Here is a 57,671-nt window from a genome sequence, read left to right as displayed (position 1 = left end):
CCTTTTAAGATATGATCATATAAATGTGTTTTCAGCTCAATGAGCCCAGATAATAATCGCTCACATCTTCGTGTCACTTGCCTATCAGTATCTCGATAGAGAATATAATCAGCAATTAAGTGTTTTACGCTTTCTAATGACATTAGCATTGAGGCATTAGCACTGTAATGGGATAATAATTGCCAAAAATGGTGGTTATTAACGATGGGAGGATAGCAAGGTGACAATAATGTGATATTTCCTGTTTTAATTCCGTCAGGCATTTTTTCACTGTGTTGGTTTAATAAGCCAATTTCGTTTTTTTGGTTACGTTCAAAGCCTATATAAACACATGAAAAATGTAAGCTGGGCGGTGTTACCATAGGGGCGCCTTTATTATCAAAAAAGTTTAAATAATAAAGAGTATGCCCCGTAATATTTTTCTCCATCGTTAAGGAGTAAAAAAGGGTTTTATGGTATTGAGGCATAAGGCGTGAAGATGCCGTTAATTCTGTCGTAGGATAAAAATGACAATATATGCCTCTCTCTTGTTCATGTGGCTCAAGTGAAAGTTGAATTTCAAAGAGGTCAGCCAAGTAGTGATGGCTAGGGATAGGAAGCAAATAACTTGATTTATTTTCTTTAAAATCAATTAGCAAGGTGTGTTGTGCTTCGGTATCCATTGCCGGAGCACAGTTTAAATAAAAGCTATTTTCACATTCCTCTTGTGTCAAAGGAAGCTGTTGATTGAAATAGATGTTAACTGTAAAACGCCTTTCTTGCTCCCAATCTAACTCAGTGACAACTTGGGGAATATTGAGCTCAACAAAATGATGAACATGAGGTAAATAAAGGCCTTCCAATAATTGCTGTGGAGCACTGAGTGATGCATTTTCTTGTGGGAAAATTTTATAGGGTTTTCCGATTTTGGGCTCGAAAGCGTAGTTAAGGGGATCTCCCTCATAGCGAATATGATTATGGATGACTTCAATTTTTTCAAAATACTGGCTAAATGCGAGTAGTAAGGTTTCTGATATTTTTTTATTGGCTCCTAAAAAAACATCAAGTGAACTTGTTGAATGAAATTTAGTTTCACCTCGATACTGTAATTCAAGTGAAATACAAGAACGATTTGGGTGCTGAATCACTTTTCTAGCGAGAAGGCTATAGGGTGCTACGACGAATTCATGACAAAAACTAAAGCGAGCCCCATTATTACCTAAGACAAGATGGTCTTTATTTATCTCTACTGGAAAAGAAAGCAATTCACTTTGGTCAATTTGTACAATAGTCGTTGCTGGAAGCCCTTTTATAGCTTGGGAGTCTAGTCGTTGCAGTAGGGGCAATGTAATTTCAGGAAATGCATCGTCAATTTTATCCTGTAAACGCGCAGATAAAAAAGCAAACCCTTCTAATAGGTAGCTTGTCTGCGGATCTTGAGGATCTAATACATCAGCTAAATGTGGCTTTTTATCTGCATATTCACTATATAGCTTTTGTAAGTATTGCTTTTCTTTAATATATTTTATTTCACTCATGACTTAATCCAAAAGATGAATATGAGCTGGGTTTTAAACCTTTTTGCTCTGCTTGTTTTTGTAATTCATAGTAACGAGCTAATAATCCATTAATTTTATTATCAATATTGATGAGTGTGGCAGGGGGAACCGGTTGCCCATTTTTAATTTGTAGCGATAATTGACGGAGCTTTTCTTCAATAGGCTCCACTTTATTGTGCTGCTTTTGAATGTCATAGATGGCAGTTTTTAAATAGGATAATGTAAAACTACCTCGGTTTTTTTCTTGTTGAATAATTTTATTTGAAAGTTGCTGCAACAACATTGCTGTTTCAGACCAACTATCATTAATAGGCATATTTTCTAAACGCGCCTCATATTGGTTTTGCCAATTTCGGCTGAAGTAAGCCTGATCAGCATCCGCAGGCCAATAAGATTTTGCTTTTTCTTGCATGTTCTCGATCAGTTTCAAGTTAGCGAGAGGGGAACGCTTTTCGAGCAAAGCTAAATGATATTCATAGGTATTTATTTCGGGTTTAAATAACCATTTGGCAACAGCACCTTCAGGAATGGACGTTATAGCCTCCATCTCATGTTTAAAATAAACATAAGCGCTAAATCCACTGACTAAAAAGAGTGCACTACTAAGCACACAACCCCATATAAAACCACGGGTAGCGCTCATTTTTTTAGTTGTTACTGTTAATGTTGATGCGGGCTCTGGGGGTTCAAAAATAAATGTTGGTGATGGTTGTTCTACCTGTTTAGCAGGTTGTTGGATATACACTAAAGGCGGGAGCGTGACAGATTCGGATGTATTCTGTTTTGCATATTCTTCCTGTTTTTCAAGTTGTTTGGCTAAATTTTGAAAGAACCATAACAAGTTTTCAATTTTAGGCAGTTTTTCCCACGTTGTTTTAGCCAGTTTATCAATGATTAATTGTAGCGCGCGTTCTGAGCGGTAAACCAAACGGAGGTCTTTTGTTTCATAGGTTTGCTGGCGTAGCAGGGCGCTAGCCTTTGTATTAAACCAGTTGAGTGCTTCTGTTCGTTGATTCGGTTTTTCAGGCCATAACGCATCCCAATGAGTAACAATAACACTCGCTAATAATTCGCAGCCTTCAGTAAAGCCACTGAGTCCATGGCGTTGTAGTCGTGCAATTGTGTAATAAGCACCGCTTTGTAGGTCAATACCATGATTTTTAAAAAGAGACAAACAAAGTGATTCAATAAGCGTCCAACTGACCTCCGGACGTGCAGGATGACTTAACTTGTTAAATTCTGTTTTAAGAGCAATAAATTCAGGAGTATCTAAAGGGGAGCTCCCGATTTTAATGACTAAATGTTCTGATTTCATCTCGTTGAATATCCTATGCCCCCACATAAAGTGGAGGCAATCACATTAGTAAAGGGTTTCAGGTAAACGGAACTTTGTGAATAATCCTCCAAAGAAAGGATTATTAGACTCATCAACGAGTACTCGATAAGTCATATCTCCGCTATCAATCGTGAAACGAATATCGAATGAATTGGATTTGATATTCATTAACTTCGCACTGTCGACTAAGCGCATTTGTGCCCACGGTCCTGAGAAACTAATTGAACGAGGCGATTTATCGCCGGAAAGCGGAACTAGAGTCAGTTTACTTTCAATATTTGAACGCATCGAGTTTGGCCAAACGAGATGCGTGACATGGCTGCGGCTATGGGCATAATCAATAAGCTGACCGTCAAGATTTAAGATACTACGGCGTTTATTGCCACTTAATGAAAGGGGTTCAACTGCAAATTGTGCTTCTAAATTACCTTGTGCATTAAAGAAGGTTTCTCTTATGCGATTTGCAGTTTCAATTTGCGCTAAAACATCAGAGCGGATCAGTGATTGACTATCCCTATTATCGACTAAGTTATTTTCAACAAACAAACGTAAGTTCTGTTGATAGAAGCTATCGAGTGTGCCATTAGGTTTAAAGAAGCGTTCGAACTCACTTAATGGAACATCTTGTTTTGAGTTTGGATTAAACGGATAGCGACCAGCAATATAGGTATTATATTGTTTTACAACATTTTCATTCCATTCAACTTCCATATGTCGAATAGCTTCTTTCTGGACAACATTCCAGGCTTGTTCAGCGAGTTCATCTACCCAACGATTGAGCGGTTCAGGCAATGTTTTAGCCATTTGTGATAGTTCAAATATGGCATCTTTATTATTATCATTGAGTCGCATGGAAACTGCTTTAAGTGCCGCTTTGCCCGGTACTGGAGAGTTTTGTATTCCCAACAAATATCGATGCAAATCATTCAATTTTTGATTGAGATTCTGTAAGTTTTCTCCTTGATTACTGACCAGTATTTCTGTTTGGGGTGTGAATTCTCTATCTAAACGTGTTAATAAACGGTAAGAAGGTTCTGCCATCAAGGCTTTTTGTTTCTCAATAGGTAAATTTTCATCAATGGATGGAATAACCGTATTATCACGCAAAACTTGTAAGGCACGACGTAAAGGCTGTTCTCCGCTGATGATTTGTTCAAGAGCGATGATTTCATCTTGGATTGAGTCAAATTCACGAATTTCTAAATTACTCATTCCGTTACGCCATTGAGCGATATAATCACTGATATATTGCTCACTGATTTGACGTTGAATTTCTTTACGGTCATTCTCACTATATTGGGTATTTGATGTGAGATTGAGCACCCAAGCATCAAGCAACGTGAGTTCAACTAATTTGTCATTTTGGCGAATAAAATAGTTTAATAATCCTGAACGTGTTAAAAACTGTGGGATTTCTAATTTATCCTCATCAATAGCGGTAAAAACAGTATTAAAACTTGGGCCTATCTGATATTGCAAATTTAAAGGCGCTGAAAGTTCTTGGTTGGCTTTTAGCCGTAATGCCTGGTACACACGTTGATAAAGCGATAACACACTGAGTTCTTTCTGGGCATTTTTAATGGGGGTCGCAAAAGGCGTGAAGGCCTTAATCGCAGTCATCAGACCGTTGTCTCGTTCCGCTTTCCAATCCGTGTGTTCAAGCGCATAACGTAAGTGTGCTTTTAATAGCATTTGTTTTTCACGTTGCCCAGTGAAGAGATGGCTCCAATAATTCGCCATAAAGTCTTCAACCATGCCATTATTGCGCCCTGTTTTATCTTCTAACATGCGCATAATGCGTAAAATTTCGAGTTTATCTTCACTGCCCTTATCTGCATTATTAAGTTCAATTAAAAGCCCTGACATAATTGCGGGTAAGAAACGTTCGGTCAGTAATTGCAGATAAACTTGCTCAACTTGTGGGCCGACTTTTTGGCCTTGATACAGCCCCATATCAGAAAACAGCGCATTTTTATCGCGGTGGTTCCCATAGGCAAGTGTCGCTTCACGCAATGGGTTGAGGACGGGAAGTTGTAAGCTACCATCAGTATCTTTTTGGACGTTATTATCTATCGTTCTAAAGGCTTTAACCTCATTAAGCACACTCTCACCGGCGCGGTAGTTTTTATCATAATAGTGATTCCAACCACTCCAAAGCGCAATTAAACCGGCAAAACTGGCCAGTGTTGTGACTAAGAGACGAGAACGGTGTTTTTTGACCCAATATTGATTTTCAGCTGCTAAATTGGGCTCACTGAAAAGGACTTGGTCAAATAAATTATGTGTAAAGTAAGGGTGGCTATCATTGATTGGCCAAGTTGTTAGTGGGGCTGTCGGTAAATGGTATTGCACGGATGCCGTTTGGCTAAAGACATCGTCTATTTGGCCAATCTGTAATGCAGAGGTGAGATAAACACCCCTTAAACAAATGTTATGTTGTTCGTTATTAATCAACAGTGCATTAATTAATGTTATAACGTGGCTCTGTAACCCTTCTATTTGACGTACAAAGCTGAATAAATCACTACGTTGATTACCTTCTGCTCGTTGTAGCATCATTTCAGGTAGTGCGCTATTCATTTGGTTAACCCACTGTAACCAGAAGTGCGTTAAACCCGTCTTCCAATCTTTTTGAGATTTAAGGTCGAAAGAAACACCCAGTACTTGGTTACGTTGTTGCGCATCCAATGACTGGTACATTGAATCGAAACCACGTAGTAAATCGAGCTTCGTTAATACGATATATAATGGTAGTTGACTATTAAAAGTCATTCTAATTTCTTCAATACGCATTTGCAGGTCAGCAATCAATTGGCTGTTTTGCTCTTTCGTATTGGTGAGTAGGGATAAGGTATCTACCGTTAAAATAATCCCGTTCATGGGTTGTCTTGAGCGATTAGTCTTTATCCAATTAAGTAACTCTTCCCACAACCGATGATAGAGTTGAGGTTTCTCATTATGTTCATTTGGTTGAGTCAATAGCTTGCCGTTAGGAACAAAAAGAACGGCACTATCCGTCAACAAGCACTCAATATTTAAAGGCAGCTTTTGTTCATTAACGATATTGTCACTTGGCGCGATATCCAATGGATTCAGCGTATTTTTCAATAAGCTATGTTTTCCGCTTTGGTTTGCACCTAAAACAAAATACCAAGGGCGCAAATAAACAGCCTTAGAATGGCCATTTAAGTGACGAGTAAATTGAGATTTCCAATAGTCTAAATAACGATTTTGGAAGTCAATATCCTGCCTAACGGGGTCAACAACGGTTAACTCAACATCGAGTTTTAACGCTTCAAGTTTTTTTACTCGACGCCATGTAACTAAACCTATCCAACTGACGACAAGCAAAATAATAATTAGCGTAGCAAGCCAGCGTGAGGTGAGTGTACTAAATGGCATTGAGTCTTGATAAGTGAATGTTGGCCCCCACCACCAAATCCACACAATGACGAGCGCAGGGAGTAACGCTAATAAAAATAGGAAAAAGGAGGCAATTTTTGGCCTATCAGCAAAAAACAGTTTTTTTACCGAATTGGTTATGTTTGAAATGGAGAAAAACGGTAATTTCATTATTGTAGATCCCTATCCATAGTCATTGTTGTTTCTGGTATTTTGTCTGTTTTTTGAACGAGTTGTCTTACGAGGCTGGGTTCCCAATCCTCGAGTGAAAAGTGTAAAGTAGCGGTATAAAGTTGCTGATATAAGTGGGCCGCCATATAGCCCATTCCTGAGAGCTCGAATAGTTGCGCTGACAATAATTGCCCATAAAATTTATCTCTAGGCTCTATTGCAGTTACAAGGTTTGATTCAATGAGCTTCAATGCGGCTTCAAGCCCTTGTTGTTCATAGCACAGTAAAACGTCTTGCTGTAATAATGTGGTATTTGAATGAGATAATTGGCCACTCTCTGTTTGGCGACAATCTTCTAACCATTCTTTCACGCTGTCGGGGACGAAAGGGCTCATATCAGAAAAATGCAAATTGACGAGGTTTGGAAGGCGAGCTAAAAAAAGACGTAACTCTTCTGCGATACCATTCGCGACTTCTGAATAACCCAGTTTAGCTGCTGCTTGTGCTGCGAGCATGTGGCCTTCTAGCCAATAAGGCGATAGTGATAAGCTTTGCTCTACATTATTTAATAGGGAGTTTGATGGTTGAGAAAGTTGGGCTTTGTAATCCATTATGCGATCCATCGAAACCGGCGCTAAGGGGGTTTTACCTTGACGATCGGCTTGGGGCAACATTGTAATGGAATGCCAGATAGCATAACGTCGTAAGCGATAACCAACTGAACTTTCAGGCATTTGTAAACAAATAACTTCTGAAACTTGGAGTAGCGTTTGCTTCCATTGTCTTTCGTCATGCTGATTTATATTGATTGCTGGCATGACAAAGCTATTTGCTGGTGGTTGTACAGTTTCAGTAATAGGCATTGCGGCTTCTTTTGGCGCTGAAGCTAACACTATGGGCTGTTCGCTTTCTTCAATTCGCTGATAACCTCGACTCAATGCATCAATTTGTTCAGAAAGTTCAGGGCTCTGTTCATGCCAAAATTGAGCTAAATAGGCAAAAGATCCCAGGATATCATCACGCATTTTGCTATTAGCAGAACGGCAAAAAATATCGTTTACTGACTCGAAGCGTTTTATAATTTGGTTCGCTAAGCGTAACTTGAGCTTAATATTCGTTGGATAGCAGACATGCCAATACTGGCGCGTAAAATCAGAAAGGATCTGCACTGCTAAAACTAATTCTTTAGGTTCACCTGCATGCTGTAAGGTACGTAATAAGTGAACGATTAAGCGGAAATCCTTTGTCTGTGTTTCAAGCAACCGCAAACACCGACGTTGAATTTCTTTAACATCTAATTGGCTGTGACTGAGAGAGCCGAATTTTATCATTTCACTATCGATATACTCCCAGTCGGGGTCACTATCGTTCACAGCACTACACACCAGCTGTTCATCAAGATGGGCAAGTAACTGTTCTTTCCAAGAATAAGGGGTATTGTTTGTCATTATTTTTACCAGTGGCAAGCGGCTCTTAATGGTTTAATTTCTTGGGACATCCCTGAAATATTGAACGTTAGTTTTTCGTTATTCGTTAATTTTAAAGTCAATTTTTCGCCATTTAATAAACGCTTGATTTCATCTATGCCAGGTAAACCACGGCTTGATTCCAATACATAGCCATTTTCGCGTAAAAACCATTCTGCAGTGAATTGCGTTCTATCAGTCGAGACCATGACACTGCCTGCATCTTGTTTATTGGGTAAAATAATTTGCATACGGGTAATGTTGTCGATGCAGCTCAACATGAGAACAGGGCGCGGAGGTTGAAAACCAATGGCAGGGATAGTCATAATGACGGGGTAATCACCATTTTCAGGTACTGAGACTAAGAAACCCGCACTATTTTCGACACGTTTCATTTCGTGTTCATAAGCTTGGCGCCAAGTTTTCCCCATTTGAGCAATATTAGGTGAAGTATTTGCTGCAGGCGTCGAGGACAGCGCTATTTTGTCATAGCAATCTAAGCGAATAAGCTGAGAAGATTCTAGACGACACTGGGTGAGTTCTTCAGCGATCTTCTGGCTAATATTGCTTTCAGCTTTTCCAGACAAAGCGAAGAAAACTAGCATCAAAGAGCAAAAAAAGAGTTTCAGTATTTTCATTTTATACTCCGTACTTCTTCAATTTATATATCAGCGCACGCTTAGATATGTTGAGGTGTTCTGCCATTGCGTTGATATCTCCCTTTAGCTCTCGCCGCTTGTTTAATAAAATTTCTTTTTCATAGCTCTCTACAGCAGCCTCTAAATCATTAATATCTTTTGGGTTATTTGTTATTGGTTCCATACTTGTGATTGATGCCGTTAATATGTTTAAGGCCTCATTGAGGCTTACTTCCTTTTCTTTCTGCAACTGATTGAGATATTGCAAGTGCGAAATTTTTTGTTGCGTATTTGCCAATTCAAGAATGCGTTTTAATTGCTGATGAAAGAGCTCGCAATAAATAGGGAAAATGCCTTGTTCGAAATTTTCTAACTCTTTGGCCTGCCCTAAAAGAATAATGGCACCGCATGGTTTATGGTTCAGATCATGCAGTGGTAAGCTATACAGCCCAGTATTAACAGGAAGCTGCGAAATAAAATCACGTAATGACGCGTTATTAATGTAGCTACCTTGCTGTAAATTCTTCCAAAATGTGGGTTCACCCTTTAATACAAGTTGAATTAAAGGGTGATCGGCATCAGTAATATCAGTGTCTAAAAAATGGCTTTGAACTTGGAGTGAGTGGTCAATGTTCCAGCTTTCTAATCTATTTTCGGTTTTATTGACCAATGAAATAATTAGCCCGCTGAATACGCTACGCGAAAAACTATATGTCAAAAATTGAACGGCTAGCGCTTCTACGTCATGGCACTCAAGAAGAGCAAGTGCATTTTTTAGTCTTGCTTTCATTTTTCTTTGTTAACCTCCGCAATAAATTCATCATTTTCCGTTGTTAAACGAATATGGGAGATGGTTTCATTACGGGCACTGAATTGAAGGAGCAACAAAGAAAGAGGCGGTAATAAGGCACCGTCAATAATTGATTCTAAGATACGAGCACCATTTTCAGCGCGAGAAGCTCGACGTAAAATTTCATTAGGGACGCTTTCTTCTAACTGGATTTTTGCATTAAAACGTTGTTTCAATAAGATCATAAGACGCGTCAGCTTACTATCAACAATTTGCCGTAAAATATCAGCCGAAAGAGGTAAATAAGGGACAATTTCCATGCGGGCCAGTAGGGCGGGTTTAAAAAATGTGGTGAGCTCAGGATAAAGTGCATCTTGCAGCTCATCAGGTTTGTCCGCATACGCGGTAATCACATGGTCACCTAAATTAGACGTTAGGAAGAATGCGATATTTTTACAGTCAATGACTCGTCCTTCACCATCGGCTATCTCGCCTTTATCAAATGCTTGATAGAACAAATTTAGAACGTCTGGATGGGCTTTTTCGACTTCATCAAGTAGTACAACAGAATAAGGCTTCTGACGAATAGCTTCTGTTAATATCCCCCCCTCACCATAGCCGACATAACCTGGTGGCGAACCGATGAGACGAGATACCGTATGCTTTTCTTGAAACTCAGACATATTAATAGTCGTTAGGTATTGAGTTCCACCAAACATTAATTGTGCAATTTGGATCACGGTTTCTGTTTTACCGACACCACTTGGCCCTGCCAATAAAAATGCACCAAGAGGGCGACCTGGGCGGCGTAAATCAGCGCGTGCCGTTAACAAATGTTTATGTAAGCACTGTATTGCTAATGATTGCCCTTTAATGCTTTCTTCTAAATAGCTGGGAAGGTCTGTAACAATAGATAAAGCATCTTGCGATAATCGGTTTAATGGTACGCCTGTCCATTCTGCGATAACGGCTGCAATTTGTTTTTTATCGACGTGTGGCAAAACAAGCAAATGTGTTTCATGTAGTTGAGCGAGTTGCTGGTCTAATGTTTGCAATTCCTGTTTCAGCTCATCAAATTGGCAAGTTTCTTCAGATTGGGGCTCAGTATTCTCATCGTCTAATAACGTTGAGCGCAAAGTAATAATTTGCGAAACAAGCGCTTGTTGTTGTTCCCATGCTTGTTGTATATCGGAAGCTTTTTGCTCAATCTCATTTGCTTTTGATGCTAATTCCTCAAGGCGTTCTGAGTGATTATCCAAGCCAAGATGATGTTCTCTTTTTAATATCGCTGTCTCCATCTCTATTTGCTGGAGATCTGTTTTTAATGAAGAGAGCATTTTTGGCGGCGAAGATAAATTGATCGCTGCCCTTGCACATGCGGTGTCTAATACGTCAATGGCTTTATCAGGTAATTGACGTCCTGAAATATAACGTTCACTGAGTTCAGCACTGGCTCGAAGTGCTTCATCATCGATAAAAACATTATGTGCTTTTTCATAAATACCGCGTAAACCACGCATAATGATAATTGCGTCCGCAGATGTGGGTTCTTTAACTTGAACTAATTGAAAACGGCGGGCTAGTGCAGCATCTTTTTCGAAGTATTTTTTATACTCACTCCAGGTGGTTGCGGCGATTGTTCTCAATTCACCGCGCGCTAATGCAGGTTTCAATAAATTGGAAACATCTAGGCCACCCTGTTGATTACCTGCACCAATCAATGTGTGCGCTTCATCAATGAATAGAATTATGGGGTGAGGAGATTGAGAAACTTCTTGCATGATGCCTTTAAAGCGTTTCTCAAATTCACCTTTAACCGCTGCACCAGCTTGCAATGCACCTAAATCTAAGGTTAGAAGTTCACATCCTCTTAATTTTTCAGGGATTTCACCGGCGATAATACGCAATGCGAGGCCTTCAATAAGCGCGCTTTTCCCAACGCCTGGTTCCCCAACGACGACAGGGTTATTTTTCCGACGGCGGCAAAGGATATCAATCATAAGGTCGATTTCATGATCGCGACATAAAACAGGGTCGAGCTCATTATTTCGAGCTTGTTCGGTCATGTTTTGCGTAAATTTTGCTAACAATGAGTCCGACGCGATTTTGCCGTTATTTTGAGGTGCTTGTTCGTCAAAAGGCGATTCAGCAGACCCTTCTGTCCACTTATCAAAACTGAGTTTTAATTGCTCTCGATTAACTTGTGAAAGCATGTCTGCAACCGGTTTTGGGAGGTAACGCAACGGCATTTGTAATAATGTGAGAAAGAGAACACCTGAGCGAAGTTCACTGTGGTTGAATTCTGTCGATGCAAGTAACCAGCTGTCTTTCATCCACTCTACCAATAAAGGAGAGAAGCTCGGATAGCTCTGTGTAATGGCTTGATGAGGTGGAATTTGAATATCTAATAATTCTGACAGCTTATTAATATCCAAAGTGCTCTTCTGGCTGATTAGGCGAATGTCAGTTAATGGCGTTTCAATGAGTTTCTGAAGAAACTGAGCAATCGTAATTTCAGGTTGTTGATGGCTTACACAGTAGGCTGCTGCGCTTTCTAACGCATGCTTAGCAATCGGGTGTAATCGGTTAACAAGTGTTGAGAGATCAATTTGGATCATAATGCGTCCTAGCCGAGTAAAGTATTAAGTTGTTCCACAATTCTGAGTGTTTGGTAATTCAGTTGGGATGAGTAAATCTGATAAATAATAAATGCTAATATTGCCGCACCAATGATGATGTAACGTACGCCTAACCGCTTACCTAAACGGTAGCGGCTCTGCTTGTTATCCCCTTTTTCAAACAGGATAATCGGTTTTGCATCGCCTTTAAGTTGTTGTATTTGTTTTTGTAAGCGTCTAAGCAAATGGTTAAATTCATCATTTTGCCCCGCAGATACTTTGTAACGACCTCGGTATCCAAGACAGAGACAAAGGTAGATAAACTCAATGAGGTCGAGGTAACGTTTGGGCTCACCTAATAATCTTTCAATTAAGATAAAGACCTTTTCGCCACCCCATGACTCATTATGAAAGTGGACAAGTAATGACTGTTTTACCCAGCCATTTTCTTGATCCCAGCCCAATCCAAGAGCTGTTTCATCAATAAAAGTGCACAAGACATAACGAAACGAAACAATGGCCCCAGGCTCGTAACCTTGTATTTGCAGTTGCTGTTCAATAGACGTGATGTCCATGACCACTTGCTGGTAAAGTTTCTCTGAAAGTGGCGTTTCAGACATCGCTTTCATTCGTAAAACCATACCTAAAAGTGGCGTTGCAGCATCGATCATTGGGTTAATGTTGTTACCCCTAAGTGGGATTTGGTAATTCTTCTGTGAAATACCGCTATCAACATCGTGATTAAGCAAAATATTATCAGTCATAGAGTGCTCCATCTCTTATTGCCCATAACTGAATATCTAAATCAGGGAAATTGCCAGAAACGTGGAAGGCGATATTGCCATCCTGCTGGATCCCCTTCCATTCATTACCTTGTTGATCAAAATGGAAGTAGTTATACCCAGAATGATAAGGTAATTGCCGTGGAGCAGTTGAAAGAGGGGATAAAGGGACTCCCGGTATTTGAACACTGACCAAGCTACGAATATTATTTACCGTGGTCACTTTAGTTTGCTGTGGGAACTGCCGGCGTAGTTGTTCCTGTGGCATCTGTGACTTAACTGCAATAATAAATTCCGCTTTTTGGAGTAGTTGTTTGTCATGAATAGTCGCCACTCGAATACCGTGTTCTTGGATTTGTAACGGAATAGGAATTGCACGCGGCGTCAAGACAACACTTAATGCTTCACGGATACTTTTTATTAATGGGAGAAAACTATCTGTTAAATCAAAGTGCTTATATTTTGCAATGGTATCGGGTAAGCGAGACGAATTCGTGAATGTTTGTAGCTCGCCACAAAGTTCCAATAAATCGCGAAAAAGCTTTTCAGGGTGAATGACTGGCTCTTGCGCATAATGTGAATAAAGTGGATAGGTGCGGTTGAGTACTTGTAGCATCATAAATTCAGCGACATCCGCAACACCTTGCTGGCCAGGGGCACCAATGCGGGAGGCTATTTGTTTACCTCGTTCATACAAAGTGCCTTCAATCTCAGTAAGAAATTCATTGAGTAATAGCGATGCCCGAATATTCAGGAGGCTTGGAATATAATCGTTATCAAGCGTTAAGCTTCCGTTGGCATTACGTTCTCTAATACGGCATATGGGCAATGCCACGTAAGCGTCTAAGCCACTTTTACCTTGCTTGAGGATAGGGTTTAATCGTGCAACGTGGATAGTACTTAAATCACCATTTTCAGTATGTAAATCACGAACATTTTCTGTACTTTCACTATAACGTGAAAGTAAACGGCTCCCATTATGCTCATTTGAGATTTCACCAACATTCCCATTAGCTAAAGGAAAGGCAAGGTAGATGACATTACTATCACTATCAGTAATGTTTTTTATATCAATTGGTTGTGGTGATAAATCTTGGTTTGGAATAGAGAAAATTGTGCCGTCTGGCATAACGCCAGAAGCTTCTTGAATACCAATACGACCTAACGAATATAAATCGTTACTTAACGATAACGTACTGAATCCCCAAAAATGAGAGATAAAGCTCTTTAAAATACTTTCAGTAACGTAATCTTGATGACGTTGCTGTTGCTGAAAATGTTGAGGTTTGATAAATAGCCCTTCACGCCAAATTACTCTATTTTTAGTCGACATATTAATCATCCTCTTCTTGTCTAAATTCGATTTCGTTTTCTCTAATGTGAGCTAAAATAAAGTAGTGTCGTCCTTTTCCTCGGGCTTTAACTATTTTTTTCCATTCCGCATTATCAGGGTCTGAATAATAGGCAATAATGCCGATATAACGATTAGATGCCTGTAGTGTCATCGTCGGGAAGGGCTTATATTGGCCCGGCAAGATAGTGTAATCTTGGTGGTCTATATAATTTTTCTTCAGAACTTTCTCTAAGTCCCCATCTTTAGCTTCTATCTGGTCATGATCTAAAGAGCCAAATAAAGAATCTTCATTAAGATAAACAATTTGGATATTTATCGGTGCAGCTTCATCTTCCTGATTAGGATTAATATAGGGTTCAGCGAGGATGGTTAAATCAACAGTGGATGGCTGATCTTTTGGATAGCCAACGGGAATCGACGGGTCCAATAGAATTTGCCCCACTTTTGACGCTGTCTGTAACGTTTTACTGCACCCACTCAAAATGAAAAATGAGGCAAATAACAGTAACACTGAGAAAGTTCTAAGCTGCATTTTAAGCTTCCTCTAGGCCTTTTCTTAATGCTCGGTCATAAGCATGGGAATAAACTTCATAGAATAATTTTTCAAAACCCTGCTGCCGCGATGAAGAAAGCTCTTTGTAATAGTTACTGTACATTTCCCATGCCCAGCCATCAGTCATTGGCGTGTTATCTGAAGCACGTCGGTATTGGGAAAAACGGTTTAATAAATGTTCTGGAGAAAAAGCCGCAAGCATTGTTGCTAAAGCTGTCGATATCGCTTCTTGATTTGCATGGTAATGTAACTGCATATTGTGCAGACTTTCAGTGACGGCGGAAGGTGCTGAAAGGTGAACAGGGCTACGTTCATCTGTAAACATCAATTTCATCGTATCTTCATAACTACTGTTTAGACGTAGCGGGTTATCTTCAATAGGGCGAAGTTGCTTATCCTGTAAACTCTCCTGCTGTTGCTGCAAAGCGAGTAAACCTTCAACAGCAGCTTTCATTGTTTTACCGAGCTCTATGAGAAAGTCATTAGCTTGTTGAGAGCTAGCTAAATTAAGATGGATACCTAAACCATTCATGAGAGGGTTAATGGCAACATGATCAATATCGGTCATGTGTTCATCTTCGAAAGGTGTAATTTTGGGTAAATCAATAAATTCTTGTACCATGGTATTCTCTTGATTATCTGATATCGCAAGGGCAGGTGAATAAGAGAGTGGGTCACTCAATAAAGAAGGTTCTGAGACGACGGATTGACTCTTAGAAATTAAACTGAGATTTTCATTTTCTAGCGCTTGTAAGGGATCTGTAGTGAGAGCACCTTGAACAGTTGGAACAAATGGGGACTCTTTGTTTTCATTATTTACCGTATCAATATCAAATAATGAATCTAAAGGATTATGATCTTTTGCAACAATAGATTGCGGTGTCGCTGCCATCATATTTTGTACAGGCTGCCCAGTTAAACTAATATTGGTTGTAATAACCAGTTTGCCCACTCTAATTTGATCTCCTTGGGCAAGCTTCACCGCATCAAGATGTAACGGTATAATCGCGTGATTAATGTAAACAGAGCCTGAGTTTACTTTTAAGCAAAAATGCTGATCTTTCCAGAAAACAGTAAACTGGCTGGCAGAGATAGCACCATCACCGTCTTGAATTTTCCAGTCACATTGATTGCCACTACCAATTAGGCCGCCATGTTGGGTCAATGTTGCACTCGGTAGGTAACCACTTTCTAGTTGTTCACTATTCGTTATGCTAAATGAAATTGTTGGCTGATGTTTATCCATGTCTTTTATTCCAATACCGTAATGGTGACACTTGGCTTTTTAGCCGGTTTCCCTAAAAAGCTTTGCCAACCTAATTGGTTATGATTTTTTTTACCTAAACAGAAACCTTCAGCTTGATCTTCGGCAATACTAAGACGTAAATCCCAAGCTAATTGCTCATGAAAAATGTAAGAAACGAAGGCGACGAGAGGAGCGAAATCACTACCGTTAGGTAAAAAACGCATATAACGCTCTATAGTTAACTCACTAATTTCTATAGTGCATTTTCCGTTGCAATCATGTATGTGAGATCCAAGACTAAAATTTTCACCTAATAACATTCGAGGGCGAGATTTTTGTCCGGGTTGATGAGAAATAATACCTAACTTATTTTGTTGTGATTCTGGGATAGGAACACGGCGCGTTTCCCAACCAATAACCGATACATTTTCTAAGTCAAAACAATGGGATATTAGACTGCTAATGACATCTGCTGAACGGCTCGGACTCGCTAAAAGCCCTGCATAAGCGAGCATTTTGCTGTGATTGATTTTAATCCGTCCGCGATTAACTCCATTTCCTAAACCAACAAGAGAAAACATATATTGGGAGAAGGAATCTTGGCCTTCATTCTCAAAACAGATGTAGTAGCGATATTTTCGCCAGATACGATAGAGCAATGAGAGCAATCGATGATTAAAGATATTTAAAAAATCAGAAATCCCTGGGATTTGCTGTGCATCTTCCCAAGCAAATTCATCAAGGTAATAACCAGGAAGTGGTGACTGGCTTCCTTGTAGCCCGAGAAAAGCAACTTCTAGTTCATATTGATGAGTGGCATTTTTTTCAAAAGACACGACATCTCTCGTTGGGAACGCAACATTAGAGTGTGATTTAAAGCGAATAATATCGCTACCATCACGAGTGATATCCATGTCTTGATGAATCATTTTATTTAATAATTCAACAAGTTGATAAAAATTATACTCTGTAACCGATGGGCCAGCTTGTTCCAGCCAGCGATCGATTATTTCAGTATGTGCTGGTTGATTTGTGCTGGCCACTGATAAATTTCCTTATTATCAAGGTTAAGAACCTCTAACTCATGGAACATATTAATGCTGGTATACAAGGTAAAAAATTGAGCAATAACAGTGCAAAACAAGAACAAGCTTCCCTCAGAAAGAAAAGCGTTCTGACGTACTACCAAGGTTGTTTTTAAACCACGAACTGGCAGCCCTTTGTAGATACGTTCGATATGCTCTGAATGTAAATCAACTAATGCATCTAAACGCTTTTGGGATTGCCTTGCGGTCTGCTTGTCATAAACTGAAGGTAAATCATAAAGTTGTAATATTTTTTTTAATGAATCTAGGTTCAGTAAAGATTGATAATTTAGGGATAAATTAGTTAGTTCTGACCAATACAACGTTTTATCGAGCAGTGGGTATAAGGGAACTGTTGGTTTGAATAAATTTTTAGCTGATAAAGGCCCATAAGGCATAAATGAACGGTCTAAATCAATTGAGCGTGTAGATAACTGGGATGCGATATAGCGATTAGTACAATTGAGCGAAATCGAAACCGTTTCTTCGCATTGTTGTAATTGGTGTTCGTGTTGACGAACAAAAGAAAGCCGATGGGCGTAACCATAGGTACGCTCTTTTTGAGTTATTTTTAAACGATAATATCCATCATTTTGCTCGTGATGGTTTTGATGATAAAAACTTTCAAATGCGGTATAGGTGACCGGGTAAGCTTTAGCTTCAGATGGATAGCGTAATCCATAAACTTCATTAACGGAAAAAATATCAAAACAGTGGGCGTATTGGTAATTAGGGCTTAATACATATTCCTCATCTTTTCCTGTGAGATTGATTGCTTCACTGTCAGCACGGAATAAATTCACTATGGGAGTGCAATTCAGTTTAATACTATCGTTATGAAGAATAACCCCATCGGGGATTTCTTTATCAAAATTAATAACAAGTTTGAATTGCTTGGTTTGGATAGCTAAGGGAATGTCATCCATTCCTTGAATATCCAAAAATAGAAAGGCTTCAGGAAAACAGAAAAACTCTTGTAAGATGCGGTAGCCATCATAACTATTTTTTGGGTAAGGGAGTAATGCATCCTGTTTTTGAAAACCGACAGGTTTCACTGCAAACTGGTTAAGTGGCAATACATGCTCATCTGTGACTAGTGAGGCATTCTGTATATGCTGACTTAATAAAAAATAAAGCTGATTTGTTGTAAATGGAGAACCATTTAAATAAAAACATAATTTATTTAAACCAATGTTTGCGAGAGGTTGTATTCCATCCAATTCAAATGTTATTTCAATGGCGGTTGTTCTTTGTAAAGTTTGCGTAATTTTCGCTGGTATTAACCAGAGATCACGACTTTGGCTAAATCGACATTGAAATAAAGTTTCTTGGTTGGTATTTTCATTTTGTACATAAATAGGTGTTGCATTAAAGAGTTGGCCTGCTGAAATTTTTATCGCGTGGTGGCATTCAGAATAATTAGGCTGGTATTCAACAATTGTCATACTAGGCACAGGACGTGCGTAATTTGGCCATAGCATATTTGCTAAGCTATTGGTTAATTCAGGGAATTGCCTATCGATTTGCTGCCGTAAATTACCCGATAAATATGATAATCCGTCGATAATACGGGCACTATCAGGATCTTGAATTTTATTGGATAACAGATTAACAAGCTGCGGTTTTTCTTGCGCAACTTGTTCTGCCAAATCCTTTAAGTATTCTGATTCATTCGTAAAATAGTTTTTTGATGACATAAGAGTGCTACTTTAACTGATATCTACGATTACTATCCAAATACATATTAAACTCAATGAGTTGCTGTTGATTATCTAAGTCAATACAAGCATTAATACTGAATTGTAAAGATAAACTATCTGCATCATTTTCAATGAATTGCACATCAACACTTGTGATCCTAGGTTCATAAGTGAGGATGCAACTTGCAATGCTATTCTCTAATTCGGTTTTAAAATCAACCGCAGATTGAGTCGCATCATTTAAATCAGGTATCCCTAGACATGGTGAGCCTTGGCAACCATTCGGCCGACTATTCAGGACATAATTTAAATTTTGTTTAATTGATTCAATGAGTGTATTTGTGCGTGAACGAGAGGAAAAACTCGTATTTTTCCTCTTAATTCGATCGAATAAGCTGGCTCCGCTGTTAGGGGACCAGCCATGATTGAATGACATCACTGTTACTCTTTATCAAGGCGACCAACAAGTGATAATTCAAAGTTTGCGCCCATATATTTGAAGTGTGGACGAACTTGAATTGCGACTTGATACCAACCTGGATCACCTTCAACATCAAGCACTTTAATTTCAGCTGAACGAAGAGGGCGTTTACTACGAACATCTGCTGGCGGGTTTTCTTGGTCCGCAACATATTGTTTAAGCCAGATATTCAGTTCACGCTCAAGGTCTTGGCGCTCTTTCCAAGAGCCAATTTGCTCACGTTGTAGCACTTTAATGTAATGAGCTAATCGGTTGATAATAAACATGTATGGCAGCTGGGTTCCTAACTTATAGTTAGTTTCTGCCATTTTACCCTCTGGGGTATTTGGGAAGGTTTTGGCTTTTTGAACTGAGTTTGCAGAGAAGAATGCCGCGTTATCACTACCTTTACGCATTGTTAGGGTAATAAAGCCTTCTTCTGCCAGTTCAAATTCTCTACGATCAGTAACTAAAACTTCGGTTGGTATTTTAGTTTGTAATTCACCCATCGCTTCGAAAATGTGTACAGGGAGGTCATTGACGGTACCGCCACTTTGTGGGCCAATAATATTTGGGCACCAACGGTATTGTGCAAAACTATCATTGATACAGCTTGCGAGTAAGAATGCGGTATTACCCCATAAGTAGTGCTCATGGTCTTGTTTAACATTTTCGGAGTAGTTAAACATTTTCACTGGGTTTTCTGTTGGGGAGTATGGTAAGCGTAATAAGAAACGTGGTGCCGTTAATCCTAAGTAACGCGAATCCTCTGCTTCTCTCAGAGAGCGCCACTTCGTATGTGCAGGGCCTTCGAAGACAGATTTAAGATCTTTAATCGCAGGTAATTCAGCATAACTATTAATGCCGAAGAAATTAGGGGAAACAGATGATAAGAATGGCGCATGTGCCATCGCTCCGACAGTGCTGACATATTGCATTAACTTCATATCAGGCGCTGTGTTGTTAAATGCATAGTTCCCAACAATTGCTGCAACTGGCTCGCCGCCAAATTGTCCATAACCTGAAGAATAAACGTGCTGATAAAAACCAGACTGAACAATTTCAGGAGAAAATTCAAAATCTTCTAATAACTCTTCTTTTGTTGCATGAAGAATATTGATTTTGATATTTTCTCTAAAATCAGTACGGTCAACGAGTAATTTCAGGGAGCGCCATGATGCTTCAATTTCTTGAAATTTAGGCGCGTGAATAATTTCATCAACTTGGGCGCTTAGTTTGTTATCAAGCTCAACCAGCATTTTATCAATTAATAATCTATTGATTTGTTGGTCTTCTGATTCATTTGCGAAAAGATTACTAATGAAAGCTGCAACGCCTTGCTTTGCAATATCATACGCTTCAGTCTCAGGTGACATACGTGACTGAGCCATGATTTCATCTAAAAGAGAGCCGTTAGATGCTGGGGCTTGTTGGCCTAGAGCTTCTGTATTTAGTGACATGAAATAATCCTCTATAAACATTATTTTTGATTAGCGGCAATATCGAGTTCTTTTAGAAGCTGTTCGCGTGTTTCTTTATTTTCAAGTAATTCTTGAAGACGCTTTCTAAAAGCAGGGACATTGCCTAGAGGACCTTTTAATGCAACTAAAGCTTCTCGTAATTCAAGAAGTTTGTTTAACTCAGGAACTTGGCGAGCAATATTATCTGGTGAAAAATCTTGCAGAGATTTTACATCTAGATTGACATTAAGCTCAGAATCATTGGTGTTTTCAAGTGTATTACGGACGTTGATATTTAAATTAATACCTGCACTTTCCATAACTGAATTGAAATTGTTTTGATTAATTGAAATTGCTTTTCGTTCTTCTATTGGGGTATCTTCAGTTTTACCTGTCATATCACCCACAATCAGCATATTTAAAGGAAGTTCAACTTCAGCCTGAGCTCCACCTGTATTAGGTGTATATTTGATATTAATTCTTTCTTTAGGGGCAACACTACCGAGATTTTTCTTACTCATTTAAGTGAATCTCCTTGTATGAGTATACGATAACTTCATTCCATAAATTCAAATGCCTAAATTAAAAATTAATAATAAATTTAGAGCATACAGTTCCCTACACAGAACAGATTCTATGTTAAGAATTTTTTCCCAGAAAGGTGTTTAAACTATCAAATTTTTATGTTGTATTTTTTAGTTTGTTAATAATATACAAATTTAACTTAGGATCAACATGTAAATTGTTATTTGAATATAATTTCGTGATATTTAGCTTGAAATGTATTCTATTTTCATGGGGTATTTTAGTTGAAAATTTTACTCATAATCTCATAATGCGTATTCATGGTTTATATGGCGATTTTTTTATCAGAATAATGATAAGTATAAGTATTTTTGCACGCTAGATAAATCTTGTTTAAGAAAATTAAGTATGAAAAGTCTGTGATGTAAATCAATTTTTTACAGCATGTAACATATTCATATATTTTTCTTACATAATTTAATTTGATTATCTATTTAATTTTATTAAAGAGAAATGAGATTTATTTTTTTACAAAATTAATATGAAATTTATAGGGGATCATCTTATGTTTTTATATGAAAAGTTTGAAAATGAACGGAAGTATTAATGTTGACATGATGAAGTCATAATTACCTCTTGATTGAGTAAGAAATGAAATTGTAAATCACATAAATTAGGATGATTGGGAAACTCTATGAGGTAAAAGACAAATTTCAACAAGTTATAAAAATAAATATTTTATTATTTGTAACAAACCCTATTCAGCCAATGGAAGAGCCTGGACTATAAATTCAATAACTCTTTTTTTTTAACACCTTAAGGTAAATTTATTATCACAAATGATTATCATAATCATTTGTGGGCAATGTATCAGTTCTATTATTGTAGTTGTCGGCTTCATTAAAATGGAAAAATTTCAAAGTGAATGATAAGCCGAAGGTTTCCTATCTATTAGCTGGCAGGAACATAATTAGTAACTTGTTGAAATTGTTTTATAAAGATAATATTTAATATCTTAATGCCATGGATTTTATCAAGATGAATAAATTATTAGTTCCAGTTTTTTGTATTGTTTCTTTATCTGGATGTGCAGTGACTGAGTATAACTATGTTCCTGAATCACAGAAAATTAGTGAACCCCGAATAGGTCAGGTGAACCATATTACAGTAGGGCAACCCTTAGTAAGAGAAGGCAACATTAGCGAAATAGACGGAATTAAAATATTAAACCCTGTGCAGATAGATTTGGCTTACAAAATTATTCCAGGTGTATTCAAAAAAGTGGGGTCAAGTGATAAAGGCGATTTTTATATGCCAGACCAAATAGTTGACTCTGGTTCGGTCGTTGTTGAGGTTTTAGGGCAGCCTTGGAATTCACTTTTAATTAAAAAAGACTCTACTCCTAATGAGATTTGTATCGTAACAGATGTTAATGTTGCTGTTTGTAGTGATAAGGCACAAATCGAACAAGTAAAACTAAATAATACTGATGGTAACTCATTTGAAGAAGCCTTAATTTTCAATGGGATAAATGGCCATATTGTTGATGTTAGTTATCAGAAAATAGGTTCGAATATTGAGAATCAAGGGTTTGGCGATACTATTCAGTATAACCTCAAGAATAGCGATATTATTTCTTATCGAAATGTAAAATTAAAAGTTATCGATAGTTCAGAAAACTCATTAACCTATACAGTGATAAGTAATTTTTCTGAAAATTAATGTGCTGAACATTAATTAACCAATTGAAAAACAGCGTTAAACTAAATTTAATCTCTAGTTAAGCGCTGTCGCAACATTTTTTCTCCTTTTATCCACATTCTAACTTCAAAATATTTGGATCACATCGACAATTGTAGAATATTGTCTTTTTAGCATACGTCACATACTCTAAGTTAAATTGATTTAATTTAGAGGGCGTTATTTATGATGAATATCCAATCTGATCACCATAGCTTTTTTATTTTATCTGATGACAAGCAAACTCGCATTGCTGAGATAACCTTTGTTTATACTGGCGATGATCTGGTGATTATTGACCATACAGTAGTTGATGAAAGCTTAAAAGGACAAGGCATTGCAAAGTTACTAGTTGCTAAGGTTGTTGAGCGAATGAGAGAGGAGGGTCGAAAAATTATTCCGTTATGCCCTTTTGCAAAAGCAATATTCGATAGAACACCTGAATACAATGATATCCGCCAATAATATTTGCTAATTACTGATGAGGTCAGCATGAGTATTCAAAATAATGATAAAATACTTAATTTACAGTTAATTACAGCACGCTCAAAAGATGTTGGTGGGCTTCCTGTTGCACGAGTTTTACCGACAAGAGAACGTAGACTAATAGGTGCTTGGTGCTTTCTTGACCATGCTGGACCTACGGTTTTTAAAGGGGATTCAGAGGGAATGAAGGTATCACCTCACCCTCATACCGCTTTACAAACATTCACTTGGATGATTGAAGGTGAAGTATTACATCGAGATAGTCTTGGTTATGAACAGGTTATTCGGCCAGGACAGGTCAATTTAATGACGGCAGGTTATGGGATCAGCCATTCCGAAGATACCTACGGAGAAAGTCGCCAATTACATGCTGTACAACTGTGGATCGCTTTACCGGAAGCAGTTAAAGATATTTCTCCACGTTTTGACCATTATCCTACGCTACCTCGATGGTCTGAAGGAGAAATGCATTTCAACTTATTAGTTGGGGAATATGGTACTTATAAAGCACCAACACTGACATTTTCCCCTTTGGTCGGGCTCGATATTATTGCTAAGAAAACCGCTCGACAAGTTTTAACGTTATGCTCTGAATTTGAATACGGTATTTTTGTTGTAAGTGGAAGTGCCGTTATTGAAGGGCAGCAAGTGAATAGTAATGAATTAATTTATTTAGGCAAAAGTATCACTGAAATTTCTGTAGAGCTAGCTTCAGATAGTCATATTTTATTGCTCGGTGGTGAGCCTTTAAATGAATCTGTACTAATGTGGTGGAATTTTATTGGTCGAACTAAAGCGGATATTCATGCTGCTGTTGAGGAATGGAACCAAGGAAACCCACGTTTTGGCCGTGTTTTTAATGATGAACGCAACCCTACACTTGCTCCAATTATGCCATAATCAATTTAAGTAACTTCTTTGTTATTTATTTTAAGCAAACCGAGAATGGCCTTAAATTTAATTTAAGGCTCGTTTTTAGTACTAAGTTTATGAGTTCATAACCTGACTTTTATCGAAAAACTGATAATATGTATACAAAAGGCTATTTTTAAGTCAAAACAAGCCGTAGCCGTTAGAGGTAGACGATAAAAATGAGTAAAAAATACCTATTGGGAATCATTTATTTAAGTTTATTCCCTGTTTCTTTTGCATCATTAGCGTTTCAAGAACAGCAATATAACCCAGTGGTGTTTAATCTGGCTCAGCTTTATGATTTCAATCCTGTTAGAGGTGCTGTTAAGCAAATAAAATCAGTTGTTTATAATGAGGATAAATCAATTAATTATGAATCAATATTAAAAATTGGTCATGATGGTTGTGTGGAAAGTTTTACTTTTGATCAAAAGAAAGATGAGTATTTAAATGGTGCTCATAACTATCTTTTTGTAAAGCGAGTTAAAAATAAATTGATTGGTCGAGATGTTAGTGGGCCTGTCGAAATGGTGATAGGTGATAACTGTCAAATAATGTCTAAAAAAGATTCGAATGGTGAATTAATCTACCAATATAACCAAGATGGCATTATTGCTGGCTCACTGCTTGCTGACACGAAAAAACAATATAGCAAAAATGATTATAATGAATTTAAACTTCCAACAACGATAAAATATTTTAAAGATAATGCAATCATATCAGAGACTATAGTAACTTATGGGAAAGATATGAGTAAGCCGTTTGATCACATGATGGACATACGCGCGTTGGGGCAAACAATATTACTCGTCAATTCTAAGTGTGATTATAACGCTAAGAATATTGCCTATAAATGTGACTTTATTTTAAGTCTTAATTCTAATGGTAATGAGATTAAACTACTAAAAAACAGTACTACTGAAGTCGACTTTTATTAAGTATAGGAGATATTCAATGGCTATTTCTGCAAGAAACCAATTGTCAGGTGTTGTTGATTCAATTGTAATGGGAGCGGTAAATGATGAAGTTATACTCGATTTAGGTCATGGTGAAAGCATTGCGGCAGTGATTACCAAAAATAGTACTAAACAACTCGGTTTAGAAAAAGGTAAACTGGCGACAGCAGTAATAAAAGCGCCTTGGGTTGTATTAGTATCTAACGCTGAAGAGTATAATTTCTCTGCTCGTAATCAATTTAATGGTGTAATTGAATCCATTGAAAAAGGAAGCGTTAATTCTGTGGTAAATTTAAAAACCACTGCAGGAACTTTGTTATCTGCGGTGGTGACAAATAATAGTACCGTAGAGTTGGGGTTAAATGTTAAAAGTAAAGTGACTGCGATTATCAAAGCTTCCAGTGTTATTTTGGCAACTAAGAAGTAGTGCAAAATATTTAAGGGCTGTCATGGCAGCCTTTTGTAATTCGTTTGTAATCATGACGCGCTTTCTAGGTCAATAATTTTAATGTGTTTACCTTTAAGTTCAATAAGTTTCCTTTCAATTAATTTCACTAGTGTACGGTTTAATTGCCTGACAGATATACCAAGCATAGCAGCTAATGAATCGCGATTTTCCAATTTAAATTCAGAACCATACTGGCTTTCGGCAAAAATTAAATAGCGCCTCAATTTATATTCAGCAGAGAATGAAGAGGAAGAGTGTAGCTGTGATGTATTAAAAAGCTTTTTGCTAAGATGTTGACAGATAAACTGTAAAAAAATAGGGGAGTTAAGCTCTTTTTTTTGAATAACCTGTAACGGAAATGCCAGTAAATAACACTCAGTAATTGCCTGTATTGTACTATAGATACGGTTTTTTTTGCTGTCATTATTCTGAAATAACTCTAAATCACCAATAACTGAAAAGGCATTTTCAAATGAAAAAATAACATGCTCACCGTTTATTTCATAACGTTCAACCTGTAGTTTTCCCGCAACAAGAAAGTAAATAAAATTAATTTTGTCATTTTGTGATATTAAGTATTCAGACGTACCTATTTTAAGCAGTTTTGCAGATTTTATTGTTTCCTCAGATAGAATTTTATCAAGCTGATAGAGAGTAAAATATTCTTCAATTTTTTCAGAAGAGGTAATTTTTTTCACTATTTATTCTCTTAGTATGGGTCTTTTCGGATAACAGTATGACATAAATTGGTGTGTGCAATAAAGGACATATGTCCTTTTTAAAATGGCAATAATCCTGCAAGCTTATTCAAAAATAACTCGCAGGATACTAACATGAAAGCGTCTTTAAAACCTTTAAGCGGATTTACTCAAAGTATAAAAACAGCAATTAATGCTATGCCAAAAGTGGAACTACATGTGCATTTAGATACGTGTTTAAGTTTTTCTTATGTTAAACAAGCTATTCCGACACTCACATTTAATGAATTCAAACAAGGTTTTATTGCGCCAACGAGATGTGAGGATCTTGGCGATTTTCTACGTTGTATTGAACCGCAACTTAATATATTACAGACAAAATCTGCAATTGTGCTGGCTGTTGATGATTTGTTTGAGCAATTCAAAATGGATAATGTGATTTATGCCGAAATTCGGTTTGCTCCTTTATTACATACTCAGCAAGGTCTTTCAAGCCGAGAAGTTGTTGATATAACATTAGATGCGATTAATTCAGCAGTTAAAAAGTATGAAATAGAAGCGGGCTTGATTTTGTGTACCTTGAGGCATTTTACTGCCTCTCAAAGTCTTGAAACGGCAAAGTTAGTTGTGGAGTATCAATATCGTGGTGTTGTAGCACTAGATTTAGCAGCAGATGAGGCCCGTTTTTCACTAGGTAATCATGAAATGGCATTTAAGTATGTCAGGGAACATGGAGGGAATGTTATCGCACATGCTGGTGAGGCTTTAGGCTATGAAAGTGTGATTGAAACATTGGATATATTAAAAGTGTCACGTATTGGACATGGGGTAAGAAGTATTGAAAATTCAAATACGATTAAAAAGCTCAAAGCGTTAAATGTATTACTTGAAGTTTGTCCAAGTTGCAATTTAGTGTGCAATGTCTTTGACAGTATTGAAAACCATCCTATTAATGAGTTGAAGAAGCAGGGCGTTAAATTAAATATAAATACTGATGCGCGAACAGTGGCGAATGTAACATTAAATAAAGAATACCAATTATTGCATGATATATTTGGTTGGGGTATTGCTGATTTTACTGAGTGTAATATAAATGCATTACAGGCAAGCTTTATTGAGGAAGAAAAAAAAACCTATTGATTAAAAAGGTATTAAATCAATAGGGTAGAATGAAAGAGAAGGAGGATTTTATCTTCCTTCTCCGATTAGTATCAGATAATAATGAGCATAAATTAAAATTTGCCACATTACGATTGACTGAGATTTATCCTATGCTCATTATTAGGGTAAAATATAATGTAATTGAAAACTAATCATATTATATTTTGATTTTACACTACTTTTGCAATGTGGTGATATAATTGAAATTAGAAAAATATTTTCTAATTTATAGAATAATAAAGATTAAGTTCTAACTTAGAATTATGTTATAAATAGATGAGTTGAAATTATCTATTTATAACAGGATGAGCTTATGCCAGAAATAAGAATTGTTGCGACAGTAATTGCAAAAGATAATGAAGTCGAATTTGTGAAAGCAGCAACTAAATCAATCGTTGAGCCAAGTAATAGGGATGAAGGTTGTCTTCAATATGAATTACATCAAGATAATGCTAATCCAAATATTTTTATTTTCTTTGAAATTTGGAAGGATCAGGAGTCATTAGATAAACATAATGTTACAAAGCATTTGCAAGATTTTATTAAGAAGATAGAAGGTAAAGTCGATTCATTAGATGTGAAATTAATAAGTAAAATTGCATAATGTTAATTAATGATTACTAAATAATAATAAAAAGGAATACAAATGTATTCCTTTTTGAATATGGATTAATTAAAAATTTCAGTGAGATGTATTTTATAATCATTGATATATTTTTCAATATTAGGTTCTTTGATCACGTCGTTAACCATAAAGGTTGGGAATTTTTTCAATCCGAGAAATTGTTGTGATTTATGAAAGGCAAAATAGACTCCATCTACACCTCGACCGTCAAAAAAATTATCAAATTCATCAAATGCATCGATAGGGGCATTCCAATCCACTGAAAGCATATACTTTTTCCATGAAGTAGGCCCCCGGTACCATATTGCTTGCTTGGATTTTGGCGGGTACGGCCATCATTTGCATATAAATGACCGTGACGGAGGGTATAAACGTCATCCATATATTTTTTTACCATCCAAGGCATCATCATCCACCAGCCAGACATTTGGTAATAATCGCATCTGCCTAAAGAAATTTTTTAACCTCATTTTCCTCAGCAGTTAGGTCAATTTACCTTGTGGTGCGGTTAATTAAATTGACATCCAGTTATTCTTCCAGTTTTTTGACTATTCGGCTTACCGCGAAATTTGCTAAATTAAGTTTATCAGCCGCTTTACTAAAACTTTTTTGTTCTACCACTTCAATAAATACACGGGCTTCTTCAGATGTTGCTCTCATAATGATTTTGTTAGCCAATAAGGTGATAGAAAAGGTGTTTATTATAATAACAAAGATAGGCATTAAAATTTAAACTAAAAGTTTTAAAAGATGGAGTTTTATTAGGCTTTTAACCTAATCATATTGGAGTCTGATCTATCGCTTTTCTTAAAAGAACTTTTAATGCTTCTATTTTGTTAAATTTTGACAAAAATCTTACAAATTATAGAATAAGAAGGAATTGGTCATAGGACTCGTAAGCGTTTACGTTAGCCAACGCATATAACTTTTGGCCACACATAGGTTATGTGCTTTGTGTGTCTGTTAACCTTGGAGTCTTTTATGTCACATCAAGACCGTAATTATATTTTAGGTATCCCAAAGTTACCTGCTCGGGCGATGATTTTTCTTGTTCCTTTCTTTTTATCCCTTGTCATGAGTGGAATTGTTTCGCTGATTAGTACCATAAGAGCCTTGGGCTTCACGAGTGACGTGTTTTCACCCTGGTTGAGCTCGTGGATGCTTTCTTGGATGATAGCTTTCCCAACCGTATTTTTTGTTTTACCAATTGCAAGGCGTATTTCATTGATGTTAGTGAAAACCACATAACCGTGTTGATAAAAGTTGCTAATATAATAGTGAATTTATGGGTATTATTTTGAATGGGTTGCTATGTCGATAAAAATTATTGGTTTGTTCTTTATCACTGCGTTGGCTGAAATTGCAGGCTGTTACTTTCCTTATCTTTGGATGAAAAAGCAAGGCGGGGCTTGGCTATTGATCCCGGCAGCCTTAAGTTTAATGTCATTTGTCTGGTTACTCACATTACACCCAGAGGCAAGCGGACGAATTTATGCGACTTATGGTGGAATTTATATTGTCACGGCATTAGCTTGGCTAAAAGTGGTTGATGGTGTTTCTCTTACCGTGACTGACTGGGTTGGTGCTTTAGTCGTACTGATCGGAGCCGGTATCATTATTAGTGGTTGGAAATAGAATTCAGTGTTATCACGTCACCTTAAAAAATTAATTATTTATTTTAAAGTGACGTGGAATTTAAGCCGACAACAGAATTATTTCTTTATGTGGATTTCAGTAAATGATTACTAAATCCATAGTTAAATTTTAAATTAAATACAAGGGTTATTCTTTTCTAAGAAATAACATTATTTTCTTTTACGAAATGTTAATTGAAATGATGTTTAACTTAAATTTTTAAAATGTAACATTTGATCCAAATCAATTTAACAATAAATACTCTATTGGTAGTAATTTTAATTGATGTTTAACTACTCAGTTAATATTAATTAAACTTTTATTTTCACTTTCATTGATTTTAGGCAATATCTAATCATATTAGGCTGCTATTCTCTCACCGATTTATACAAAAAATATAAAGAGGTAGCAATGAACGTTAGTCGCAGAAAGTTTTTTAAAATCTGCGCTGGCGGGATGGCAGGTACAACTGTAGCTGCGTTAGGTTTTATGCCTGGAATGGCAATAGCTAATGTACGTGAATATAAATTACTTCGTTCTAAAGAGACGCGTAATACCTGTACTTACTGTTCTGTCGGTTGTGGATTACTAATATATAGCATGGGCGATGGCGCCATGAATGCTAAGTCCGCGATATTCCATGTCGAAGGTGACTCAGACCACCCGGTAAACCGTGGTGCTTTATGCCCTAAAGGGGCTGGCCTACTCGATTATATCCAAAGCGAAAATCGTTTACGTTATCCTGAATATAGAGCACCAGGCTCTGATAAATGGGAACGCATTAGTTGGGATGATGCTTTCACACGCATTGCACGCTTAATGAAAGATGACCGCGATGCAAATTTCATTGAAAAAAATGCGGAAGGAACAACAGTAAACCGTTGGTTATCAACAGGGATGCTTTGTGCATCAGCTGCCAGTAACGAAACGGGAATGTTGACGCAAAAATTCGCTAGATCGCTAGGAATGCTAGCAGTTGATAACCAAGCGCGTGTCTGACACGGACCAACGGTAGCAAGTCTTGCTCCAACATTTGGTCGCGGTGCGATGACCAACCACTGGGTTGATATCAAAAATGCCGATGTTGTCGTCGTAATGGGCGGTAATGCTGCGGAAGCACACCCTGTTGGGTTCCGCTGGGCAATTGAAGCGAAAAATAATAATGATGCCACACTGATTGTCATAGACCCGCGTTTTACGCGTACTGCATCAGTTGCTGACCATTATGTGCCAATTCGTTCAGGAACCGATATTACCTTTTTATCGGGCGTTTTGCTGTACCTGATTGAAAACCAAAAAATCAATGCTGAGTATGTTAAGAACTATACCAATGCGTCATTGATTGTTAGAGACGATTTTGACTTTAACGATGGCTTATTTAGTGGTTATGATGCTGATAAGCGTAGCTATGACAAAACCAGCTGGAACTATAAGTTTGATGAAAATGGTCACGCATTACGCGATGACACATTACAAGATCCGCGTTGTGTGTGGAATTTACTTCACAAACACGTATCACGCTATACGCCTGATATCGTTGAGCAAATTTGTGGAACGCCAAAAGCTGATTTCTTGAAAGTTTGTGAAATTTTAGCAACAACAAGTGCAGCAGATAAAGCTGGGACTTTCCTGTATGCATTAGGTTGGACACAACATACTGTTGGCGCACAAAATATTCGCACTATGGCGATGATCCAGTTACTGCTAGGTAACATGGGGGTTGCTGGCGGCGGAGTGAACGCGTTACGCGGGCACTCGAACATTCAAGGCTTAACCGATTTAGGGTTACTATCAACCAGTTTACCGGGTTACCTGACATTACCTTCTGAAAAACATCAGAACATTGATAGCTACCTGACTGCGAATACACCGAAAGCGACCTTGCCAAATCAGGTGAATTTCTGGAGTAATTATCCTAAATTCTTCGTGAGTTTGATGAAGTCTTTCTATGGGGATTCAGCACAAGCAGAAAACCAATGGGGTTATGATTGGTTGCCTAAATGGGACCAAGCTTATGATGTGATGAAGTATTTTGACATGATGAGCAAAGACCAAGTGACGGGCTATATCTGTCAAGGGTTTAACCCAGTGGCTTCATTCCCTGATAAGAATAAAGTGGTTAGCTGCCTCAGTAAATTGAAATACCTGATTGTCGTTGACCCATTAGTCACTGAAACAGCGAATTTCTGGCAAAATCATGGTGAGATGAATGACGTTGATACGGCTTCGATTCAAACCGAAGTGTTCCGTTTACCATCAACTTGTTTTGCAGAAGAAGATGGTTCGATAGCCAACTCAGGCCGTTGGTTACAATGGCACTGGCAAGCCGCAGATGCCCCAGGCGAAGCGCGTAACGATGGCCAAATCTTAACCGGTATTCTGTATAAGATCCGGGAATTGTATGAGAAAGAAGGTGGGCAAGGCCAAGATCCTCTGATGCAAATGAAATGGAATTATAAACAACAGTTCCATCCTGAATCAGAAGAAGTGGCGAAAGAAAACAACGGTGTTGCACTGGTTGATCTTTATGATGCAGACGGTAACTTACAAGCGAAAAAAGGCGAGCTGCTCAGCTCATTTGCCTTATTACGTGCGGATGGTTCAACGGCATCTTCTTGCTGGATTTACACTGGTAGCTGGACCGAGAAAGGCAACCAGATGGCTAATCGTGATAACAGCGACCCATCCGGTATCGGTAACACATTAGGTTGGGCATGGGCATGGCCTTTGAACCGCCGTGTGATTTATAACCGTGCTTCTTGTGACACCCAAGGTAAACCGTGGAATAAAGACCGCGTGCTTATCGAGTGGAATGGTAAAAAATGGGTCGGTAATGATATCCCTGACTTCAATGCTTCTGCACCTGAAGTGGGAACAGGGCCATTCATCATGCAACCAGAAGGTTTAGGTCGTTTATTTGCTATCGATAAGATGGCAGAAGGGCCATTCCCTGAGCATTATGAGCCATTTGAAACACCACTTGGCACTAACCCGTTGCACCCGAATGTGGTTTCTAACCCAGCAGCGCGAATTTTTGATGAAGACAAAAAACGTCTTGGCGACCACAAAGATTTCCCTTATGTAGGTACCACATACCGTCTAACAGAGCATTTCCACACATGGACCAAGCATGCTCGCTTGAACGCGATTGCTCAGCCAGAGCAATTTGTTGAAATCAGCGAGACACTAGCTAAAGCTAAAGGAATTGCGTTAGGCGATAAGGTCAAAGTCAGTAGTAAACGTGGTTTTATCAAGGCAGTTGCGGTTGTCACTCCTCGATTACAAACGCTGATGGTGGATGGAAAACCAATTGAAACTGTTGGACTACCGATTCACTGGGGCTTTGAAGGCGCGACTCAAAAAGGGTTTATCACCAATACGTTAACGCCGTCTGTCGGCGATGCTAACTCTCAGACACCTGAGTATAAGGCATTCTTAGTTAACATTGAGAAGGCGTAAGGGAGGGAACATGTCCATGCAATCTCAAGACATTATTAAACGTTCCGCGACCAATAGCATTACGCCTCCGCCACAAGCGCGTGATGATAAACTTGAAGTCTGTAAGCTCATTGATGTGTCATCTTGTATCGGCTGTAAAGCTTGTCAGGTGGCATGTTCTGAGTGGAATGATATCCGTGACGAAGTTGGTCACTGCGTTGGGGTTTATGATAACCCAACGGATTTAAGTGCAAAATCGTGGACGGTGATGCGTTTTAGCGAAACCACTGAAATGGGTAAGTTAGAATGGTTGATCCGTAAAGATGGCTGTATGCACTGTACCGACCCTGGATGCTTGAAATCTTGCCCATCAGCAGGAGCAATCATTCAGTACGCAAATGGTATTGTGGATTTCCAATCAGAGCACTGTATTGGTTGTGGTTATTGTATCGCAGGTTGCCCATTCAACATTCCTCGTTTAAATCCGAAAGACAATCGAGTGTACAAGTGTACCTTGTGTGTTGATAGGGTGAGTGTAGGCCAAGAGCCAGCATGTGTGAAAACCTGTCCAACGGGTGCTATCCGTTTCGGTACGAAAAAAGAAATGTTGGAATACGGTGCAGAGCGCGTAACGAAATTGCAAAATCGGGGTTATGCGCAAGCGGGAATTTATGATCCTGAAGGCGTTGGTGGTACGCATGTTGTTTATGTACTTCACCATGCTGATAAACCTGAACTGTATCATGGCCTGCCTAAAGACCCACAAATTGATACGCCAATCAATCTGTGGCAGGGCATCTTGAAACCACTTTCTGTCGTTGGATTTATCGCGACCTTTGCAGGGTTGATTTTCCACTATGTGGGAATTGGTCCGAACAAAGAAGTGAGTGATGAAGAGGAGAAAGATGACCATGAGTAAGAAAAGCAAAATGATTGTGCGGACTAAGTTTATTGACCGCGCGTGTCACTGGACGGTTGTCATCAGCTTCTTCTTGGTTGCTTTGTCGGGGATCGCGTTATTTTTCCCAACACTGAAATGGTTGACGGAAACCTTTGGTACACCACAAATGGGGCGGATTTTACACCCTTTCTTTGGCGTACTCATTTTCGTCGTGCTGATGTTTATGTTTGTTCGCTTTGTGAAGCACAATATTCCAGATAAGCAAGACTTACCTTGGATCAAAAATATTGTCGAAGTATTGAAGGGCAATGAACATGAAGTGGCTGATGTCGGTAAATATAACGCCGGCCAAAAAATGATGTTCTGGAGTATCATGAGCCTGATTTTTGTGCTCTTGGTCACCGGTATTATTATTTGGCGCCCTTATTTCGCACATTTATTCCCAATGTGGATGGTGCGTTGGGGGCTGTTGATCCATGCTGTTGCTGCGATTGTCTTGATCCATGCCATTTTAATTCATATGTACATGGCATTTTGGGTTAAAGGTTCAATCAACGGAATGATCGAAGGGAAAGTTAGCCGCCGTTGGGCGAGAAAACATCACCCTCGTTGGTACCGTGATGTCGAAGCGAAAGAAGCTAAAGCGGAAGCTGAAAGTAAAAAATAATTTACGCAGCAGACGCTAAATAACTTAAAGCCATCACATTGTGATGGCTTTTTTGTGGGGATATTGGCGAATTTGGTTTTTATTGATGAGACGGGTTTAAATAGTCACTTGCCTTTATGCGATACAGCACATGTTCTTGTAACCAATGGCCATCAGGGAGTGCAGGGTGATAAAAATTATTTGGGTGTTTTATCATACCAAGTCTTTGCATTACGGATTCTGATGGTAAATTGACCACAGCGGTGAACGCAACGAGCTCTTCTAGTTTTAGTTGTTCAAATGCAAATTTGATCGCGGCGTTAGCCCCTTCAGTCGCATAGCCGTGACGCCAATACTCGGGAAGTAAACGCCAGCCAATTTCAACACAAGGGGAAAAGGGCAGATTAGCAGCAGGAATATTTAAACCAATAAACCCAATAAATTGTTTGTTGGATTTCAATTCAACAGCCCATAGTCCCCATCCTCCTTGTTGAGCAAATTTATCTATGATGGTTTCCATAAATTGTGCATTTTGCTGCTCATTTAGTACTGAAGGAAAATAGCGCATGACATCGGGGTGGCTATTCATTTGGTAAAGTGGTTGCTTATCTTCTTCTTGCCAGCCACGTAACCGCAAACGTGCAGTTTCTAATCCAGTGATTTTCATGCCGACTCTTTATTAAGGCGCATGTGCAGAATAGGGAATGGATTGCCTTCACCATCTAATTCAGAACGTGCATATTGTTTAAAACCCATATGCTGATAAAACCCGATAGCTTGAGGGTTTTGTTCGTTAACGTCCAACTCAGTAATACCTAAGGTATCAATAGCATATTGAAGAAGTTTCTTCCCTGTGCCTTGGCCTCTATTTTCTTGAGAAATAAATAACATTTCAAGACGGTGTTTATCGCACCCTAGAAAACCGGTCATATTGCCTGCGCTATCGAATGTCACAAAAACAGCTAAATGTGGTAAATAAATATCTTTGATAGCAATTTTTAGTTCAGCAATTTTTTCTTCAGTTAAAAAATGGTGAGTTGCCCTCACTGAAGACTCCCAAACACGAATAATATCATCATCGTGTGCACGTGTAGCGCTTTGGACTATCATTATATTGTCTCCGTATATTGACTGGAAAATATTAACTTTTGCTTTTCTTATGTCAACCGCTGGTTTTAAATTTACTTTAAGGTTGTTTTTGAGATATTTATCGCAGAAAAAAAAGTCAACTTCGTCATTATTAGATAAGTTACGGCGTAATTTTCTCGCCAAATTTTTTATATAGCGATAAACGTATTTTTCTTTGTTGATTTAATCGTAGGGGTATCTTAATGAAATATAAATTACTAACTCTCTGTTTATCCGCGGCATTATTAACACCTATTGCACCTGCATTGGCGAATACAGAGACCAAAGCAGATATGGTTTTGGATCAAGTTTTAGTCCTTAGTCGCCATAATTTACGTACACCTATTGTAAATACCGGTATTCTTACTGAAGTAACTGATAAAAAATGGCCTGCTTGGGATGCACAAAGTGGATACCTCACAACGAAAGGTGGCGCACTTGAAGTCTATATGGGGCATTATTTTAGGGAATGGATAGACCAAAATAAATTACTTGCAGATGAACTGTGTCCAACGAGTAACGAAGATATATACCTTTATACAAATAGTCTACAAAGGACGATAGCAACTGCCCAATTTTTTGCAGCAGGAGCCTTTCCTGGATGCAAAGTAAATATTCATCATCAGCCTGAAATTGGTAAGATGGACCCTGTTTTTAACCCAATTATTACGAATGCCTCTCCTGAATTTAAGCAACAGGCACTCGCTGAGATGGAAAAATATTTTAAAGGTTTATCACTAACTGCGGGTTATGAAGAATTAGATAGTGTATTGAACATTAAAGATTCTCAAAAATGTAAAACAGATAAGTTATGTAATTTAAATAGTCAAAAAAACAGTTTTATTATTGAAGCAGAAAAAGAACCGGGCGTCAGTGGTCCATTAAAAATTGCAAATTCAGCGGTGGATGCAATAGACCTTCAATACTATGAAGGTTTTCCTGCAAATGAAGTCGCTTGGGGGCTTGTGAATACCCCTGAAAAATGGAAAAAACTGAATACGTTAAAAAATGCTTACCAAGAAACGTTATTTACACCAAAAATTATTGCCAAAAATGTCGCACATCCAATATTAAATTATATCGATAAAGGTTTTGTTTCGGTCGATAAAGGAGAAACCGCAAAATTTATATTCTTAGTCGGTCATGATTCGAATATTGCGTCATTGATGTCAGCAATGGATTTTAAGCCATATCAATTACCAGAGCAGTATGAGCATACCCCGATTGGGGGGAAATTAGTATTCCAACGCTGGACGGATAAGCAAGCTAATAAAGATTTTATGAAAGTAGAATATGTTTATCAAACAGCAGATCAGCTGAGGGATAACACCTATTTATCATTACAGACCCCTCCTAAACATATCACATTAGAGCTAAAAGGGTGTCCAATTGATAAAAGCGGCTATTGTTCTTGGGAGGATTTCCAAAAAGTCATGGCGACAGCCCTAGAGCAGTAATAACAAAGCCTAAGTGTCCCGCTAACTTGAGTGGGGCATTATTTTTTGGGATGATAGCTAAATTATATTTTCGGTTTATGAATCTCTTATGTGGACAAAACAGTCACGATGCCTATTCAGTTTTTACAGCTAAATCAAATTAGTATTGCAGATCTTATCGCATTAAATACTCATCCAGCCGTACTCGAACATATGCCTTTAGGGAGTAATCAATTCGATGAACAGGCCTGCCGTCAGTGGGTCATAGGAAAAGAGCAGCATTGGGAGCAATATGGCTATGGCGTATGGGCCATTATAGTTGATGGCCAGTTTGCTGGTTGGGGAGGGCTACAAAATGAAGCGGGCGATGCGGATTTAGCTTTAGTTTTACATCCTAAGTTTTGGGGAAAGGGAAAATATATTGTTAATAATATAATTAATAAGGCATTTACATCATTGAAGGTTGAGTCAGTCACGATACACTTACCGTTAACACGTAAGAAAGTATCAGCAATTTTGCGTTATGGTTTTATTGAGGAAGCCATCGTTGATTTTGACGGTATTCCTTTTAAGCGTTTTAGATTAAAACATTCATCAGTTTTATAGCATAAAAAAACCCTGCTAAAAAAGCAGGGCGTGAAAGTCACGAAAATGTTTATGAGTCTTTAATTTACCCTAAATGAGTGCATAAATAGCCTCATAAAGTGTGTGTCTTTGCTGTTTTTTGTAACAATCATTAAGGCTAAACCTTTTATTTGTAAAATGCGTTTATTTGGCAGCAAATAGCACTTTAGCCTTTATTATCGAACGACTAATACGCTAGTTTTCGCATAGCGAACTACTGATGCGGCATTAGAACCGAGCAAATAGGTTGACATACTCGGGCGGCGCGAACCTAATAAAATTATATCGGCGTTAATATCTTCTGCTGTTGCCAAAATTTCGTCTTTAACGGAACCGACGGTTGCTTTTGCCTTTACTTTATCTGCAGGGATATCAAATAATTTAATTTTTTCTTTTAACTCGCTAAGAATGATTTCAGCTTGTTTTTCATCATCAGGGAAGTCCCCTGGTAAGATTGTGCCACCGTAGCGCAAATAATTTGAAATTGGTGCGGTTACGGCAAGAAAGTGTACTGTTGCATCGTTCAATTTTTGTAGTGAGTTAACATGAGGAACTAATAAATTAGTGAGAGCATCTTCGGTTACATCGATCGGTACTAAAATTGTATTGTACATAATATCTCCCTTTTTCTTTTATATTATAAGCTTAGACCAATATCATACATTATGAATTTGATTATTAATAGTAATGAATTTATTGGTGAAAGGGTGTGAGCAAGTAGCCGTAATAAGATTTTTTATCAAAAAATAGAAGTGCCCGATGTCATTATAATGAGCGACATCAGGCAAATGGTGGGAAATACTAAGTCAGATTTATTTTTTTACGCAGGCTTCTTTTAAACCAGCTTTACAGGCTTGAGCTAGATATTCAGCTGCAGATTTTTCGTTTATTTCAATTCCTTCACCACTTTCTAGCATTTTACCTACTTGATATTGCGCTGGTGGGAATTTTTTATCAGCAGATTTTTTGAACCATTCAAAAGCCGTAATATAGTTTTGTTTTACACCAATACCTTGATAGTAAAATTGGCCCATATAATTCTGAGCTTCAACATTGCCTTTATTGGCTGATTTTTCAAACAGATCCATGGCAGTTTCGAGGTTGGCTTCAACACCATTACCGTTTAAATACATATCACCTAAAAATAACTGAGCATCAGAATTACCTTTATTTGATGCCATCGTTAGCCATTTTTTTGCTTTACCATAGTCCTGTTTAAGCTCATTCCCAAGGTAATAGCCAATTCCCAACATGACTTGCGCTTTTATATCCCCTTTTTGTGCCTCCTGTTCGATACGTTTGATGGTTTCTTTGGGAACTGCAGCAACACTTAGGTTAATTGAAAAAGCACATAAAATAATAAATGAGAGAATTCTAAGCATGATTGATGTCTTATATTAGCGTTGTTTATTTCTATTTTTTAATAAAATGTCTCGATGAGATTTACTGTCAACAAAGTATATTATACAAAGAGAATTTACATCAAAATACGTAATGTAAAATAAGCTACACGCTCATCTTTTTACGCATTTTTAGGATAATTGATTACTTCTATACTCTACGATTTTAATTGAAAAATATCAATATGTAATAAAAATTACAATATATTGAAGTATGAAATTTAATGTTTCTTAGTCATTTTATGTGTTTATTGTAACAAGATCTTAATAAAGAAAGTGGTTGAAAAATCATATAAATCAGGTGGTAATATAAGTAAGCTTTGGGTGATTATTTTAGAAAAATATCTTATGCTAATAAAATCTCGATATAAAACACATAAAAAGTGAAAAAATAAATTAAATAGTATGTGCTATAAGAAAGGTGTGAATCGAAATTTACAGAATTCACACCTTCAGCAATATGCGAAAAATTTTTACTTTAACGGCTTAAGAAAGCTTATGACTCAAATAATGGCGTGGGTTTTCCGTTGTCATCAATTGCAACAAAATTAAACTGGCCATGTATTACTTCTTCACGACCATCTGAATACATATCTTCTAGAAAAATCGATACGTTGACCGTTAAACTGGTTCTTCCGACTCGAATAACTTTACCTACTAACTCAACAATGGTCCCTGAAGGGATTGGGTGGGTAAAGTTAATTTTCTCAGTTGATACCGTAACGAGGCGTTTACGGCTAAACCGTGTTGCGGTAATAAAAGAAACTTCATCCATCCAAGCTAGGGCGGTACCACCAAACAAAGTACTGTGGTGGTTAGTCGTTGTTGGAAATACGACTTTAGAGACGCGAGAAATGGATTGCTCAATTTTTTGTGCGATGACATCGTCAGCGATGGAGCTCATGGTCTGCCTTACAATTGTTACTGGGTGTATTAGAAATGTTAAAGACCAAGTGTAATACTCCTCTCAATTTAATTCAGCAATAAATGTGAAGTGAATCGTTCCAGTTGAAAAGTTTTTTCATATTTTCGTATTTAGGAAAAATAGGGGGAAATATTAAAGACTCAAAACTAGACAATGAGCCTTTAAATTGCTGAAAAAAGATGAGGGTTAATTATCTAAATATTCGGCGCTCATGCGAACTGCTTTTGCATTGCTGCCACTTTTAACGCAAGAAACTAAAAACGCATTAGATTCAGCCCAAATAGTGGCAGAAAAATCTTCGCCATCAATATCTTTTTCAATGGTAACAGGGTATTTTTCAACGCCTTCAAGCCATTCGATTAACCCTGATTTACACGTTGGAAAGTCGTCTTTTGCTATTGAGCCATTTAAAACAGGCACGGCAATTTGTGGTTTATTGTTGTCAGCAATCATGTCCTCTAATTGCTCTACGGTATACGTTTTTTCAGCGAAAGCAGTGGCGCTTAATAGTGAAATCGTTATTGCTAATAGTAATTTATTCATAATCACTCCATTTGATTTAAGTTTCGAATACTAAGCAATAGAGCCACAATAGGCAATAAAAAAACCCTTCATATAGAAGGGTTTTTGTGAGCAAATTTTACAAACATGTATTAACTAAATCTGTACAGACTAAATGGTTTCACATTCAGTGAGGGTTCTTTGCCTAATAGCAAGTCAGCTGTGAGCTCGGAAGAAACTGGGCTTTCGGTCATCCCCCAGCCTGTGGCAGTATTGATAACTAGACCAGGATATTCATTGACTTGAGAAATGATTGGGTGCTCATCTGGTGCGATGGCCATAGCACCACTCCATTGGTCAATCAGTTTAGAATCCTTAAATGCAGGGAATTCTGTTTTTAATTTCTCAAATGATGCATTCAGCTCTGGTAAATCAGGTAATGCCGTCATATTTCTGTGTTTTTCAAATGGTGAAACTTCATCCAGTTTCCAGCTTGTTGGCTCAGTAAATGAATTAATTAATTGTTCATTTAATGAAATATGCACAGGGAAATCAGGCATAGATAGCAGTGGAATGTATTTATAGCCATAGACGAAGGAGTCTTTAACAACCGGTGCAACAATCACACGAGGAGATGTTGCATAGGTACCATCTGCTTGTTCACGGAAGAAAATATTCCCCGGTAAAGCAACGTTACCCCCCGGTGCAGTTGGTGAACCGGTGATCAGTTGTTGAGATTGATAAGCCGGTAATGTTGGGACATCCACACCTAAGTTTTGCATAAACAGCCTTGACCAGACGCCACCTGCCACAACAACACGTGAGGTCTTGATAGGCCCTTTCTCGGTGACGACATCAGAAATTACGCCTGCTTGAGTTTCTAAACCTCTAGCTGCACAGTTAGTATAAATTTTTATCCCTAATTTTTTGGCGTAATCAGCCATGACGAAGGTTGCAATTTCAGCATCTAAGCTACCAGAGTCTTCTTCAAAACCTGCGATTGTCCATTTAGACTGTGCACCGTTTAAACGTTGGTTGAGTTCAGCACCTTCGATAATGCGTGTTTTGAATGGAATATCTGAACCGACATTTTTACTGCGAGTATCAATCCACTCTCTAACATTGACAAGATCTTCTTCATCGAATGGCACTTCAACGCGGCCTTGAGTACGGTAGCTTGTATCTGCACCGACTTTCGCGTTCATCTCTCTCCAACGTTGTTTGCCTAAGTGGTGGAGTAAGAAGGTTTCATCTGGCATTTTATAAGTGATAACTTGGCCGTAGAAGCGGGATGATTGCTCGCCTGCGATGTTACCTTTTTCAACAATAACAACATCTAAACCACGTCCAACCAGCTCAATTGCGGTCATGATCCCCAGAATTCCAGCACCAATAACAACGACGTCAGCTTGCTGTGGTAGAGGGCCTTCAGTTCCTGCAACAAAGCCATGTCGTGGCTTACCAGGAACAAATCGACCTTCACGCGTTAACATTGGAGTTAAAATTCCAGCCCCTGCAGCAACGGCAACAACACCACCGCCAATCAAAAATTTTCTTCTAGTTATAGCCATCTTATTAAGTTCCTTATATCGAATGAGTTTTTAACAATTGACCAAAGCTTCAATTAGAAATGTTTATAATTGTAATTATATCTTTAATAATAATTATAATTGTAAACCAAATTGAGTTGAAATTAAAATATTTGTTTAAATGTTAAAAAAATTTATTTTTAGATAAGGAATGGACGCCAATATTTCGAGAAAAATAATGGCGCTGGTAGAATTCGGATAGAGAAACAGATAGGAAAATAAATGGCTTTGTGCTTATCTATTTGATTTGTAATGTTTAAATGTGGATTTGGCCTGTTAAAAATAAAACGGCTTTACCTGTTAATTTTACTCGGTCAGAGGTTAGCTCACATTGAACTACCCCTCCGCGCGATGAAATCTGTTGGCCTATTAACTGCGATTTATTCAGCTGTTTGGCCCATATTGGGGCAATGGCACAATGTGAGGTGCCTGTTACAGGGTCTTCGTCAACCCCTTTGGCGGGAGCAAAGTAACGAGAAACAAAGTCACAATCGCTATTAGCACTTTCTGCTGTAATTGCTAACCCAGGTAGAGAAAGCTGCGAAAGTTTTAACATGTCTGGCTGACAGTTTTGAACGTGCTCTGCACTTTCAAGAAAACACAGATAACGGTCTTTTGCTATCCAAAGATCTTTGATTTTGACACCAAGGATATCGACGAGGTGTGGGTAATGGTTTGGATGGCTTTGTTCGGATTCAAGAATTGGAAAATCAAGTGTAAATCCTTGTGCATTTTGCGTCACAACGAGGTCACCCGACAGAGAATTAAATGTTAAAGGATGAATGTCTTGCTCGAGCACTTGATTTAACACAAAAGCAGCGGCAAGTGTTGCATGGCCACAGAGTGTTACTTCAACTTTAGGGGTGAACCAGCGAATATGATGGCCGACTAAAAATGCGGTTTCTGACAAGTTAACCTCTGCGGCAATGGCAATGAGCTGTTCATCTGGTAACCAGTTATCGAGTAATACAATCGCTGCTGGGTTACCGCGAAAAAGGGTATCTGTAAAAGCATCAACATAGTAAATAGGGGCGGAAAGGCTCATTGTATGATTTCCTAAAGTCATTATGGGATGATGAGAGAGCAGTATAGCGCCTATTTTATCAGAAATAATAAGCAAACTATTAAGTGGGGAATGATGCGGAGGATCCGGTAGCGTGTGGGCTGCTACCGGATAGAAGACAATTAATCAGCGCTATTAAGCATTAGCTTCATTTTTGTCTGCATTTTTAAGCATTTTTCTAACAGGGATAATCAACGCTGCTAATACGACCGCACAGATCACCAGTGCAATAGAGACGTGGGAGAATAGCTCAGGCATCGAATCTAATTGGTCTTTGCGAATGTTACCCCCCATGATACCAGCTGCAAGGTTACCCAATGCGCTAGCACAGAACCATAACCCCATCACTTGGCCGCGCATTTTTTGTGGTGCGAGCAAGGTCATGGTTGCTAACCCGATAGGGCTTAAGCACAGTTCTCCTAATGTCAGCAATAAGATACTGCCAACTAACCAGAAAGGTGAAACGCCACTTTGGGTTGCGAGTACTTGGTTTGCTGCCACCATCATGATAGCAAAGCCGCCCGCAGCAAATAAGATACCAATCACGAACTTGGTCATACTGCTTGGGTTCATATTGCGTTTAGCCAACGAAGGCCAGAACCAGCTAAATACTGGGGCTAACAATATAATGAACAAGGCATTGATTGATTGGAACCAAATGGTTGGAATTTCAAAACTCCCCATTTGGCGGTCAGTATAGTCCCGAGCAAAGATATTAAATGAAGTGGGTTTTTGCTCAAAGGCTGACCAGAAGAATGCGGCTGCAATCAGTAAAATCAAGCATGCCAGTAAACGAGAACGTTCGCTGCTGTTTAAACCGCCAAGGAAGAACATAAATAAGAAATAGATGCCCACACAGGTCGAGATAACATAAGCAGAACTTTTCGCAATTATTGAGGCATTAAATGGGATCGTACCATTATCAATCAAGATAACCAGTATGGCTAATAGCACCATGGCAAAGGTAACCCATTTCCCCACGTTTTTGCGCTCAACCGTTGGACGGTTCCAAGTGGAATCAAGGCCAACTTCTTTATCATAACGGCGCATTTGAGGAATGGCGTAAAAGCGGAAAATTAACAGGGCAATTAACATTCCTAAACCACCAAGGCCAAAACCTAAATGCCACCCATATTTTTCATGAAGTGGGCCAATAATTAACGGGGCAATAAATGACCCCATATTGATACCCATATAGAACAGGGAGAAACCGCCATCACGGCGTGTATCTTCTTTCTTATACAGGGTTCCTACCATCACGGTAATACAGGTTTTAAATAACCCTGTACCTAATACGATGAGCAATAAGCCGACGAAAAAGAAAGTATTTGATAAAAACGCAGACATTGCGATGGATAAATGGCCAAACGCAATAATTAAGGAACCGTACCAAACCGCGCGGCGTTGGCCTAACCAGTTATCGGCTAACCAACCACCCGGTAACGAGGTGATATAAACCCCTCCAGCGAAAATACCGACGATAGCCGAAGCTTGTTCAATAGGTAATTCCATTCCGCCTTGTAATAATGCCGCACTCATAAATAAGATAAGTAACGGTCTAACTCCGTAAAAAGAGAAGCGTTCCCACATTTCTGTGAGGAAAAGCGAACTCAATGGGTATGGATGCCCAAAAAAAGTTTTTGTTTTAGTCGCAGAATTATTCATCTGTGAACTCCCATAAATACTCTCTTGAGAGGTTGTGCATGATATAAAACACCAAGCCGTGCGCCTGAGTGCCAATTGTTATTGATATGTTAACATGAATATATGAAACATATTTTTAACATACATTATTATAGAATCACCTATATACAGAATGAATTTATTGTAAAAGGTGTGTTTTTAAGGTGAAAAGTCGATATAACTCTCATTTCTCACGATAAGCTAGGGGAAGATACAGGATTTTAGTTGACAATAAAAGAAAGAATTTTGAATCGATTAAGTTATTTAAAATCAAGTGGTTATATGTACTAAAATTTGATTTTAAGGAAAGTAAGGCAATAAAGCTTATAAATCATCAGGTTTTTGTACAAAAAATAGCAAGAAGCTTATTGGTCGGTAGGGGAGGCTCGCAGGCCATCGGATTGGCGCCTGATGACTAACCATGAATAAATTAAGTTGAAGAGAACTAACGCAGCGGTGAAAAAGAATACGGCTCTGAAACCGTAAGTTGCAGCGACAAACGACCCCATCAATGGCCCTGTCACATTCCCAACATCTCGCAATGCTTGGTTATAGCTGAAAATACGTCCCGTTACTTGATGGGAAATATTATAGATAATTAACGTTTGTACTGCGGGTAATAGCGCAGCATTCAGAGCCCCAAGCATAAATCGGAGAAAGCCTAGCTCCCAATAACTACTTACCAGCCCCATTGGGAATAATACAAAAATAGATGCGCCCAGCACGGCGAGTAAAACTTTTTCAGGGCCTATTCGGTCACTGAGTTTACCTAACATGGGCGCACTGATTAAAGCCGCAACACCAGGAATGGAAGCTATCACACCACTGACAAAGGCCAAGTTTTCAAGGGAATCAGATAAGTCACGTACATAAAGCGTGATGACAGGGTTGATTGAGCCCATAGCAGCTTGAATAATCATGGTGGTAAAAAAGAGGCTGATAACTAAGTTTTTATTACGTAAAGAGGCAAAAACTTGTTTGCTCGTTAATGCATCTTTGCGAGAAACAGGCGTGAAGCGTTCTCTGACATAAAAAAGCGTGACAAAAAAGCAGATAAACAGCACCGTTGCGGTAATAAAAAAGACGGGACGTAAGCCATACTGGTCAGCAAGAAAACCGCCAATGAGTGGGCCAATAAGTGCGCCACTTACTGCACCAGTAGCGAGGACACCCATAGCCCAACCACTTTTTTTCACGGGAACTTGAGTTGCAATCAGCGCGTTAGCATTGGGAACAAAACCACCCAATAAACCTAATATGGCTCTTAAGGCTAAGAGCTGCCAAATATTTTGTGCAAAACCAATAAGCACCATCACGATAGCCATCCCTAGTGCTGAACGCAGCAGCATGAGTTTACGGCCTTTACGGTCGGATAATCGACCCCAAAATGGCGCAGCAATCGCGGAAAATAAGAAGGTGATACTAAAAACTGCCCCTGTCCATAGGTTCAAAGAGGCATGGTCTTTAACGCCTAGTTCTTCAATATAGAGGGGGAGAAAAGGCATGATCAGGCTAAAGGCGGCACCTGTTAAAAAACAGCCGAACCACACGACGTATAGGTTACGTTTCCAATACTCTGTTTTTCCCGTCATAATTTTCCCGTTATATTCAGTTCTACAGCGTTGTTGGCTTCATTTGCCTAATGTACGCTCTTTGGGATGTCTTCATTTTCCCGCCTAGCTGTAGACCCGACTATTTAGGAAAAACAGTATGAAAAACAGCAAGAAAAGCATCATAAAAAACAGTTGAAAAATCACGCCATATATTTAGAGAAAACAGTATAAAAAACAGTAAGAAAAGCATCATAAAAAACAGTTGAAAAACCACGCCATAATTTATCTGCTTACACTAATTATTAATGATGGATTTTATCTAAATCTCCGTATAACGAAGGCTCCCCTTCAGGACGCGTTTTAAAACGGCGATGTAGCCACATATATTGTTCTGGTGCTCTGAGGATTTCTTTTTCAATAATTTGGTTCATCATGGTTGCGGTAGCCACATTATCTTCAATTGGGAAATCATCAATGGCAGGTTGAATGATTAATTCATAACCTTTACCCGCAGGTAAACGTCTTGGTGTAAAAGGCACCACTAAAGGGGAAGCCAGACGTAAAATAATTTGCGAGCCATTGGTTGTCGCTGCATCTTTTACGGCGAACAAAGGCGCAAATGTACTATTGCGAGGGCCGTAATCATGGTCGGGGGCATACCATAAAATTTCCCCATTTTTTAAGTCACGAACCATGCCTTTCATATCTTTGCGATCCAACATATATTTGTTGGAACGTAACCGCCCACGGGTTTGTAGCCAATCAAGGAGGTCATTATCATTGGCGCGATATACACCAATGCCCGGATTTAACATGCCAAAGGCACGCGCACCCATTTCCAAGGTTAAAAAATGAACACCAAGCGCGATAATGCCTCTACCTGTTTGGCGGGCAGCAACAGCATTTTCTTCCCCAATGACTTTGACCCAGCGACGAACGCGCCAATCAGGCCAAAACCAAGCCATGCCCGTTTCAAATAAGCCCATGCCGACAGATTCAAAGTTTTTGTCAACACAGCGTTGCCGTTCTTGCTCACTCATGTCTGGAAAACATAATTGCAAATTTCGCTCTGCGACTTTCACCCGCTTTTTCAAAAAGCGTTTAGAAAATAACCCTAAACGCGTTCCCATCCAATAAATGAGAGGATAAGGCAATAATACAAGAAGATATAACACGCCAATGCCTAGCCAAGTTAGCCAGTAACGAGGGTGGAGAAACCGTTTTTGAAATTTTGGAGCTAGTATCATTGTTATCCGAATATATTAGTCACAAATTAATAAAAAGGCATGATATAAACTATATCAAATTATTCGTTTAAAGCGTTAATTGCCTGCATGGTGCTCATTAACTCAGCTAAGTTACGAACCGCCATTTTTTCCATGACGCGAGAGCGATGAACCTCAACAGTGCGTACAGAAACACAGGTTGCCTCAGCAATCTCACGGTTAATTAAGCCTTGCAACACATAACCACAGATATCTTTTTCACGAGGGGTGAGCGTTTCATAGCGCTGCTTAATTAAATGCCCCTCAGTGGCTTTGGTGGTTTGTGATTGAGCTTGTTCTAAGGTCTTAGCAAGTTGTTGGCTATCAATGGGTTTTTGTAGAAAATCAACAGCGCCAAGTTTCACTTGTTCCACCGCCATCGGGATATCGCCATGGCCAGACAAAAATATCACAGCCAATGTACTGTGTTGTTCCCTAAGGTATTGGTGAACTTGTCGTCCATCTAATTTAGGCATGCGCATATCCAATAACACCACACCTTCTTGGTGTAATGCCGCATTTTGGATAAATATTTCACTGTCATTCCAAACGATAACGCTATAGCCCAATGTTTCTAGTAAGAATTGGCAGGCATCCGTCACATCGGGGTCATCATCCACGAGATGGATTACTGGCATACATATACCTCGTCGTGTAGAGGGTGACAAATAAGGTGCTTTATATAATGAGCATTGATTATCGCAATAAAGCCATTGTCACATATAGTTAATGTGAATGTTATCAATTACGTGGCAAAACATGCTTAATCTACGATTTTATTGTGATAATTGAAAATAAGAGTGACCATTAAGCCATGTAACCCATCATCACTTAGGTTATTTTCGATACGAATGTCTCCGCCTTGGCTTTGTATCAAACGCTGGCAGATCACTAAACCTAACCCTAAACCTTCTTTTTTAGTTGTCGCAAATGGCGTGATACCTTGCTCTAATTGACCCGCAGGCATCCCTCCAGCATTGTCCTGTAAAACAAGTAAAAAATGTTGCTGCGAAAAATGAAACTCGAAACGCAGTAGGGTTGCCCCTGCTTGCAAACTGTTACTGATTAAATTAGAAAGTAATTGTTCTAGTAACGTGTCTGGCAACATCAGGGAGACGTCAGGAGTTTCAGGTAAAATTAACCTCGAATTGGGGTAGTGCTGGTCTGCACGCAATAATTGCCAAATATGATTAATAGCCTGTTTAACCGATTGCTGGCTCAATGTGATTGCGGGGTCATGGCTTGGTTTACCCGCCCAGAGACGCAAATTGCGAATGATATCGGCTCCACGTTGAGCTTGGTCGTCGATTTTAGTTAATGCGCTAATTAATGGGTGGCTTTCAGACTCTTTAGTCAGGCGTAGAATACACCCTTGGGCATAATGGCGGATTGCAGACAGCGGTTGGTTCAATTCATGGGCAAACCCGGATGCCATTTCACCTAAAATATTTAACCGTTGTGCCTTTTGTAAATTGGCTTCTTGCTCTCGCAAGCGATTATGCGCTTCTTCTAATTGGCGGCTGCGACGTCTCACCAAAAAGGCAATCCAAACATGATTTATCCCAAGTAATACAAAAAATAATGCAACAAGGCTGATAGTGATTTGGTTTTGAATGGTCCAACTGACGATATCCTGCCAGATTTGGCGCTGTTGCGGATGTTGGTTAACGTCTCTGAGTAAGGTTTCGACTTGAGTCACCGACGCGGGAGCTCCCCAACGCATAGCGGCTTTATCTGTTGATAATAATGTCTTGGTGACTTTGTCGACTAAATTGTCCGGCACTTCACTTAAGGCGGCAAAAGACCAATTTGGATACAGTTCTGTGCTAGTTAAACAAGAGAGAGAGCTTGGATGTTGAATCAATGGGCGAAATTGTGTTTTATCAATCAACCCTTCGCTATGCATGTTTTCTAATAAACAGACAGGAACTATAGCTGCGGATAATGAATCATCACGCAGTGCGTATAATAATGCATCTGCAGGGAAGCCTAAAAATTGCATCTTAAAGTCTTTGGCAGCGTCGTAGCCCATATCCCTCAACACTTTGTAACCTAACAAATAGCCACCAAAAGCATCTGGTGAAATTGCTCCGACTTTCTTGCCTATTAGGTTTTTAACTTCTGAAATATCACTGTCTTTTCGAACTAATATCAAGCTGCCAATAACATTACGCGTTGTGCTGTTGGGCTCCACGTCTGAGCGAAGGGAGAGCAACCAACGTAAATGATAGCGGTTATCTAACTGAATAAATTGGGCAGGATTCGTCAACAAAAAATCAATCTTGCGATTGGAAATCGCCTCTTTCATCTCATCTAAATTGAGAGGTTGTAACGTAAAACGCTCCCCAGGAATCGACTCATTGAGTGTATCAATCAAAGGCTGCCAATGAGATTGGGTTGAACTGGGGCCACGTAAGGCCAATACCCCGATAGTCCACTGGGCCGAAATTGCTGGCAAAGACCACGTCAGTAGCATGATTAACAGTATGTGATACAACGGTCTAGACGATTTTTTTAACATATTTGAGTTATTCGTTGCGTTAGATCAATTTAGCTACGGGTATGTGGTAAACCACAATAGGGCAGTGGCTCCACTCTTCTTACAATGGCACTACAAGCTTTATCAAGATAACCCATCGGGTTTAAAGAGAAATAACAATTTCAGTGGTTATCTTAACGAGACTGTACCCATTGTCAATAACGCATGTAATACAAATAACATATTGATTAATAACTTTTATTTTCGCATTAGCAATGTCAATACTGGAGCCAATTATGGATCTGAGTAAACGAAAATTTCTACAACAAATTGGAGCCGTAACTGCGGGGGCATCGTTGATTCCCATTGCAGAAGCAGGGCTCAATTTTTCCCCGACACGTCGAGAAGGCAATCCAGAAAAACGTTATGGAATGTTGATTGATTTGCGTCGTTGTATCGGTTGCCAATCTTGCACGGTAAGCTGCTCGGTTGAAAACCAAACCCCACAAGGTCAATTTAGAACGACAGTGAATCAATATCAAGTCGCAGTGAAAGGTGAAGAAGGGTTCACCAACGTACTGTTACCCCGTTTATGTAACCACTGTGATAACCCTCCTTGTGTACCTGTATGTCCAGTTCAAGCGACTTTCCAACGTGAAGACGGCATTGTTGTCGTTGATAACGAACGCTGTGTTGGGTGTGCTTATTGTGTGCAAGCCTGCCCATACGATGCTCGCTTTATCAACCACTCTACGCAAACTGCAGATAAATGCACATTCTGCGCTCATCGCTTAGAAGTGGGTTTATTACCTGCTTGTGTTGAATCCTGTGTCGGTGGTGCGCGCATTATCGGGGATTTAAAAGACCCGAACAGTACTATTCGTAAAATGCTGACAGAGCACGAGGCTGAAATAAAAGTACTCAAACCGGAAAGTGGCACATTACCACAAGTTTTCTATATAGGTTTAGATGACGCATTCGTGCAACCGCTGCAAGGCAAAGGGCAGCCCGCATTATGGCAGGAGGTGTTCTGATGAATGGCCAAGTGACTTATATTTCAGAAATAATGGCTCAGCCACAAGAATTCTTTTGGCTACCTTGGGCGGTACAATATTTCTTCTTCATTGGGATTGCGTCTTGTGCGGTTCTGTACGCGTGCTATCTTCATTGGAGAAACAAACCTGAAAACAGCCGCTTAGAAATGATCGCCGTATTTATTGCTATCACAATGGGGATCACCGCACCGTTAGCACTAACCGCAGATTTACACCAAACCGCAAGGGTATGGCATTTTTATGCTCATCCAACAATATGGTCTTGGATGTGGTGGGGCTCTGTATTACTACCATTATTCACCACATTTATTGGTTTATATTTTGTTGCATTAATGGTGAAACTGATTTGGAAAAAAGAATTCAAAGCAACGCGTTGGGTTGCCTTGTTAGCTGCATTTTCAGCCATCGGTTTATTGTTATATACCGGCCGTGAAGCCTCAGTGTTAAACGCGCGTCCAATTTGGTTTAGCTGGTGGATACCAGTATTGATGTTCCTTAGTGCTCTGCAAGCATTACCTGCATTGATTAGTTTAGGGGCTCGCCGTGAACCTCAATATCAAAATCGCTTAGCGCGTTTTCAAGTTGTGACATTATTATTGTTTGCGGTGTGCTTTGCGTTGTGGTTATCAGGTGACACCACTTCAGGTATCGCAGTACGCCAACAGTTAGATACGGCAAGCCCAGGCTGGTGGATGCTAATGGGGGTTTGTGCACTGTGGTTAATCACTTTCGCAATGTCTGTCAGTAATTTAAAAGCGACTCGTTCCGTTCCATATATTACTGTCCTAGCCTTAATTTCAATGGCTTTTGCTTGGTCATTACGTTGGATTTTCCTGATGGAAGTTCAAGCGGTTCCAAAATATAACATTATCGCGAACCCATACCATTTCCCACTGGGAACAGACGGATTACTGGCTATCATTGGTACTTTCGGTTTATGGATTGCGTTAACAATTATTGTTCGTGAAGGTGTTCGCTGGTTTGCGAGGAGAGTGCAACATGGCTAAATTCTCAAGACGTCAATGGCTTAAAGGTGGTTTGGTTGTCGGTGGTATCGCATTATTTGGTGCAAGCTATCGTGATGTTGCCAAACGTGCAGTCGATGGTCTGGTTAATGGTACGTCAGGTAAAGTCACTCTTGATAGGCTTAATGGTAACTCTTTACGCCCTGAAGGACAGGCACTTAAAGGCTGGCAAGAAAACCCAGAACAAGTAGTTGCGATGACCCAGTGTTTTGGTTGTTGGACCCAGTGTGGTATCCGTGCTCGCGTCGATACAGCAAAAAATGAAGTATTGCGTATCGCGGGGAACCCTTATCATCCACTTTCCCATGAAGAGCACTTTCCTTATGGCATGCCACTGAAAACGGCATTTAATAAAATGAGTGGAGAATCAGGCCTTGAACACCGTTCGACAGCCTGTGCTCGTGGTGCGACGTTAATGGAAGGTTTAACGAGCCCATTGCGAATCCTTGAACCGATGAAACGTGTGGGTAAACGCGGCGAAGGTAAATGGGAGCGCATCAGTTTTGAACAACTGATTAAAGAAGTGGTTGAAGGGGGCGACTTATTTGGTGAGGGGCATGTGGATGGCTTACGGGCGATCCGTGACTTAGAAACGCCTTTAGACCCATCTCAACCTAAATTGGGGCCAAAAGCTAACCAATTATTAGTGACCAACGCAGGCGATGACGGCCGTGATGGCTTTATCCGTCGCTTTGCACAAAATGCCTTTGGCAGTAAAAACTTCGGTGCTCACGGTTCTTATTGCGGACTGGCTTACCGTGCGGGTTCCGGTGCATTAATGGATGATTTGGACAAAAATGCCCACGTTAAACCCGATTGGGATAATGTCCGTTTCGCGCTATTTTTGGGGACTTCACCTGCACAATCCGGTAACCCATTTAAGCGCCAAGGCCGCCAGTTAGCCACAGCGCGTTTACGTGATTCATTTAACTATGTGGTGGTATCACCTGCATTACCATTAACAACCACTTTAGCGAATGACCACGGTCATTGGGTTCCTGTGCAACCGGGTACGGATGCGGCATTGGTGATGGGGATGATCCGCTGGATCATTGAAAATAACCGTTACAATGCAAAATACCTCAGTGTGCCAAGTGAGAAATCCATGGAAGCCATGGGGGAGAAAAGCTGGACTAACTCAACACATTTAGTGATCACGGATGACAACCACCCATTAGCAGGAAAATTGTTAATTTCTTCTTATATCACAGGAGAAGGTGACAATGAGAAAGCTTATTTAGTGCAAGATGCTGCGGGTGAATTAAAACTGGCTGATGAAACGCCTACGGCCGAGCTCTTTGTGACACGCCAAGTCACCTTGCACGATGGCAGTGAAGTGACCGTTAAATCTAGCTTCCAATGTTTAAAAGAAGCGGCAAATCGTATGACTTTGGAAGAATACAGTCAGCGTTGCCATGTTCCAGTGAAAACGATTGAATCGTTGGGTAAAGCATTAACTTCTTATGATAGAAAAGCCGCCGTCATCTCTCATGGCGGTATGATGGGGGGTAATGGTTTCTACACTGCATGGTCAGTTATCATGCTTAACGCATTGATTGGTAACCTGAACTTGAAAGGCGGTGTTTCTGTTGGTGGCGGTAAATTCAACGGGGAAAACGATGGGCCGCGTTATAAAATTGCCAGCTATAAAGGCAAAGTGAAACCTAAAGGTGTGGTGCTGTCGCGCAGTAATGAAGTGTATGAAAAATCAGATGAGTTCAAAGCACGTCAGGCAGCGGGTGAAAATCCATACCCAGCAAAAGCCCCTTGGTACCCGTTTGCTAAAGGTCAATTAACAGAGCAGTTAGCATCTGCCTTGATGGGATACCCCTACGCACTGAAAGCGTGGATCACCAATATGACTAACCCTGTATATGGTATTGCAGGTATTCGTCAGGTGATGGAAGAAAAACTGAAAGACCCTAAACACCTGCCGCTGATTATTGGTATTGATGCCTTTATGAATGAAACCACGGCATTGGCAGATTACATTGTGCCAGATACCCATAACTTCGAAAGTTGGGGGTTTAGTGCACCATGGTCTGGCGTGCAGGTCAAAGCCAGCACAGCACGTTGGCCGATTGTTGAGTCACGTACTGCGAAAACAGCGGACGGCCAGCCAGTTTCGATGGAGAGTTTCTGTATTGCTGTAGCGAAAGAACTTAATTTACCCGGCTTTGGCGATAACGTGATTGAGGATATGGATGGCAACATGCATTCACTCAATACAGCAGAAGACTATTACTTAAGAGTTGCTGCAAATATGGCGTGGTTAGGGGAGAAACCAGTCCCTGAAGCCGCAACAGAAGATATCCAAATCAGTGGCGTGGAGCGTATTTTACCGGCTATTACACGGACTTTAAAACCAGAGGAAGTTCGCCGTGTTGCCTATATTTTCACACGAGGTGGCCGTTTTGCGCCTTATGAAAAAGCGTGGGATGGCGATGCAACAGGTCCTCAATGGAAAAAAGGCTTACAAATTTGGAACCCAACGGTGGCCGTTAATCGCCATGCCATAACGGGTGAACGTTATAGCGGTTGCCCGACGTATTACCCGCCTCGTATGGCGAATGGGGATGATGTGAATGCAGTATTCCCAGAAAAAGAGTGGCCGCTGAAGCTGATGTCATTTAAATCCCATGTGATGAGCAGCTCAACCACCGTTATTGAACGGCTCCGCCATGTGAAACCGACGAATCTTGTTGCTATCCACCCCGATGACGCAGCGAAAATGGGGGTAAAACATGGAGATTGGATTAGGATCACCACACCGGGGGGTCATGCTGAAGCCCAAGTAAGTGTGCTTGATGGCGTAATGCCTGGAGTGCTTGCGATTGAGCATGGCTATGGGCATACCGAGATGGGAGCGAAACAGCATTATCTGGATGGCCAACCTATGCCAATGAATGCGGCAAATGGTTCAGGAATTAACTTAAATGACCTTGGGTTTGCTGACCCAACACGTGAAGTTGCTAACACGTGGTTAGATTGGGTTTCGGGGGCATCGGTACGCCAAGGCTTACCTGCTCGCATTGAGTTAATTGGTTAAATGAAGTAGTAAGGATGGCTAGTGGTGGGGACCTGCATAGCTTCACCATTAGCCATCTGGTAGTTGGCAATAAGTAGTAAGCAGTTGACATTGCGCATAAAACGGTGTGCTACCACACCGTGACTTCGGCAAATGCCTGGGAGGGGGAGCCCTCCCTTTTTTAATGGTCTATCGCAAAAGTGGCGAAACCGACTGTTCTAAGCCGATGCTTTGTAGCATCAAAACCCCCATCAAAATAAATAAAATACCTGCCAAAATTTTCAGTGTGATTGCCCAATATGGGGAAAATGACTTTCCTTTTAAGCGTGATACACGAACCGCATTATCACGCATTAAATGAACAAAAAGAGCGATTAAGCAAATAGTTAATGCAGTCCCCATTGCCATTGCTAAGGCAGCGATAACCCCCCACTCATAGACCTCAATGACATAAGAAAACAGCAATACAAGAATTGCCCCAGAGCAAGGGCGGATACCCATCGATAGGATAATCAATAGCTTACTTTTAAAACTGGATTGTAATTGATGGGACTGGATAACGTGTTGGTGCCCACAACCACAGTTGTCCGAGTGGCTATGGGCTTTTGTTTTACTTATTGCTTTCGTTGATGAATTCAGTGGTTGAATGCTTTTTATCTTGAGTGGTGCCAAGTGTCTTGATTTGCGGATTGACCAGCCACGACGCAATGCGCTGATGCATAAATAGCTACCCAGCAAAATGACAAATAGATAACTCGTTTGCTCTGCATATAAACTGGCTTGGTTGAGATGCTTAGTAGAGAGTTGGAATAGGATCAAGACTAAGGAAACTAAAGTAATCGCAACGAGCCCTTGTAAGAGTGAGGCTAGTAAACTAATGATAACACTCTGTTTTAAATGAGTCGCTTGGGTGGCAATATAAGTGGTAATAATTAATTTGCCATGCCCCGGCCCAAGGGCATGCAAAAAACCATACGCAAAACTGGCAACTACCAGTAACCCACCTGCATACCATGGGCGAGAGGTGGTTTCTTGCAATAGGTAAGATAGCCCTTGGTTTAACTGTTTTTGCCAAGCTAGGCTAAGTTGTAACCATGATCCCCAGTGGGTGTATAGCTGCCAAGCGGCATAGGTTATAAGCCCCATAAACAGCGCAGTAATTATTAGTCTTTGCGTACGTAAAGGCATTATGGACATTGAATATCAACCCGTTGTGCAAATTGTTTGCCAAGTGCCAAATCTTCTTCTGGGCTATCACTTTTGTCTAAAGAGAAAGCGTAGGCGCGCATTGAATCGGTCACATTTGCTTCTTGTAGTTCCATCTGGCAATTTGCTGCAATATCTAAAGGTAGGTTAACTTGCTGTTTATTTTGGTAAGTCATGCTGACGTAGAATGTTGGGTCGTAAGTTTGAATTTCCACATGGGAACCTGCTATAGGCAGGGGTTGCATAAATGAAGCGGTAAAGAAGAAAACTAAAGAAAAGCCATCTTTTTCTAAATGGTAGCTATCAGGAATACGTTTAAAACTGACTTTCTTCCCCTGATAATAAAAATCAGTGAAATAATCTTGCATTAATATATTCGCCATAATAATAGCTTCTTGCTGTTTCCAACGCGGGTCATCCGGTTTAATGCCTTTTAATTCATACGCGATATCCGCTGATGTCATTGGATCCATTTTCCAAACATAGCTAATCCCTGAGTATTTATCTTGTTTACTTTCAAGGGAAATTTGCATTTCAATAAAACTATGAGGGTGTGCCGCTACTTGTGGAGCAACCATAAACAGAAATAGAAAATAGAAAGGAAAAAATCGCATCATTCAGTCAGCTAAATTGGTTTATCAAAAAAATGTTATAACATAACGAAAAGCAAACTAAAATATCTCGTAGTGATTTAAAATTCAACCTAAAACGATTGGTTAATACTTTTATCACGATAACCCTACAAATAAAGGGTTTTTTATTAACATAATAAGAGGGATAATACTCACCAAGATTTAAATAGGGTGGCAGCTCGCCTGAATTTATTTAAATTAAAATATTATCAATGAGTTAAATAGGATTAAGAACACCATGCCAGTGTTACATAACCAAATTTCAAATAAAATATTAAAAGAACGTATGTTGGCAGAAGTTGAGCCGCG

General features: G+C 39.3%; 50 protein-coding genes and 2 pseudogenes (2 of these 52 cut by a window edge). 18 read left to right on the top strand and 34 right to left on the bottom strand.

The window, feature by feature from the left end:
- The 16 genes in view from PSF31_RS07190 to tssB are tightly spaced (at most 45 nt apart) and all read right to left on the bottom strand, a layout consistent with a single transcriptional unit that may run on beyond the window.
- Positions 1-1,517, bottom strand: the 5' portion of a protein-coding gene (locus tag PSF31_RS07190) for a type VI secretion system baseplate subunit TssF (protein WP_094960745.1). Its footprint begins 220 nt before the window's first position; the window shows 1,517 of its 1,737 coding nt (coding positions 1-1,517); the start codon lies at positions 1,515-1,517; its stop codon lies beyond the left edge, outside the window.
- Positions 1,510-2,853, bottom strand: a complete 1,344-nt coding sequence (locus tag PSF31_RS07185) for a VasL domain-containing protein (protein WP_036957892.1) — start codon at positions 2,851-2,853, stop codon at positions 1,510-1,512. The genes PSF31_RS07190 and PSF31_RS07185 overlap by 8 nt, the downstream gene beginning before the upstream one ends.
- Before the next feature lie 45 nt (positions 2,854-2,898).
- Positions 2,899-6,447 (bottom strand): type VI secretion system membrane subunit TssM, encoded by a 3,549-nt coding sequence (gene tssM, locus PSF31_RS07180; protein WP_004256019.1) that lies wholly within the window; start codon positions 6,445-6,447, stop codon positions 2,899-2,901.
- Positions 6,447-7,895, bottom strand: coding sequence for a type VI secretion system protein TssA (gene tssA / locus PSF31_RS07175; RefSeq protein ID WP_096864204.1), 1,449 nt, complete (start codon positions 7,893-7,895; stop codon positions 6,447-6,449). Before tssA ends, tssM begins: the two co-directional genes overlap by 1 nt.
- Before the next feature lie 5 nt (positions 7,896-7,900).
- The gene (gene vasI, locus PSF31_RS07170; RefSeq protein WP_004256010.1) at positions 7,901-8,551 is read right to left on the bottom strand and encodes a type VI secretion system-associated protein VasI; all 651 of its coding nucleotides are present in this window, start codon (positions 8,549-8,551) and stop codon (positions 7,901-7,903) included.
- 1 nt (position 8,552) lies between these two features.
- A complete protein-coding gene (locus tag PSF31_RS07165; RefSeq protein WP_004908041.1) occupies positions 8,553-9,341 on the bottom strand; it encodes a helix-turn-helix domain-containing protein in 789 nt (262 codons plus the stop codon).
- Positions 9,338-11,959, bottom strand: coding sequence for a type VI secretion system ATPase TssH (tssH, locus tag PSF31_RS07160; protein ID WP_096864203.1), 2,622 nt, complete (start codon positions 11,957-11,959; stop codon positions 9,338-9,340). Before tssH ends, PSF31_RS07165 begins: the two co-directional genes overlap by 4 nt.
- A gap of 8 nt (positions 11,960-11,967) precedes the next feature.
- A complete protein-coding gene (icmH, locus tag PSF31_RS07155; protein WP_004256004.1) occupies positions 11,968-12,723 on the bottom strand; it encodes a type IVB secretion system protein IcmH/DotU in 756 nt (251 codons plus the stop codon).
- Positions 12,716-14,074, bottom strand: coding sequence for a type VI secretion system baseplate subunit TssK (gene tssK / locus PSF31_RS07150; protein ID WP_004908045.1), 1,359 nt, complete (start codon positions 14,072-14,074; stop codon positions 12,716-12,718). Before tssK ends, icmH begins: the two co-directional genes overlap by 8 nt.
- A gap of 1 nt (position 14,075) precedes the next feature.
- The gene (gene tssJ / locus PSF31_RS07145; protein WP_004908047.1) at positions 14,076-14,627 is read right to left on the bottom strand and encodes a type VI secretion system lipoprotein TssJ; all 552 of its coding nucleotides are present in this window, start codon (positions 14,625-14,627) and stop codon (positions 14,076-14,078) included.
- Position 14,628: 1 nt separating this feature from the next.
- Positions 14,629-15,894, bottom strand: coding sequence for a type VI secretion system-associated FHA domain protein TagH (gene tagH / locus PSF31_RS07140; protein WP_004908049.1), 1,266 nt, complete (start codon positions 15,892-15,894; stop codon positions 14,629-14,631).
- Between the two features lie 5 nt (positions 15,895-15,899).
- Positions 15,900-16,937: a type VI secretion system baseplate subunit TssG gene (gene tssG, locus PSF31_RS07135; RefSeq protein ID WP_164560970.1), complete on the bottom strand. Its 1,038-nt coding sequence runs from the start codon at positions 16,935-16,937 to the stop codon at positions 15,900-15,902.
- Positions 16,901-18,676: a type VI secretion system baseplate subunit TssF gene (tssF, locus tag PSF31_RS07130; protein WP_004255992.1), complete on the bottom strand. Its 1,776-nt coding sequence runs from the start codon at positions 18,674-18,676 to the stop codon at positions 16,901-16,903. The genes tssG and tssF overlap by 37 nt, the downstream gene beginning before the upstream one ends.
- 7 nt (positions 18,677-18,683) lie before the next feature.
- Positions 18,684-19,115 carry a type VI secretion system baseplate subunit TssE gene (tssE, locus tag PSF31_RS07125; RefSeq protein ID WP_096864202.1) on the bottom strand — a complete coding sequence of 144 codons (432 nt, stop codon included), beginning with the start codon at positions 19,113-19,115 and terminating at the stop codon, positions 18,684-18,686.
- Positions 19,116-19,120: 5 nt separating this feature from the next.
- A complete protein-coding gene (gene tssC, locus PSF31_RS07120) occupies positions 19,121-20,599 on the bottom strand; it encodes a type VI secretion system contractile sheath large subunit (RefSeq protein ID WP_096864201.1) in 1,479 nt (492 codons plus the stop codon).
- Positions 20,600-20,619: 20 nt separating this feature from the next.
- The gene (tssB, locus tag PSF31_RS07115) at positions 20,620-21,120 is read right to left on the bottom strand and encodes a type VI secretion system contractile sheath small subunit (protein WP_004255987.1); all 501 of its coding nucleotides are present in this window, start codon (positions 21,118-21,120) and stop codon (positions 20,620-20,622) included.
- Positions 21,121-22,162: 1,042 nt separating this feature from the next.
- On the opposite strand from tssB, the gene PSF31_RS07110 reads away from it, so the two are divergent.
- The 5 genes from PSF31_RS07110 to PSF31_RS07090 all read left to right on the top strand — a co-directional run bounded on the left by PSF31_RS07110 (position 22,163) and on the right by PSF31_RS07090 (position 25,645).
- Entirely contained in the window at positions 22,163-22,846 is a 684-nt protein-coding gene (locus PSF31_RS07110) for a hypothetical protein (RefSeq protein ID WP_232062947.1), read from the top strand.
- A gap of 204 nt (positions 22,847-23,050) precedes the next feature.
- Positions 23,051-23,329: a GNAT family N-acetyltransferase gene (locus PSF31_RS07105; protein WP_004255982.1), complete on the top strand. Its 279-nt coding sequence runs from the start codon at positions 23,051-23,053 to the stop codon at positions 23,327-23,329.
- Between the two features lie 27 nt (positions 23,330-23,356).
- Positions 23,357-24,250, top strand: coding sequence for a pirin family protein (locus tag PSF31_RS07100; protein WP_096864199.1), 894 nt, complete (start codon positions 23,357-23,359; stop codon positions 24,248-24,250).
- A 191-nt stretch (positions 24,251-24,441) separates the two neighbouring features.
- Positions 24,442-25,200 (top strand): YnfC family lipoprotein, encoded by a 759-nt coding sequence (locus PSF31_RS07095; protein ID WP_096864198.1) that lies wholly within the window; start codon positions 24,442-24,444, stop codon positions 25,198-25,200.
- Between the two features lie 16 nt (positions 25,201-25,216).
- Positions 25,217-25,645 (top strand): TOBE domain-containing protein, encoded by a 429-nt coding sequence (locus PSF31_RS07090; RefSeq protein WP_004255976.1) that lies wholly within the window; start codon positions 25,217-25,219, stop codon positions 25,643-25,645.
- Positions 25,646-25,695: 50 nt separating this feature from the next.
- On the opposite strand, the gene PSF31_RS07085 is transcribed toward PSF31_RS07090, so the two are convergent.
- Positions 25,696-26,364 carry a Crp/Fnr family transcriptional regulator gene (locus PSF31_RS07085; RefSeq protein ID WP_096864197.1) on the bottom strand — a complete coding sequence of 223 codons (669 nt, stop codon included), beginning with the start codon at positions 26,362-26,364 and terminating at the stop codon, positions 25,696-25,698.
- A 135-nt stretch (positions 26,365-26,499) separates the two neighbouring features.
- On the opposite strand from PSF31_RS07085, the gene add reads away from it, so the two are divergent.
- A complete protein-coding gene (gene add, locus PSF31_RS07080; RefSeq protein ID WP_232062948.1) occupies positions 26,500-27,504 on the top strand; it encodes an adenosine deaminase in 1,005 nt (334 codons plus the stop codon).
- A 334-nt stretch (positions 27,505-27,838) separates the two neighbouring features.
- Positions 27,839-28,129 (top strand): putative quinol monooxygenase, encoded by a 291-nt coding sequence (locus PSF31_RS07075; RefSeq protein WP_004255970.1) that lies wholly within the window; start codon positions 27,839-27,841, stop codon positions 28,127-28,129.
- A gap of 65 nt (positions 28,130-28,194) precedes the next feature.
- On the opposite strand, the pseudogene PSF31_RS07070 reads toward PSF31_RS07075, so the two are convergent.
- A pseudogene (locus PSF31_RS07070) lies at positions 28,195-28,583 on the bottom strand (NAD(P)H-dependent oxidoreductase); the annotation flags it as partial.
- Between the two features lie 98 nt (positions 28,584-28,681).
- Positions 28,682-28,810: pseudogene (locus PSF31_RS07065) on the bottom strand (helix-turn-helix domain-containing protein); the annotation flags it as partial.
- Positions 28,811-29,131: 321 nt separating this feature from the next.
- Here PSF31_RS07065 and PSF31_RS07060 point away from each other — a divergent pair.
- From PSF31_RS07060 to fdnI, 5 genes are all read left to right on the top strand, one after another.
- A complete protein-coding gene (locus tag PSF31_RS07060; protein ID WP_004255963.1) occupies positions 29,132-29,398 on the top strand; it encodes a DUF2798 domain-containing protein in 267 nt (88 codons plus the stop codon).
- 63 nt (positions 29,399-29,461) lie between these two features.
- Positions 29,462-29,785, top strand: coding sequence for a YnfA family protein (locus PSF31_RS07055; protein ID WP_096864196.1), 324 nt, complete (start codon positions 29,462-29,464; stop codon positions 29,783-29,785).
- 411 nt (positions 29,786-30,196) lie between these two features.
- Complete coding sequence (gene fdnG / locus PSF31_RS07050; RefSeq protein ID WP_096864195.1) at positions 30,197-33,244, top strand: formate dehydrogenase-N subunit alpha; 3,048 nt, start codon at positions 30,197-30,199, stop codon at positions 33,242-33,244.
- A 10-nt stretch (positions 33,245-33,254) separates the two neighbouring features.
- Positions 33,255-34,142 carry a formate dehydrogenase subunit beta gene (gene fdxH, locus PSF31_RS07045; protein ID WP_004909723.1) on the top strand — a complete coding sequence of 296 codons (888 nt, stop codon included), beginning with the start codon at positions 33,255-33,257 and terminating at the stop codon, positions 34,140-34,142.
- On the top strand, positions 34,135-34,791 hold the full coding sequence (gene fdnI, locus PSF31_RS07040; protein ID WP_004255903.1) for a formate dehydrogenase-N subunit gamma: 657 nt from the start codon (positions 34,135-34,137) through the stop codon (positions 34,789-34,791). Before fdxH ends, fdnI begins: the two co-directional genes overlap by 8 nt.
- A 79-nt stretch (positions 34,792-34,870) precedes the next feature.
- Here the strand turns inward: fdnI and PSF31_RS07035 are convergent, their stop codons facing one another.
- Both PSF31_RS07035 and PSF31_RS07030 read right to left on the bottom strand, forming a co-directional pair.
- A complete protein-coding gene (locus tag PSF31_RS07035; RefSeq protein WP_096864194.1) occupies positions 34,871-35,437 on the bottom strand; it encodes a GNAT family N-acetyltransferase in 567 nt (188 codons plus the stop codon).
- Entirely contained in the window at positions 35,434-35,880 is a 447-nt protein-coding gene (locus tag PSF31_RS07030) for a GNAT family N-acetyltransferase (protein ID WP_036957876.1), read from the bottom strand. Before PSF31_RS07030 ends, PSF31_RS07035 begins: the two co-directional genes overlap by 4 nt.
- Positions 35,881-36,101: 221 nt before the next feature.
- On the opposite strand from PSF31_RS07030, the gene agp reads away from it, so the two are divergent.
- On the top strand, positions 36,102-37,355 hold the full coding sequence (gene agp / locus PSF31_RS07025) for a bifunctional glucose-1-phosphatase/inositol phosphatase (RefSeq protein WP_004255892.1): 1,254 nt from the start codon (positions 36,102-36,104) through the stop codon (positions 37,353-37,355).
- Between the two features lie 90 nt (positions 37,356-37,445).
- A complete protein-coding gene (locus tag PSF31_RS07020) occupies positions 37,446-37,940 on the top strand; it encodes a GNAT family N-acetyltransferase (RefSeq protein WP_226617109.1) in 495 nt (164 codons plus the stop codon).
- A 194-nt stretch (positions 37,941-38,134) separates the two neighbouring features.
- On the opposite strand, the gene PSF31_RS07015 is transcribed toward PSF31_RS07020, so the two are convergent.
- The 11 genes from PSF31_RS07015 to ttrS all read right to left on the bottom strand — a co-directional run bounded on the left by PSF31_RS07015 (position 38,135) and on the right by ttrS (position 50,458).
- Entirely contained in the window at positions 38,135-38,572 is a 438-nt protein-coding gene (locus PSF31_RS07015; RefSeq protein WP_004255887.1) for a universal stress protein, read from the bottom strand.
- A 198-nt stretch (positions 38,573-38,770) separates the two neighbouring features.
- A complete protein-coding gene (locus PSF31_RS07010; RefSeq protein ID WP_004255883.1) occupies positions 38,771-39,340 on the bottom strand; it encodes a tetratricopeptide repeat protein in 570 nt (189 codons plus the stop codon).
- 514 nt (positions 39,341-39,854) lie between these two features.
- Positions 39,855-40,262 (bottom strand): acyl-CoA thioesterase, encoded by a 408-nt coding sequence (locus PSF31_RS07005; RefSeq protein WP_004255881.1) that lies wholly within the window; start codon positions 40,260-40,262, stop codon positions 39,855-39,857.
- Between the two features lie 207 nt (positions 40,263-40,469).
- On the bottom strand, positions 40,470-40,826 hold the full coding sequence (locus PSF31_RS07000) for a hypothetical protein (RefSeq protein ID WP_094960759.1): 357 nt from the start codon (positions 40,824-40,826) through the stop codon (positions 40,470-40,472).
- Between the two features lie 110 nt (positions 40,827-40,936).
- A complete protein-coding gene (locus tag PSF31_RS06995) occupies positions 40,937-42,355 on the bottom strand; it encodes an NAD(P)/FAD-dependent oxidoreductase (RefSeq protein ID WP_004255876.1) in 1,419 nt (472 codons plus the stop codon).
- Between the two features lie 274 nt (positions 42,356-42,629).
- The gene (locus PSF31_RS06990; protein WP_036957873.1) at positions 42,630-43,418 is read right to left on the bottom strand and encodes a PhzF family phenazine biosynthesis protein; all 789 of its coding nucleotides are present in this window, start codon (positions 43,416-43,418) and stop codon (positions 42,630-42,632) included.
- A gap of 153 nt (positions 43,419-43,571) precedes the next feature.
- Positions 43,572-45,101 (bottom strand): peptide MFS transporter, encoded by a 1,530-nt coding sequence (locus tag PSF31_RS06985; RefSeq protein WP_004255871.1) that lies wholly within the window; start codon positions 45,099-45,101, stop codon positions 43,572-43,574.
- Between the two features lie 383 nt (positions 45,102-45,484).
- The gene (mdtG, locus tag PSF31_RS06980) at positions 45,485-46,711 is read right to left on the bottom strand and encodes a multidrug efflux MFS transporter MdtG (protein WP_004255869.1); all 1,227 of its coding nucleotides are present in this window, start codon (positions 46,709-46,711) and stop codon (positions 45,485-45,487) included.
- A gap of 263 nt (positions 46,712-46,974) precedes the next feature.
- Positions 46,975-47,919, bottom strand: coding sequence for a Kdo(2)-lipid IV(A) acyltransferase (locus PSF31_RS06975; RefSeq protein ID WP_096864193.1), 945 nt, complete (start codon positions 47,917-47,919; stop codon positions 46,975-46,977).
- A 59-nt stretch (positions 47,920-47,978) separates the two neighbouring features.
- On the bottom strand, positions 47,979-48,575 hold the full coding sequence (gene ttrR / locus PSF31_RS06970) for a tetrathionate respiration response regulator TtrR (RefSeq protein WP_096864192.1): 597 nt from the start codon (positions 48,573-48,575) through the stop codon (positions 47,979-47,981).
- Positions 48,576-48,700: 125 nt separating this feature from the next.
- The gene (ttrS, locus tag PSF31_RS06965; protein WP_036957871.1) at positions 48,701-50,458 is read right to left on the bottom strand and encodes a tetrathionate respiration histidine kinase TtrS; all 1,758 of its coding nucleotides are present in this window, start codon (positions 50,456-50,458) and stop codon (positions 48,701-48,703) included.
- A 254-nt stretch (positions 50,459-50,712) separates the two neighbouring features.
- On the opposite strand from ttrS, the gene ttrB reads away from it, so the two are divergent.
- From ttrB to ttrA, 3 genes are read left to right on the top strand one after another with little or no spacing between them, the layout of a single operon-like run.
- Entirely contained in the window at positions 50,713-51,450 is a 738-nt protein-coding gene (ttrB, locus tag PSF31_RS06960; protein ID WP_036957869.1) for a tetrathionate reductase subunit TtrB, read from the top strand.
- Positions 51,432-52,478 carry a tetrathionate reductase subunit TtrC gene (ttrC, locus tag PSF31_RS06955; RefSeq protein ID WP_096864191.1) on the top strand — a complete coding sequence of 349 codons (1,047 nt, stop codon included), beginning with the start codon at positions 51,432-51,434 and terminating at the stop codon, positions 52,476-52,478. The genes ttrB and ttrC overlap by 19 nt, the downstream gene beginning before the upstream one ends.
- Positions 52,471-55,545, top strand: coding sequence for a tetrathionate reductase subunit TtrA (gene ttrA / locus PSF31_RS06950; protein ID WP_096864190.1), 3,075 nt, complete (start codon positions 52,471-52,473; stop codon positions 55,543-55,545). The genes ttrC and ttrA overlap by 8 nt, the downstream gene beginning before the upstream one ends.
- Positions 55,546-55,713: 168 nt before the next feature.
- Here the strand turns inward: ttrA and PSF31_RS06945 are convergent, their stop codons facing one another.
- Together PSF31_RS06945 and PSF31_RS06940 are read right to left on the bottom strand one after the other, a co-directional pair.
- Complete coding sequence (locus tag PSF31_RS06945; protein WP_232062949.1) at positions 55,714-56,721, bottom strand: nickel/cobalt transporter; 1,008 nt, start codon at positions 56,719-56,721, stop codon at positions 55,714-55,716.
- On the bottom strand, positions 56,712-57,347 hold the full coding sequence (locus tag PSF31_RS06940) for a DUF1007 family protein (protein WP_004255842.1): 636 nt from the start codon (positions 57,345-57,347) through the stop codon (positions 56,712-56,714). Before PSF31_RS06940 ends, PSF31_RS06945 begins: the two co-directional genes overlap by 10 nt.
- A gap of 253 nt (positions 57,348-57,600) precedes the next feature.
- Between PSF31_RS06940 and trhO the strand changes: the two genes are divergently transcribed.
- Positions 57,601-57,671: the start of an oxygen-dependent tRNA uridine(34) hydroxylase TrhO gene (trhO, locus tag PSF31_RS06935; protein ID WP_004255839.1), read on the top strand. 976 nt of this gene lie beyond the right edge of the window; 71 of the gene's 1,047 nt are visible here — the first part of the coding sequence; the start codon lies at positions 57,601-57,603; its stop codon lies off the right edge, out of view.

This window comes from Providencia sp. PROV156 (assembly GCF_028480905.1).
Taxonomy (GTDB): domain Bacteria; phylum Pseudomonadota; class Gammaproteobacteria; order Enterobacterales; family Enterobacteriaceae; genus Providencia; species Providencia hangzhouensis.
The sequence above is the reverse complement of the archived record's forward strand: the minus strand, read 5'-3'. Positions and strand labels throughout refer to the sequence as shown.

Bases quoted from the DNA above. Each gene is read 5' to 3' on its own strand.
- tssA (WP_096864204.1), bottom strand. From the start codon at position 7,895: ATGACAAACAATACCCCTTATTCTTGGAAAGAACAGTTACTTGCCCAT.
- ttrB (WP_036957869.1), top strand. From the start codon at position 50,713: ATGGATCTGAGTAAACGAAAATTTCTACAACAAATTGGAGCCGTAACT.
- tssE (WP_096864202.1), bottom strand. From the start codon at position 19,115: ATGTCATTCAATCATGGCTGGTCCCCTAACAGCGGAGCCAGCTTATTC.
- tssH (WP_096864203.1), bottom strand. From the start codon at position 11,959: ATGATCCAAATTGATCTCTCAACACTTGTTAACCGATTACACCCGATT.
- tssF (WP_004255992.1), bottom strand. From the start codon at position 18,676: ATGTCATCAAAAAACTATTTTACGAATGAATCAGAATACTTAAAGGAT.
- icmH (WP_004256004.1), bottom strand. From the start codon at position 12,723: ATGACTGATAATATTTTGCTTAATCACGATGTTGATAGCGGTATTTCA.
- tssB (WP_004255987.1), bottom strand. From the start codon at position 21,120: ATGAGTAAGAAAAATCTCGGTAGTGTTGCCCCTAAAGAAAGAATTAAT.
- PSF31_RS07060 (WP_004255963.1), top strand. From the start codon at position 29,132: ATGTCACATCAAGACCGTAATTATATTTTAGGTATCCCAAAGTTACCT.
- PSF31_RS06975 (WP_096864193.1), bottom strand. From the start codon at position 47,919: ATGATACTAGCTCCAAAATTTCAAAAACGGTTTCTCCACCCTCGTTAC.
- PSF31_RS06940 (WP_004255842.1), bottom strand. From the start codon at position 57,347: ATGATGCGATTTTTTCCTTTCTATTTTCTATTTCTGTTTATGGTTGCT.
- ttrC (WP_096864191.1), top strand. From the start codon at position 51,432: ATGGCAGGAGGTGTTCTGATGAATGGCCAAGTGACTTATATTTCAGAA.
- tssK (WP_004908045.1), bottom strand. From the start codon at position 14,074: ATGTCGACTAAAAATAGAGTAATTTGGCGTGAAGGGCTATTTATCAAA.
- tagH (WP_004908049.1), bottom strand. From the start codon at position 15,894: ATGGATAAACATCAGCCAACAATTTCATTTAGCATAACGAATAGTGAA.
- ttrA (WP_096864190.1), top strand. From the start codon at position 52,471: ATGGCTAAATTCTCAAGACGTCAATGGCTTAAAGGTGGTTTGGTTGTC.
- PSF31_RS06985 (WP_004255871.1), bottom strand. From the start codon at position 45,101: ATGAATAATTCTGCGACTAAAACAAAAACTTTTTTTGGGCATCCATAC.
- tssM (WP_004256019.1), bottom strand. From the start codon at position 6,447: ATGAAATTACCGTTTTTCTCCATTTCAAACATAACCAATTCGGTAAAA.
- PSF31_RS07035 (WP_096864194.1), bottom strand. From the start codon at position 35,437: ATGAAAATCACTGGATTAGAAACTGCACGTTTGCGGTTACGTGGCTGG.
- PSF31_RS07075 (WP_004255970.1), top strand. From the start codon at position 27,839: ATGCCAGAAATAAGAATTGTTGCGACAGTAATTGCAAAAGATAATGAA.
- mdtG (WP_004255869.1), bottom strand. From the start codon at position 46,711: ATGACGGGAAAAACAGAGTATTGGAAACGTAACCTATACGTCGTGTGG.
- agp (WP_004255892.1), top strand. From the start codon at position 36,102: ATGAAATATAAATTACTAACTCTCTGTTTATCCGCGGCATTATTAACA.
- PSF31_RS07095 (WP_096864198.1), top strand. From the start codon at position 24,442: ATGAGTAAAAAATACCTATTGGGAATCATTTATTTAAGTTTATTCCCT.
- PSF31_RS07105 (WP_004255982.1), top strand. From the start codon at position 23,051: ATGATGAATATCCAATCTGATCACCATAGCTTTTTTATTTTATCTGAT.
- PSF31_RS07010 (WP_004255883.1), bottom strand. From the start codon at position 39,340: ATGCTTAGAATTCTCTCATTTATTATTTTATGTGCTTTTTCAATTAAC.
- PSF31_RS06995 (WP_004255876.1), bottom strand. From the start codon at position 42,355: ATGGCTATAACTAGAAGAAAATTTTTGATTGGCGGTGGTGTTGTTGCC.
- PSF31_RS07185 (WP_036957892.1), bottom strand. From the start codon at position 2,853: ATGAAATCAGAACATTTAGTCATTAAAATCGGGAGCTCCCCTTTAGAT.
- PSF31_RS07110 (WP_232062947.1), top strand. From the start codon at position 22,163: ATGAATAAATTATTAGTTCCAGTTTTTTGTATTGTTTCTTTATCTGGA.
- vasI (WP_004256010.1), bottom strand. From the start codon at position 8,551: ATGAAAATACTGAAACTCTTTTTTTGCTCTTTGATGCTAGTTTTCTTC.
- PSF31_RS07165 (WP_004908041.1), bottom strand. From the start codon at position 9,341: ATGAAAGCAAGACTAAAAAATGCACTTGCTCTTCTTGAGTGCCATGAC.
- PSF31_RS07030 (WP_036957876.1), bottom strand. From the start codon at position 35,880: ATGATAGTCCAAAGCGCTACACGTGCACACGATGATGATATTATTCGT.
- fdxH (WP_004909723.1), top strand. From the start codon at position 33,255: ATGTCCATGCAATCTCAAGACATTATTAAACGTTCCGCGACCAATAGC.
- PSF31_RS06945 (WP_232062949.1), bottom strand. From the start codon at position 56,721: ATGTCCATAATGCCTTTACGTACGCAAAGACTAATAATTACTGCGCTG.
- PSF31_RS07015 (WP_004255887.1), bottom strand. From the start codon at position 38,572: ATGTACAATACAATTTTAGTACCGATCGATGTAACCGAAGATGCTCTC.
- PSF31_RS07005 (WP_004255881.1), bottom strand. From the start codon at position 40,262: ATGAGCTCCATCGCTGACGATGTCATCGCACAAAAAATTGAGCAATCC.
- tssC (WP_096864201.1), bottom strand. From the start codon at position 20,599: ATGTCACTAAATACAGAAGCTCTAGGCCAACAAGCCCCAGCATCTAAC.
- PSF31_RS06990 (WP_036957873.1), bottom strand. From the start codon at position 43,418: ATGAGCCTTTCCGCCCCTATTTACTATGTTGATGCTTTTACAGATACC.
- PSF31_RS07000 (WP_094960759.1), bottom strand. From the start codon at position 40,826: ATGAATAAATTACTATTAGCAATAACGATTTCACTATTAAGCGCCACT.
- PSF31_RS07090 (WP_004255976.1), top strand. From the start codon at position 25,217: ATGGCTATTTCTGCAAGAAACCAATTGTCAGGTGTTGTTGATTCAATT.
- ttrR (WP_096864192.1), bottom strand. From the start codon at position 48,575: ATGCCAGTAATCCATCTCGTGGATGATGACCCCGATGTGACGGATGCC.
- tssJ (WP_004908047.1), bottom strand. From the start codon at position 14,627: ATGCAGCTTAGAACTTTCTCAGTGTTACTGTTATTTGCCTCATTTTTC.
- fdnI (WP_004255903.1), top strand. From the start codon at position 34,135: ATGAGTAAGAAAAGCAAAATGATTGTGCGGACTAAGTTTATTGACCGC.
- ttrS (WP_036957871.1), bottom strand. From the start codon at position 50,458: ATGTTAAAAAAATCGTCTAGACCGTTGTATCACATACTGTTAATCATG.
- add (WP_232062948.1), top strand. From the start codon at position 26,500: ATGAAAGCGTCTTTAAAACCTTTAAGCGGATTTACTCAAAGTATAAAA.
- PSF31_RS07100 (WP_096864199.1), top strand. From the start codon at position 23,357: ATGAGTATTCAAAATAATGATAAAATACTTAATTTACAGTTAATTACA.
- PSF31_RS07055 (WP_096864196.1), top strand. From the start codon at position 29,462: ATGTCGATAAAAATTATTGGTTTGTTCTTTATCACTGCGTTGGCTGAA.